The following is a 57,342-nucleotide window of genomic DNA, read 5'->3' as shown; positions in this document are numbered from 1 at the left end:
CTGGCGCGACCTCCTGACCTTCACCTGGAACATAACGACCATGGAGGGCCGCGACGCCATCCGCGAGATGCTGAAGGCGATACTGGCGACGGCAAAGCCCTCACACTGGATGCTGTCGGGTGAGGCGACTTCGGGCGAAGGCATCGTCGAGGCCTGGTTCAGCTTCGAAACGTCTGTCGCGCGCGGCGAAGGCATCCTGCGCCTCAGGGATGGCCGCTGCCGGACGCTGTTCACGGCCATGCGTGAACTCAAGGGGTTCGAGGAACAAAAGGGTCCGGCGCGGCCGCTCGGCATTCGCCACAAGGCCGATCCTGCGCGCGAGACCTGGGCGGAGGCGCGAGCGCGCGAGACGCGAGACCTCGGCGCCACCGAGCAGCCCTACTGTCTGGTCATCGGCGGTGGCCAGGGCGGCATCATGCTTGGCGCGCGGCTGAGGCAGCTCGGCGTGCCCACCATCATCATCGAGAAGAATGCGCGCCCCGGCGATTCCTGGCGTAACCGCTATCGTTCGCTCGTGCTGCACGATCCGGTCTGGTACGACCATCTGCCCTACATTCCGTTCCCGGAGAACTGGCCGGTGTTCACGCCCAAGGACAAGATGGGCGACTGGCTGGAGATGTATGTCAGGGTGATGGAGCTCAATTACTGGGTCGCCACCAAATGCGTCAGCGCCAGCTATGACGAGGCCGAGCAAGTGTGGACGGTGGTGGTCGACCGCGTCGGCCGGCACATCACGCTGAAGCCGAAGCACATCGTCTTTGCCACCGGCGCCTATGGCCCGCCCCGGAAGATCGCGCTGCCTGGCGCCGAGACCTTCAAAGGCGAGCTCCTGCATTCCAGCCAGTATTCCAGCGGCGAAAAATTCCGCGGCAAAAAGGTCGCCGTCATCGGCGCGGCAAGCTCCGGGCACGATCTCAGCGTCGATCTCTGGGAAAGTGGCGCTGATGTGACCATGATCCAGCGGTCGCCGACCACGGTGGCGAAATCCGACACGCTGATGGAAGTGGGCTTCGAGATCTTTTCGGAAAACGCGCTGGCGCGCGGCATCAGCACCGACAAGGCCGACCTGATCGTCGCCTCGACGCCTTTCGCGCTGGTGCCCAAGGGCCAGCGGGACCTTTACGAGGTGATCAAGGAACGCGACGCTGCCTTCTACGACCGGCTGCGCGCCGCCGGCTTCGCCATCGATTTCGGCGAGGACGAGACCGGGCTGTTGATGAAGGCCTACCGCACCGGTTCGGGCTATTACATCGATGTCGGCGCCTGCGAGTTGATCATCAACGGCGAGATCAAGGTGAAGAGCGGCGTCGGCATCAAGTCGCTGACACCGAGCGGCATTCTCTTCGACGACGGCAGCGAACTGGCGGTCGACGCGATCATCTCGTGCACCGGCTACCAGTCGATGAACGAAACGGTGGCAGCCATCGTCTCGCGCGAGGTCGCCGACAAGGTCGGGCCATGCTGGGGCCTGGGCTCCGGCGTCAAGGGCGACCCAGGTCCGTGGCAAGCCGAATTGCGCAACATGTGGAAGCCGACCGCGCAGGACGCGCTGTGGTTCCACGGCGGCAACCTCGCGCTGTCGCGGTTTTACTCGAAATATGTGGCGCTGCAGATCAAGGCGCGGATGGAAGGGATTGCGACGCCGGTTTATGGGGCGGTGAGTAATGTGCAGCGGTGAAGCTGCGATCTCCCCCCTCGTGGGGGAGATGGCCGGCAGGCCAGAGGGGGGCGCTGTCCCGCTGAGGTTTCGGCTGACTAGAAATGCGTCGTCAACCGTTCTTGATTGATCGTAGAACGCCGAAGGTCAGCGTTCCTTCGCGCCCCCCTCTGCCCTGCCGGGCATCTCCCCCACGAGGGGGGAGATCAGCCAATCATCGCCCGAAATGCCTCGCAGCAACCTCGACATGCGTATGCGCCGCATGCGGTTCGAACCTCTCGGTCTCATTGTAATCGCCGTCCTCGTTCGGCCACCAGATACCACCGATGACGATCCCCTCCGAGGTGAGCCGCTGGTCGGCGACAAGTGCTGCGCCGACAGCATCGACGAAGGTGTAGCGGCCGGGGCGCAGCCTCAGCACCGCCACATCGCCGACACCGCCAACCTTCAGCGTGCCGAGATCCGGCCTGGCAATCGCCTCGGCCGGGCGTTGCGTCGCGGCGCGCAAAACCTCGACCAGCGGCATGCCGAGCGCCATCAGCTTCGACATGCAGACCAATATGTCGAAGGCGGGGCCGTCGACGCAATAAAGATGCACGTCGCTTGAGATCACGTCCGGCGCCAGACCCTCGGCCAGCATCGCTTTTGCCACCTCGAAGTCGAACGATCCCATGCCGTGGCCGATGTCGAAGATGACGCCGCGCTCGCGGGCCAACCGCATGTCCGGCCGCACGGCGCCGGAGGCGAAGACCGGCGCGTTGGGGAACGGCCGGAAGCAATGGGTTAGGATATCGCCCTTTCGCAGCCGCGGCAGCACTTCGGAGCGGCCGGGCGGCGGCTCGTCAATATGCGCCATCAGCGGCAGGCCGGCCTGGTCGGCGGCTTCCAGCGCGAGGTCGACCGGCGCAATGCCGCTGGTGCCGCCGGCATGCTTGCCGGAACGCACTTTCACGCCGACGACGACATCGGCGTGCTCGCGCACCGCAGCCACCGTTTCGCGCGGCTCGCACAGCCTGAGGTCACTGCATTCGCCGACCGAGACGGTCTGCGAAAAGCCGAATATGCCGGCGAAGGAGATGTTGACGTAAGCGAGAATGCGCACCTTCGAGCGCTCGATGACATGGCGGCGAAAGCCGAGGAAATTGCCCGCACCCGCGCTGCCGGCGTCGATGAAGGTGGTGGTGCCGCTCTTGGCCGCCAGGCGGTCGGCGTCGACGCCGAGCGAAGTGCCGCCCCAGTAGACATGGCTGTGCAGGTCGATGAGGCCGGGCGTGACGATGCAGTCCCTGGCGTCGACGACCTGCGTGGCGTGCTCTGCATCGATCGCGGCCTCGATGGCCGCGACGCGGCCATTGGTGATGGCGACGTCACGCACTGCGTCCACGCCCGAGGCCGGATCGATCAGGCGGCCGCCCTTGATCAGGAGATCGAACTGCATCGGCGCCTGCCTCCGTGTGTCTTTAGTTAGTTGAGCATGATCTTTTCCGAAAACCGGCTACCACTTTCGGGATGATGCTCTGTATGTCTTAAACCGGCCGATAGGCGACGGCTTCGACTTCGATCTTGATGTCGATCATCAGCCGCGATTCGACCGTGGTGCGGGCCGGCGGATTGCTCGGGAAATGCTTGGCGTAGACCGCATTGAAGGCGCCGAAATCGCGCGCGTCCTCGAGCCAGACCGTGGTCTTGACGACATCGTCCATGGTGCAGCCGGCCAGTGCGAGCGCTGCCTTCACATTCTGCAACACCTGCTCGGTCTGCTCGGTAATGCCGCCCTTGACCACGATACGGTCGGCGTCGACCGGCACCTGACCGGAGATATAGACGAAATCGCCGGCGCGCACCGCCGGCGACAGCGGCACATGGGATGTTCCGAAACACTGCTTGGGCAAGGGAAAACTCCTGTTCACACTTGGCGGATCACGCCTGCGGTTCCGTTTCAGCCGCTCGCTCTACGCCTCTCCCCATGATCCTCATAGCGGCGTTTTGGGAAAGCAAGATTTTTCCAGATGCGTGTTGCTTTATCAGGGCACCGCCAGCATCTTCGCGCGTCGCATTTTCCCGACAGGAGATTTTTTCAATGACCTTCGACAAGAACCCGTTTCCGGAAGGCGACGCCGATCGTCACGCGCTCTGGGAAATGCTGGTGCGGCGCGACATCGATGCCTTCATCGGCCAGGACTGGTCGATGGTCGAGAATGATTTCATCGCCGACAGTTTCTTTGGCATGCACGCGCATTTCCTCAACGACGCCGACGCCTGGCGGCTGCAATTCCCATCACTTGCCGTCTATCGCGACGAGTGGCTGCGCCAGGCCAAGGAGACGGCGGCGACCAAATTCGCCGAACCGTTGCGCGAGGCGCTGTTTCGCGTCACCAACATGCGCGACATCGATGTCGATGGCGACCGCGCTGTGCTGCACAAGAAGTTCAACGGTTCGGTGGCCAAGGCCGACGGCAGCGTCGACAGGCTGAAATGGCAGACGCTGTATTTCTGCAGGAAAGTGTCGGGGCGTTGGAAGATCGCCGGCTTCGTCGGCTACATGCCGCATCCCCTGGGAAGCTGAGGCGCGCGCCGCGCTGTTGGCGTCGGGCTAGTGCCGGCCTTCGCGCACGACCAAATGCGCTTCCCGGGCTGCAGCTGTAAAAGCTCGGCGCGCCGTGCCGACCGCGCGACGCTGCTCCATCGCATCCATCATCGCTTTCAGCGCGGAGCGGTATTTCGGGCCGCGCTCTTCGTCCGGCCAACCGTCGACCAGTAGGGAGGCTGCCTGGATCGTCCCGGTAACGGTCAGACCGCTGCCTTCGCTTTCGATGGTCACGGGAACGTCGAATTGTTCATCGCGCATTGACGCTACTCCTGGAACTCAACTCGAACTTGAAGACAATCGAAACGGCGCAATCCGCGTTTCGTTCCACAGGGCTAGCGGGAGCGGTGGTCGAACACGACTGCCATGGTCTTACCAATTGCCGCCATGACGATCCTCTCGACCAGATCGTCGTCGCTGTCGATACAGGTCGGATCCATGCGGCGGATGGCGTCGAGCGCTGCCCTGGTCGAGATGGTATCGCCGGCGCGGAATTTGGAAAGCACAGAGGAAACAAGGTTCTGGGCTGTCAGGTCGATGACAGGTACGTTTGCTACAACGTTCATTGGCTTCCTCCTGCCAATAACCCTCTCCCGCAGGAATGATACGCTGAACGGCGGCTTGCGCCAGCGGAATCATGGTCCGACCAGATTGCCGAGAGGGCACGTTTGCGTGTTTGATAGGATCGAAAAAACGGCGTCCAAGGGCTGCCCAGATATGAAACTTTTCTTCAGGGCCGCAACCCCGATCCGCGCCTCGCCGTTGCGACGGCGCGGCATCTGCAGGCAAGGGTCGAATTTGAGTTCGCGGCACCCTTCGCGCCGGGGCAGGCCGAGCGGTTCCGGCCGCTCAATCCCAATCTTTCCGTCCCTATACCGGCATGGCCGGGCGGCAGCCTGTGGGAAGCCGACGCCATAGCCTGCCGTCTCTCGCGGCAGGTGGGCTCGGATTTCTGGCGCAGCGGCGACGACCAACCCGACATGATCCGCTGGCTGAGCTGGGGCAAGGAGAATTTCGTCAGGGCCTGCGACACCGTGCATTTCGAGCGCGGAACCAAGCAGCGCTACGGGATTGGCCCGATCGACCAGGGCAAGGTCGAGGACGGGCTGGCGGAGTTCGGCATTGCGGCGGCGATCCTCGAGGCCGAGCTTGCCCGGCGAGAATGGCTGGTGGGCAAGTCGCCTTCCTATGCTGATTTCCGCATGGCGACATTCCTGCCCTTCAACGATGTCGCTGGCCTGCCGCTGGGCGATTATCCCAGCGTTTCCGGCTGGTATCACCGGCTCGAAGCCATTGAGGCCTGGCGCGACCCTTTCGATGGGCTGGAAGCACCGCTTTTGCCGCCGGTAAAGCCCGCTTGAGGCGGCCTTCCCACGGGTTAGGTCGGCTGAGGTGTGGCGCTTTGGCAGCATAGGTGTGGAACACTGGGCGGGCGATCATGGCGCGCTCGACGGCTTGCGGTCAGGTTGATAAGCCCTCTCCTCAAGGAGAGTCGTGACATGACCGTAGCCATCGAGATGGGACAGACGACGGCGGGCGCGCCGGCGGCGCTCGACCTTGAGGAGCTGCTGGCGACCCGTCTTCTGGTGCAGGGCAATTCCGGCTCCGGCAAATCGCACCTTTTGCGCCGGCTCCTGGAGCAGAGCGCGCCCTGGGTGCAGCAGACCATTATCGACCCCGAAGGCGATTTCGTCTCGCTGGGTGACCATTACGGCCATCTGGTCATCGACGCCGAGGAGCACACCGAGCGCGGCTTGCAGGCGGCCGGCGAGCGGGCGCGCATCCACCGTGTCTCCACCGTGCTCAATCTCGAGGGGCTCGACGCCGAGAACCAGATGCGGCGCGCCGCCGCCTTCCTCGGCGGGCTGTTCGAGGTTGCGCGCGAACACTGGTACCCGATGCTGGTGGTGGTCGACGAGGCGCAATTGTTTGCACCCGCGGTGGCCGGCGAGGTTTCAGACGAAGCGCGCAAACTCTCGCTCGGCGCCATGACCAATCTGATGTGCCGCGGTCGCAAGCGCGGCCTTGCCGGCATCATCGCCACGCAGCGGCTGGCCAAGCTCGCCAAGAATGTCGCGGCGGAAGCGTCCAATTTCCTCATGGGCCGCACCTTCCTCGATATCGACATGGCGCGCGCCGCCGACCTTTTGGGCATGGAGCGGCGGCAGGCGGAAGCATTTCGCGACCTCGAGCGCGGGCACTTCATGGCGCTCGGTCCGGCGCTGTCGCGCCGTCCGCTGGGCGTGCGCATCGGCCAGACCGAGACAAGTCCGCGCAACGGCACGCCGCGGCTGATGGCGATGCCGGAATCAGCGCTTGAGGACGCTCGCGCGATCATCCTGGCGGCGCCGCCGCCCGAGACGATGCGCGCGCCGCGCCGGGTGGCATCGCCGGACCTGCTCGACCAGCTGATGGCGGCAAAGTCGGCGGCGCTGGAAATACGTCCCGAGCCGATGGAGCCGGCAATCAGCGCCGAGGATCTGGCTGAGCGGCGCGGGCGCGTCGACCGCGTGCTGCGCGCCGTGCTGGCCGAGCCTGATGCCGGCTTTCGGGTCATCGGCGTGCTCTACCAGGAGTTCGTGGTCCGCTGCCGCATCGAAGGCCTTGCTTCGGTGGTGCCGGACCTCACCGAATTCCGCCGCATGCTGACGCGCGCCCGCGCCGGGCTCGGCGCCGACATGGCAGGCGACGACGCCTGGCAGGATGTTTCCGTGCGCGCGTCGCTGCTGCCCGAGGACATGCAGGGCGTGTTCATGATGATTGCGCGCGCCGCCAAGGAGGGCTGGCCGTGCCCGAGCGACGCGGCGATCGCGCGTGCCTACGGTTCGCACTCGCTGCGCCGCGCCCGGCGGCTGCTCACCTATATCGAGGAGCAGGGGCTCATCGTCTGCCAGCTCGACGGCACTGGCCGCCGCACCGTGACGCTGGTCGAGCTCGCCTGGGCAACGGCGCCGGGCGATCCCAATGCGGCGGAAGCGGAGCAGGGGAGTTTGGCGCTGTAACCGACGCGAGGGGCGGTTCTGAACAAGATGTGTTTCGCCGATCGGCACGCGGCGAATTATGATGGCTTTCCGAGAATCGCAGAACGGTTCGGGCGGGAGGGTTGTCCGGTGCGGTTGAAATCTCTGGCTGTTCTTATCCTCGGCATCCTTGCCGTCGCTGTCATTGCTGTGACGGTATCGGCCCGGTCTTTTGCCGGGTCGTCCAATATACCGGACTGGCTGCAGGCCCATGTCGGCGATGGTGACGGCGAGATCTCTCAAGTGGTGCTGGAGCGGGCACGCGCGCTGTATCAGAAGAAGGTCGCGCAGGGCGCTGTCCACAATGGCTGCTATTTCGCCATGGACGCGACGCGGCCCGGCGATCTCGGCAATGGCGTGCTCGGCCGCCGCTACTACGTCATCTGCGAAGCCAAGCAGTCGTTTCGCGCGATATCGTCGGGGCATGGCGGCGGCCGCAATCTGAAAGGCGTCGTCGATTTCTCCAACGGGAAACGCTGTGCGAAAAACTTCGGCAATGCCCTGGATTCGTCTTTGACGACCGGCGGCGCCTATATGACCAGCGAGGCAAAAACCTCGTTCAAGGGGTTTTATCGGGTGGGCGCAAAGCAGGACCAGGCGCTTATGCGCACCTTCATCCAGTTCGACGGCGAAGGCGAGACGGCGAATGCCAGGCAGCGGGTCATCGGCGGCCACGCGGCGCGGCTGCTGCGCGGCATGTGCCTGCGCAAGAATCCGAACAGCTCCTACGCCGATCATGACGGCTTCGTGCCCTATGGCAAGCTGGTGGATTACGCCGGCGGCCGCAGCAATGGCTGCACCAGCTGGTCGCCGGCCGATGCCGAGCAGATCATTTCGATGGTGAAGGGCAATCCGACGACGCTCTACATCTACCCGGAATCGCGCGACATAGCCGCCGTTGGCAAATCCGGCGCCTATTGGAATGCGTCCTGCCTGAAGGAGATCGGCAAGCCGAAATTCTGGCCGCGAAAAAACCTCGAGCCGATCATCGCGCAGTACAAGAAGGACAATCCGCCGCCACCGCCCCAGCCGCTGCCGATCTGCACCGGGCCGTGAGGCGATGAGCGCTCGGCTCGGCATTGTTGGCGGCGCGGGCTGGGCCGCGCTGCCGACGGCGCTTCGGATGGCTCTACTGATTGATCTCGGGTTCGACGAGCTTTGCCAGGTTGCGCAGTGACTCCTGCCAGCCGAGATAGCAGGCCTCGGCCGGAATGAGGTCGGGAATGCCTGCCTGCGTGATGTCGAGTTCGGTGCCGACCGACACTTTCTTGAGGAGCACGGTCACTTCGATCTCGCCGGGAAGGTTGGGATCGTCGAACCTGTCGGTGTAGCGCACGCGCTCGCCGGGAACGAGCTCGAGATATTCACCGCCGAAAGCGTGGCTGCCGCCCGTGGTGAAGTTGCGGAACGACATTTTGAACGTGCCGCCGACTTTTGCGTCGAAGCTGTGCACCGAGCAGGTGAAACCATTCGGTGGAAGCCACTTTGCCAGCGCATCGGCTTCAGTGAATGCGCGATAGACCTTCTCGGGGCTGGTCGTCAGAACACGGTGCAAACGTACGGTGCTTGGCATGTCTTCGGTATCCTTTGTGGTTTCGCTGATCGATGCCCCAAGGACGGGTGAACTTCACCCGGTCCGACACAGCCTGTCAAATTTTTTGGGCCCTTTGGCTGGGGCCATCCGTCCCGCTATTTTGGCCGTCGCTTCAGGCCGGTAAGCCGCATCGCGACAATTGCATCCATTATTGACAATCTGCCTAATATTTCGGCATAAATTTCACAATATTTAATAAAATTTTTGAAGTCTCGCTCTAAAATTGTATTAGGTTCGGCTTATTGTACTCAACGTGATCTATTAATGGATGAATGGCCATCTTCTTGGTGTACTATAGGATGATTCCCTGGAACGACGGATTAATCTAAAATTTGATCCGGTGGTCGCTCGGCTGTCGAGCGGCCAAGGCAGCACGCACAAGGAGTGTCCGAATGACCACCGTCCTGAACGCCAAAGGCATTCCGCTTCCCTACACCGGCGCTTCCACCCATTGGTTCTCGGCGACTGGAGCGCCTTACTTCTACGGCACCTCGGGCAACGATTCCTTCTGGGGCGACACCAGCGTCAAGGTCACCATGTATGGCGGCGCGGGCGACGACTATTACCATCTCTATTCGACGATCAACAAAGCGGTCGAGAACTACGGCGCGGGCGTCGACACGATCGACACCTGGATGAGCTACAAGCTGCCCGCCAATTTCGAGAACCTCGTCGTCACCGGCGACGGCCACTATGCCTTCGGCAATGGTCAGGACAACATCATAACGGGCGGCGCCGGCAGCCAGACGCTGGACGGCGGCAAGGGCAATGACGTGCTGATCGGCGGCGCCGGCGCCGACACCTTCATCATCGCCAAGGGCAACGGCAGCGACCTGATCTCCGATTTCGACGCGACCGACACCGTGCGCCTCAACGGCTACGCCTTCACCTCGTTCGAGGCCGTCCAGGCCAATATGGTCCAGGTGGGATCGAACGTGCAGCTGAACCTCGGCTCGAGCGAGGTGCTGGTGTTCAACAACACCACGATCGACAAGTTCCAGCCCGGCCAGTTCGAGTTGCCAATCGACAAGACCGGCATGACGCTGTCCTTCAACGACGATTTCAACACGCTGAGCCTGTGGAACGGCCAGAGCGGCACCTGGGATTCCAATTTCTGGTGGGGGGCGCAGAACGGCAGCTCGCAGCCCCAGAACGGCGAGCTGCAATGGTATATCGACGCCAATTATGCGCCGACCAGTTCGGTCCATCCGTTCAGCGTGACAAACGGCGTGCTCACCATCACCGCGGCGCAGGCGCCCGACGACATCAAGCCGCTGATCAACAATTACGAATACACCTCCGGCATACTGACGACGCACGACACCTTCTCGCAGACCTATGGTTATTTCGAAGTGCGGGCCGACCTTCCGGAAAACGCCGGCGCGTGGCCGGCCTTCTGGCTTCTGCCCGAAGACGGTTCCTGGCCCCCGGAACTCGACGTGATGGAAATGTATGGCCAGAACCCGAATGCGCTTCTCATGACCGCGCACACAAATGAGACGGGAACCCACACCACGGTCGGGTCGACGGTGAATGTCTCGAACACCGACGGTTATCACACCTATGGCCTGTTGTGGACGCCGGACAAGCTGGTCTGGACCTATGATGGCGTCCAGGTCGCGGAAGCGGCGACGCCGTCCGATATGAACAAGCCCATGTATATGCTGGTCGACCTTGCGGTCGGCGGTCAAGCCGGCGCGCCGCCCGACCATCTCGCCACGCCCGCGCAGATGAAGATCGACTATATCCACGCATACACGCTGAACGATGTGCAGCAGAGCCATCTGAGCACAACAGCCGAGCACACAGTCTAGGTGGCCGGCGCGATGCCGCGGGACCATTCGCCATCGAGGGATGCGGCCATCCGGCCTGGCCTGCGCCCGGTCTTTCTACGCGCCATCGCCGATATCGGCGTCTTCTCGCTGCTGATCAACATCCTGCTTCTGGTGATCCCGCTCTATCTGCTGCAGGTCTATGACCGGGTGCTGCCCTCCTCCAGCGTCGAGACGCTGCTTTACCTGTCGGCAATGGCGGTTGCCGCGCTCGGCTTTCTCGGCCTGCTCGACGCGGTCCGCGCCAACTACGCGCAACGCGTCGCGGCGACCGTCGACCAGAAACTGGGTGCGCGGACATTTGCCGCCTCGCTTGGCGCCAGATATGCCGGCAGCGGGCTGTCGCCGCTGAGCGACCTTGCCACGGCCTGCGCCTTCATCAGGTCGCGCGGCGTGGCGGTGTTGTTCGACCTGCCGTTTGCTCCGATCTTCCTCGCCTTGCTCTATTTCATCCATCCCGTGCTGTTCTGGCTGACGCTCGCCGGCGCCGTGCTTCTGTTTCTGCTGGTTGTTGCCAACCAGCTTGCCATCGGCAGGAACGATGCCATGTCGGCGGAACGCTCCGCCGTGGCCAGCCAGGCGGAGCGTTCCTTTGCCCGCAACGCTGAAACGCTGCGCGCCATGGGCATGGTACAAAACGCGGCCGCGGTCTGGGGGCAGCACGTCGCCGAAGCGCTGACCCTGCATGACCGTTCCGGAAGCGCCAACGCCATCTTCAGCGCGACCTCGCGAGCGCTGCGCATGATGCTGCAGCTGGCGATCCTCGGCGCCGGCGCGTGGCTGGTGCTGCAAGGACAGATGACCGCCGGCATGATCTTCGCGTCCTCGCTGGTGTCGTCGCGCGCGCTGCAGCCGCTCGACCAGCTGATCGGATCGTGGCGGCAGATCGTCGACGCCAGGCGATGCTGGAAGCGGCTGGACACAGCACTTGCGGCGCAACCGGCTGAGGCGCGCAAACTCGTCCTGCCCGATCCATCCGGCGCGATTTCGGTGCAGGATCTGTTCTTCATCGCGCCGAATGCGGCTTTCGGCACGGAGCCCATCCTCAAGCGGTTGAATTTTGCCATCGGCGCCGGCGAAGCGGTGGCGATCGTCGGCCCGAGCGGCGCCGGCAAATCGACGCTGGCGAAACTGCTCGTCGGGGCACTGCAGCCGACCGGCGGCGCGGTCAGGATCGACGGCGCCGACCTGAGAAGCTGGGACGAAACCCAGCTTGGCAGGCACATCGGCTATCTCCCGCAGGAGGTCGAACTTTTCCCCGGATCGATCGCGCAGAACGTCGCCCGCTTCGACCCCGCCGCCGATGACGCAGTGATCGTCGAAGCGGCGAGGCGTGCCGAGGCGCATGGACTGGTGCTGACGCTGCGCGATGGCTATCAGACCGTGATCGGTCCGTCGCATGCCGTGCTGTCGGGCGGCGAGCGGCAGCGGATCGGGCTGGCGCGCGCCTTCTACGGGAAGCCACGCATGCTGGTGCTGGACGAGCCCAACGCCCATCTCGACGGCAGCGGCGAAGCGGCGCTCGAAGCGATGCTGTCGGCCGCGCGCGGCGCGGGCGTCACGGTGCTCGTCATCACGCATCGCCCGTCGATCGCGGCGGCCTGCGATCGCGTGATGGTCTTGCGCAATGGCGCGATCGAAGCCTTCGGCCCCTCGAGCGAGGTGCTGCGGCAATCGGCGGCCGGCAAGGGCGTCGCCGCGAGCGCCATGGTGACGGGCTCATTCGTGCCGACCGTGCGCCCGCACAGCGTCCGCTTCGGATCATAGACGATGATGCAGCAGAGCCTTGCCTTCGACAGCCGACCGCGCACCGACGTCCGGCGCACCGCCGTTGTCGGTTACGCGGCGATTGCGCTTTTCGCCGGCTGCTTCGGCTATTGGGCAGCGAGCGCGCCGCTCTCGGGCGCCGTGATCACGTCGGGCACGATCTCGGCGACCGGCGGCAACATCCTCATCCAGCACCCCGAGGGCGGCATCATCAATGAACTGCTGGTCCACGAAGGCGACCGCGTGCAACAAGGCGAGCCCCTGGTCCTCCTCGACCGCACGGCGGCCGAGGCGGACCTCAACCGGCTGACCAGACAGTCGATCGCGCTCAGGGCAAGTGCGGCGCGGCTGGAAGCGGAACGGGACGGATCGGACAGGCTGGCGCCGATCACCGAGGCGGCACCCGCGCCGTTCCAGCGCGACTTCGACGCTCTGGTGCGCGAACAACAGAAGGAGTTCGACGCCAGGCTTGCCCGGTTCCGGTCCGAGGAGTCGATCCTGGGCCAGCGCGTGGCCATGCATCGCGAGTCGGCACTGGGACTCGACGCGCAGAAACTGGCCATCCAGCAACAGGCCACCATCGTGAAGAAGGAGCTCGGCATCAAGACCGGGCTGCTCGACAAGGGCCTCACCAACCGCAGCGAATATTCGCAGCTTTTGCGCAGCGAGGCCGATCTGGTCGGCCAGGCAGGCGCGCTGGAGGCCGACCTTGCGGCGACCAAGACACAGATCGTCGAAGCCCAGGCGCAGGTCGAGCGCGCGACCACGCAACGCGTCGAGGACGCGCTGACCAAGCTCGACGAGGTCCGCACCAGCCTGGCCGACATCGGCGAACAGATCACGGCAGCCGAGGCGGTGCTGAAGCGCACGACGATCAAGGCGCCTGCGGCCGGCATCGTGGTGTCGTCGACCTATAATTCCAAGGGCAGCGTGATTGCCCCGGGGCAGAAGATCATGGAGATCCTGCCCACCGAGTCCGGCCTCATCGTCGATGCGAAGCTGCGGCCGAAAGACGTGGATCTGGTTCGCGTCGGCCAGCCGGCGAAGCTCAGACTGTCCGCCTTGAACGCGCGCCTTACGCCTGAGGTCCCGGCGACGGTGACACAAATCTCCGCCGACCGGCTGATCGATGAAACCACGCACGAGGCGTATTTCCGCGCCAGGCTGAAGATCACGGACACGCTGCCGCAGGGCGTGAAAGCTGAGCAGCTTTACCCGGGAACGCCGGTCGAGGCGTTTATCAGCACCGGCGACCGGACCTTCTTCGAATATCTGGCGCGACCGATGCTGGATTCCTTTGCGCGGGCGTTCACGGAACGGTAGGAACCAGGTCGTCCTCCCAGTTGGCGCCGCCGTAAAACACCCGGAGAATCACCACTTTGTCGCCGTCTATGGCGAAGGCCACGGTCAGGCGCCGCTCAAAACCAACGATGCGAAGCCCCGGCCGCACATCATCTCTTCGGGTTCCGCGTTCCGAGGCGTAGTCGAGACCCAGGCAAAATCGCTCGACCCGCTCGATGTAGCGAATGGCGGTGAGGTTTCCGGATGCGTGAGCGACCGTATCGTATATCCATAGCAGGTCCGCCTGGGCGTCCGGCAAAAGGACAACATGCCGGCGCTTCACACGTTCCCCTTGAGGCGGGCGGCGTGACGGGCGCGGATGCTGTCAAAAACCTTATCGGCTGGGATGGCCTGGGAAGGATCTGCCTTCCACCTGTCATAGGTCGGCACGACCTCCTCGCGCAGCCAGCGCTCCACGGCGGCATCGCGTTCCTGCAATGCGCGAAGACCGGCGCGGATCACTTCACTGCTGGTGGCGTATGTACCGGACTGAACGAGCTGGTCGATGAAAGCGGCCTGCTCGGCCGGCAGGCTGAAGGTGCGTTTTTCGGTTGCGGACATGGTTTCTCCTATTAAATATTCGGTATGATAATATCATACCGGCGCCGAGATCGCACCGAAATCTGATGGCGTCATAGTCCGGAACATAGGCCTATGGGCCACTGCTGACACCAGACATGCGGCCCGGATGCCTGAGATGGGTCGGCGTGATGCCGGTCTGTTGGCGGAAGACGCGGCTGAAATGGCCGGCATTGGGAAAGCCGCAGCGATAGGCGATGTCGCCGATTGCCAAGTCGCTCCCCTCCAGCAGCGATTTCGCATGATGCACGCGCAGCGCAAGATATGCGGCCATCGGACCGATGCCCAACTCAGTGCCGAACAGGCGCTCCAACTGGCGCCGCGATAAATTCAACCGGCTCGCGATCTCGGCGACCGACAGCGTCTCCTGGAGGTTGCTTTCCATCAGCAGCAGCGCCCGTTTCACCGCGCGGCTCGACGCCGCGGGAAACAGGTCGCCGACGGGCTGCACGTCCCGGCTGCTACGGATGCGGTCGAGCACGAGGATCTTGGCGGCTTTTTCCGCCGCCTTGCGGCCGATGAATTGCGACACGAAATGGCCGGCGAGGTCGGCCGCACCCGTGCCGCCGGCGCAGGTCGAGCGGCCCCGGTCGACGGAAAACAGGCTGTCAGCATGGGCGTTCACGTCGGGGAACTGGCTGCGGAAATCCTTGATGTGGAACCAGCTCACAGCGGCGCTGTAGCCGTCGAGCAGGCCGTAGCGCGCGAGCACGAAGCTGCCCGTGCAAAGTGCCGTCAGCGGCACGCGCTTTTCAGCGGCCCGCAACAGGAAGGCCTCCTTTTCGGAACTGAGGCTGCGGTTGGTGTCGAGCAGGCCGCCGACCACGACGACATTGTCGAACTCCTCCGGATTGCCGATCGCCTTGGTCGGCAGCAATTCGACCCCGCAACTTGCCCGGATCGGCAGGCCGCGTTCGCCGACGATCTCCCAGTCGAACTCGATCCTGCGGCTGCGGTCGCCCTCATCGCCGGCCAGCCGCAGCGTGTCGATGAACAGCGACAGCGGCGACAGGGTGAAGTCGCGAACCAAGAGAAACGCAAACCGCCTAGCCATTGTGTTTCGGAACTGCCCTCGACTGGATGGAGCCTGATATCGCCGAAGGTTGGCACAGGCGCGCGCCCCGTGCCCCTCAGGAGCGGCCGCGAGATGTCGGAGATGAGATCGACGACTTCGGCCGGCGCTCGTCAACGCAGCGCTCCGGGCGCCGGCCGGCTGCTAGACTACGCGACGCCTCGCCTCCTGTGACGGTTACAGCCCCTCTGCTCGTCGGGAAGGGGCTGCCATACCCTGTTTCCGTCATTTCCAAAGCGGCAGTCCGGACGGTCGTTGCGGCATTTTGCCTTCAGGAAGTTCAATCGCCGCCGGGCGGAAGGCGGTCGGGTCGCTCATCTCCAGTGCATCGGTCGCGACCGACTTTGTTTCAAAGAGGCTGCCTGTTTCAAGCGCTATGACCCTCTTCTTCAGGTCCTCAGCCACCACCGCGCGAACCGCGGCCTTGTCGCTTTTGGTAAGATCGCGGCTTTTGTCCAATGCGTTCTCAAACACGTGGAACGCAAGGTCTATCGCTGCCCTGCGGCCCGCCGCATCGGCCTTCAATGCATTCTCGAAGGCTGTGGTGTGTTCCGCCAGGCTGGGGATGGTGCCCCAGATGTTGACCCGGGGCGGCCCGGCGTACAACTGGATGAGCATATAGTCGAAGTCGTCGGGCGCCTGCGCGGAAACAGGATTGTCGCCGACAACCAGCCTGCCGCTCACGACCCATAGTTTCTTGGGGTCGACTTCAGTCGCGGGCTTGCTGACGGCAACCGCAAACCCCGGTCGGGCTATGAAGCCTTGACCGCCGGTGACTGGAAAGAAACTGTTGTGAAGCCCCAATTTCAACAGCGTTCCATCAATTCCGAGCATCTGCTCCGTGCCGGTCTTCAGAACCCCGGCAACCTGTGTTGCCGCCGCGAGCTGCGGGACGATGCTGGACAGCTGCGAGAGGGTGTTGATGAGGATCGCAGCGCCGTCTTTTGCGGGAACTGCATAAAGGCCCAGAAGCGCCTCGATGTTCTGACCGTCATAGACGATCGGTCCGGCCAGCGGAAAAGCCAGCGGAATGACCTTGTCCAAATTCGCTGTGCCGAGATCCTTCAGTTGGCCCGGACCTGCCACCGTCCCGACCGTTTGGGGCGCCTGCGGATTTCCATAGGTAATGTAGGAATGAACGACCGGATAGAACTCCCTCCACAGCACCCTGGTTCGCTTCAGGAACATCTCCGCCAAGCTTATCATCACATAGGCGTCTTCGACCGCATATGAGTCTGCGAATTTGACGGGCTGGTGGTTCTGATCGACCACGTGGCCATCAGGTATCCAGACATGCCCGAGAGACTTTCCGTCGCGGGCAAACAAGCGTTTGAGGATGCCGAATAGATCAATACCTGCCATGGTTTCCTCCTGTTCAGTCGTTTTTGCGATCGTCCTTCTCGTGGAAATATGCCGCGTTCCACACCATTCCCGGCGGTATCGCAGCGCGCCGCCGTAGGGCCCAATGATTTTTCGCTCCAACTTCCTGCGCGAATGTCGCCATCATATCCACTGAGGCGGCAAGCACCGGCTGATCCCAGAAAACAGACCCAAACCGGCGGGGTCGCCAGAGGCGTTTTGCAGGCTTCTGCTCTTGGGAAGGTAACGCACGAACAAGTTCCCGGTGGACATATGCCAGCATGTCCTCAATGTGACTCAGGTCTGCGCCTAACAATCCATGGGCCAACCGAATCTGCAGGCTATGTGGCAGACGCCGAATGCCCGGTACAAAGCCTATGGTGCCGGTCAGCCAATAGAGGAAGAGAGCGCTGTCGGATAAACTCGGGAATGCCGCGTACATGTTTCGCGCAATGGTCACCAGATGTTCGCCGCTAAAGTCGGTTTTCCGGCTCGCGATCGCATGCCATGCAAGCGCGCCAAGAACCGGATCGATCCATTTGCCGTAGGCAGCTTCATTGATGGCGTCCACATCCGGGGGAGTCGCCGCATTGAGCATGCGGGCGCCGATCGCGATGGCACGCGAAGTGGCGCTGCGTCCATGATTTGTATGGTCGAAACCGGGATACAGCGAGGCGATTGAAAGCTCGAAACGGCCGCCGGCTCGAAGAACAATTCCGACGCACGCGACGCGGTTCGGAATGAGAGGAACGGCAAATTCAAGGCGGCCCCAGCCCGGGATCCGAAGCCGCGCGAGATTTCTGTCGCGCACGCCCTTGAAGATATGATGGTCTCTTTCCGCGACATGAGGCACCGAGAAGACGGCAAGCTCACCGTTCTCCGCAAAAGATCTGGTTGCCGTCGATGTTCCTGCGATTCTCAACTTCGCAGATCTGATGCTCGGCCTCTGTAAATTCTCCCATTTGCCGTCGGTGGCCAATGCGATGCTGATCGGAGTAGGGCGCCTTTCCATGGACTCCATGGGCGTGGCTTTTAGCCAGGGGGTTTGAAGTCTCTTCAGGACCCTTCCGTCGAAGGCCTTCAGCGCTACCAATGGCAGCAGGCTGGTCAGAACCGCTCCCTGAATCGGACCCATCGTCTCTGATAGAACCAAAGCGGGACTCTCCGCCGACGGGGCGACCAATGCTGCAGGCGACCAGTCTTGCCTCCGAAGCGCAGTTGGCATGGATGCAATCAGGCGCAGCGTCACTGTAGTCTGCGCAGGCAGATCTATGTCGATGAAGCCGAGCCGCTCCCCTGCGAGTTCAGCTTCGATTTTCCACAGTCCCGGTTGTAATTTGCCTTTGGCCTGCCAGCTACGCCACGCCGCCAAAGCGGTAGGCCTCAAGGCTATTGGAGCCATGGAGGCGCCATATTGGCTCGCCGAAAAGGATATGGTGGGTTCCCTGCATTCGATCTTGATCCACGAAGCCGACGTTTTTTGCCGCTTGATCTCCACTAGGCCCGTCTGTTCAGGGATGTCTTCCAGGATCGCGACATGCTCTTCTGACAATGCCTCAAGCAGCGCCTGCCGCGGGCTGACCGCGACGGTGATTTCGTCCACCTCTCGCGTATCGATCACTGTGCTTGCCGGCGAGAGACTCTCCCAATCTCCGGTGTCTGAGAGCTTCGCCTCGAAGCGAAAAGCGGCTGGCGGGAGCGGGCGAGACTTGTTGTGAGGCGGCCATTGCGCCGCAACCATTCCTTCCCTTTCAAGTCGCGCTGAGATCGCCTGCAAGGCCTCGGCAGGGTCCACTTTCAACGAGACCTCACGGGGCTGAGGGGCGCGGGCGCCTGTGAGCGCCTGGATGGGACGCGGAGGCGGATGCGATTCAAACTCGATGCGCGGGAGCTTGAACTCCCTTTCCCATTCCGCCATTCCGCCTTCGAGCCTGGCCCGTGCGTAATCGCAGATCGAACGATGTGTCACGACCCAGGAGCCCGCCTCCGGATCATACACCGCAGCCCGTCCCTGACCGGTGAGCCCCTCCAGAAGCTCTCGTGTAAACACACTGTTCTGGCTCTTGATGCCAACGGCCTGAGCCAGCGGTGCTACCGCGTAAAGAAGGGCGCGGCGTCGAACCTCAATCGCTGGCAAGTCGCCCCATGCTGTTGGCGGTACGACCGGGCGAACCGGCGCATCCGGCAAGTTTCTGCATGCGTCGATAATCCAGATCTGCTCGGCCGGGCCTCGCATCCGGAACCGCTCCAGCAATTCCTCGACGTCGATCATCTTTCCGCCGTCGCGCCCGAAATTGCGCATGCCATGGCACAGCAGGACCGGCTTTAATGACGACGCTCCGGGGCTTACCCGCCAGCTGGCACCATGTCCGGAAAAATAGACGAGAAGACGATCGCAAGGTTCTTCTTGATAGTAGAGCGGCTCCAGAGCGGCGAGTATGGCCTCTTTCGATGCCGGGCCATCCGCATTCGAACCGTCGTCGATCAGCGTCGTGATGTCATGCGGCGCGAATATCTTGTTGGAGACCAACGCGGCATACACGTCTCGAGCGTCCTTGGCGGGAGCTGTGAGCGGGTTCAAGTCATAGTCTTGCACGCCGATCAAGATCGCTCGCTGACTCATGCACCCCCCTCGATTGTCACGCCAATGGCAACTGGTCGACTGCGCTGCAGGCGCGATCGGTTTGGTTCACCGCATTCGCTGAGATAGAACGTCATCAATACCCAAGCGATTGAACATTACCCTTCAGTTTGACTTCAGGGAAGCAGATCATTCTCCAAGTAGCGTAGAAATCGCATGCAATTTTCATTGACGGCTTCGAGCTTTTGCAAGGCGGCAGCCGATGAACTGGATGTTGGAAACCCGATAGGTCAAACAAGCACGCAGGCGCGGTCAGATCCTGACTAGCCAAGCCTCTTCGGTTGAATGGCTCCATTCACCAACTTCGCCTCTTGTACGATCAACGTCCCTGTTCGATCGAGATACGTAGGCAATATAGTTGAATATGGCAGAAATGGCCGATCAGGGCCGGGAACGATCAGAAGAAGACGCCCGGGCGCGCCAGCAGTCGCTCCGTAATGCAAAAAAAGCCCCGGCGCCGTGAGGCGCCCGGGCTTTTCGTATCGAGTGTCACGCGGCTCGCTTCTTGGCGACGCCGGCGGCCGCCTGTTCGATGAGCTTGGCGACAGCTGCCGGATCGGAGACGTAGACGGCGTGGCTGCCGGGCACTTCGACCGTTGTCGCACCGGCGCGGGTTGCCATCTGGCGCTGTGCCGGCGGCGGGATCATCTTGTCGTCGCTGGCGACCAGATACCAGCTCGGCTTCACCTTCCAGGCCGGAGCGGTGACCTTGCCCTCAAGCGCCGGGATGCCCCACGGAACCTGCGAGTCAGCCATGAAGGCGGCGAGCGAGGGGCGCACGTCAGCGGCGAAGGAAGCGGCGAACTTGTCCTTGTCGAGCATCAGGAAGCCGTCGACAGGCGGCAGGATCGGCGGCACCGAAGCGCCGGGAGGCGGGTTGGCGATCAGGGTCGCAACCGACTCGCCGGCATCCCCGGCGAAGGCCGCGATGTAGACGACACCAGCCACTTTGGGATCGGTGCCGGCTTCCGACACGACGATGCCGCCATAGGAATGGCCGACCAGGATGACGTTGCTCTTGGCTTCGGCAATGGCGCGGTTGGTGAAGGCGACGTCGTCGGCAAGCGAGGTCGTCGGGTTCTGGACGATGGTGACGTCATAGCCGTCCTTTTTGAGGATCTGGTAGACGCCGTCCCAGCCGGAGCCATCGACGAAGCCGCCATGCACGAGGACGACGGAATTTGCTGTGTTGTTCGACATTTGAGTTCTCCTTTTCAAAGCGTTGTTGGGTGTTGGTTGGTTGGGGCCGGTTGAACGTTTGTTGCAGGAGGACTATGCGCCGGCAGCAGCGGGCGCGCTTTGAGGGGACATTCAGGACCCCTTGATTTTCCCTTGAGATCGCTTTGATTTTGCACTCAAGACGCGGCTAAAGTGCCTGATCGGCAATTTCCGGACGATTTGGAGACAGCATTTTGTCCTATCATTTTGAGGATTTTGCTCTGGATGGCGAGCGGCGCGAATTGCGCCGTGGCAATGAGCTGGTCCCCGTCGAGCCGCAGGTCTTCGACCTGCTGCAATTTCTGATCCGCAACCGCGAGCGGGTGGTCAGCAAGGACGATCTGGTCGACGCGGTCTGGCAAGGGCGGATCGTCTCCGACGCCACGCTTGCCAGCCGCGTCAACGCCGCGCGCAATGCCCTTCAGGACAGCGGCGAGGAGCAGCGCCTTGTCCGCACCATCCTGCGCCGGGGCTTTCGCTTCGTCGGCACCGTGCGCGAGGAGGGCGCCGGCCAGACGAGCGCCCCGGTGCAGCAAGCAAAGGCTGACCTCGGCATTCCCGCCCGTCCCTCCATCGCCGTGCTGCCCTTTGCCAATATGAGCGGCGATGCCGAGCAGGATTATTTTGCCGACGGCATGGTCGAGGACATCATCACCGGCCTGTCGCGCATTCGCTGGCTGTTCGTGATCGCGCGGAACTCAAGCTTCACCTACAAAGGCCGCGCGGTCGACGTGAAGCAGGTCGGGCAGGAGCTCGGCGTGCGCTATGTGCTGCAAGGCTCAGTGCGAAAGGTGGGCAGCCGCGTGCGCATCACCGGCCAGCTGATCGACGCCGAGGATGGCAGCCATCTGTGGGCCGAACGGTACGACCGCGAGCTGACCGATGTGTTCGCGCTGCAGGACGAGATCACCGTCAGCGTGGTCGCGGCAATCGAACCCAATCTGCGCCGGGCCGAGATCGAGCGCGTCAAGCGCACGCGCCCCGACAGCCTCGATGCCTACGATCTCTTGCTGCGCGCGCTGCCCGATGTCTACACCTTCATGCCGCAGGGCGCTGCCAAGGGCTTGCCGCTGCTGGACCAGGCGCTCGCCATCGAGCCGAACTATGCGCTTGCGCACGGCTTTGCCGCCTGGGCGCACCAGACATTGTTCATCCGCGGCGGCTTCCGGCCGGAGCATCGCGACAAGGCGGCCCGCCATGCCCATGCGGCGATCGAGCACGGTCCGGGCGATGCGATGGCGATGGCGCTCGCCGGCTTCACCATCGGCATGGTTGAACACGACCGCAAGCTGGCCGACAGTGCCTTCGCGACCGCGCTTTCGCTCAGCGCCTCCTGCGCCTTCGTCTATGCCTTTGGCTGCGTGTCGGTGGCTTATGGCGGTGATGCGGCACGCGCCGTCGACTGGGGCGAGCAGGCGATCCGGCTCTCCCCGCTGGATGCCATGAACTGCGTGCCGCACGGCATTATCGGCTTCGGCAATTTTCTCAACGGCCGGCACGAACAGGCGGTCGCGGCAGGCCGCCGGGCGGTGGAGATGACGCCCGGCTTCAGCATGCTGCATGGCTGGCTGGCCGCGCCGCTGGCAAGGCTCGGCCGGCTCGACGAGGCCAAGGCGTCGGCCGCGCGGCTGATGGCGCTCGACCCGCATTTTTCTATTAACCGCTGGTCGGCGGCAGTGGGGTTGGCGCCGGAGATCGCCGGCGACGTCACCGACGCGATGCGGTTGGCGGGATTGCCGGAGTAGTGTTCACAACAGTGCGTGCTATGAAGACCGCAGCACCAGCGGAGCCCAGCTATGACCCTGACCAATCGCGACATCATCGAGCTGACGGCGTGGCGGCGCAAGCTGCACCAGCAGCCGGAGATCTCGAACGAAGAGGAAAAGACGGCCAAGGAGGTCGTCTCCTTCCTCGCCGATACCGGGCCGGACAAGGTGCTGACCGGCCTCGGCGGCCATGGTGTGGCGGCGGTCTATGACAGCGGCCAGGCAGGGCCGACAGTGTTGTTCCGCTCGGAGCTGGACGCACTGCCGATCGAGGAGCTTTCGGGCGTGGATCATTCCTCGCAGGTGCCGGGGAAATCGCATATGTGCGGCCATGACGGCCACACCGCGATCCTCGCCGCACTCGGCCGCCAGCTTGGGCGCGAAAGGCCGGCGCGCGGCCGCGTCGTTTTGATGTTCCAGCCGGCGGAGGAGACCGGCAATGGTGCGGCCGGTGTTGTCGCCGATCCGCGCTTTGGCGAGATCGCTCCGGATTTCGCCTTCTCGCTGCACAATCTGCCGGGCGTGCCGTTCGGCGAGGTGCGCCTCAGGGAAGGCGTGGTCAATTGCGCCTCGCGCGGCATGCGCATCGTGCTTGAGGGCAAGACTGCGCATTCGTCCATGCCCGAAACCGGGGTGTCGCCGATGCCGGCGGTGAGTGCGCTGATGCCGCTGCTACCCGCGCTCGGACGAGGCACCTTTGCCGATGACGATTTCAGCATGGTGACCGTCACCCACGCGACAATGGGCGAGGCCGTGTTCGGCATCTCGCCCGGCTACGCAGAGGTATGGGCGACGCTGCGCACAAGGCGTGACGAGCGCATGGCCGAGCTTGTTGCCGCCGCTGAAGCGCTGGCTGCCAGGATCGCAGGCGAGCATCGCCTGTCCGTCCGCTGCGACTATCACGAGATCTTCGTGGCCAGCGTCAACGCGCCGGATGCCGTGGAACATCTCAATCGCGCGCTGGACGAGGAAGGTGTGGCGCGCAGCGAGGAAGCCCTGCCGATGCGCGCCTCGGAAGATTTCGGCATTTTCGGCCACAAGGCCAAGTCCGCCATGTTCTTCCTCGGCGCCGGCGAGCGCACGCCTTCGCTGCACAATCCCGATTATGATTTCCCCGACGATCTGATCCCGATCGGCTCAAAGATCTTCATGCGCACGGCGCGCAATCTGCTGGGCTGAGCGGTACTCCGAAATCCGCATCCTGGGCTGCCTTTTTGCGGCTAGAATCGTGCGGTAGTCGCCGTCCTAAATTAGGAGAGGCTTGCGGATGAGAATTGCAATGGTGGTCGCGTTAACCGCGACAGTGGCGGGATGCGTGAGTTCGCCGGTCCAATATGGAGCCTCGCTGTCGACACAGGACCCGAAATGGGCGACGCCGGAATGCCAGCAGGCCCGAACGGACGCCATGGCCAACGACGCGCGCGAGAAGGGGCAGCCGGGATGGGGCTTCGGCGTGCTGCTTGGTCCGTACAGCATGGGCCTCGTCGCGGCGGCCAAGGAGCATCAGCAGCAGCAGCGAAGGCTGCTTGCCCGCCAGGTGCATCTGCAGTGCTCGAGCCTGCCGCTGCCGAAGGATCTGGACTTCGATCCGCAAATCTACGCGCCAAAGCCGGCGAAATATCCGTAGGGCGTCCCTCCCAGCCAATGCAATTGCACAAGGCAGCGCCAGTCCCCCACTCCGTCGCCGAGCCACATCTCCGCCATGTCCATGGGGGAGAGGAAACCCAAGCTTTTTCGGGGGAGAGGAGCCCAGTTTTTTCGAGGCCGCGACCCCGGCAATTAGCATTCGGCGAAGCCGAGATGTCGCGATCTTGAACCAATATTCGCTCGGGCAACACGAGGCAGCGACAATCGCGGTCAGCAAGGGCACAATGGCCATCTTTCACGAAAGGGGTCCAATGCGGCAAGTGCCCATCGTGATGCGATCGTTTGGTGGCGTCGCGAACAGAATGTTCCAGTACATGTTTTGCCATGTGCTGGCGAAGCGCATCCCCGGGGGCTATGTCTGCAACGCCGACCTGCCGGAGTGGTCCATTGCCTCGGTGCGGCCGCCTTTGTTGTGGAAATATCGCCTGCTTCGGGTCGATGGCTATCACCGCTACGACCTCGACGGGATCACAGCAGCGTTTCGCGACAAACGGGCGCGGAGCATCCGGTTCAAGGGCTTCGCGCAAAGGCTGGGTTATTATGACCGCGATGAGGTATCCAAGCTGTTTGACGGAAGCGCGGTCGACGCGCCGACCTATGGCGATGATTTCCTCGTCATCAATGTACGGGCCGGCGACATCCTCGACGGCTTCCACCGCAACTACTGTCCGATGCCATTCGGGTTCTTTGAGACGCTCATCAAGGACAGCGGCCGCAAGCCGGTTTTCGTCGGCCAGACCCATGACGACAACGATTATTGCCGGCGCCTGCGTCAGCGCTTTCCCGATGCTGCCTTCGCGCCGAAGGCGTCGCCATTGACGGATTTCGAGACGCTGCGCCGGGCGAGCCATCTCGTCGCGGGGGTCAGCAGCTTCTCCTGGCTGGCCGGTTGGTTGTCCTCGGCGCGGACGATCAGTCTGCCGGTGGCCGGCATCTTCGACCCGCGCGTCAGGCCGGATATCGATTTGCTCCCGCTTGACGACCCACGCTATCGGTTCCACCAGTTCGACATGGGCGACTGGACGGGGTCTGCCGAGCAACTCGCAGCCTTTTACGGCGATGCGATCCCGTTCCGGCAGGTCGAGCCCTGGGCAGCAGCCGATGGCGCAGTGAAGGGGTTGCGATGAGAATTCCGTTTTCCGTCGGCAGGCCGGTGATCTGCGCGATCATGAGGCTGGAGCAGCCCTATGTGATCGAGTGGATCGCGTGGCACAAGCTGCATGGCTTCGATCTGATGATCGCCGACAACTGCACCGCCGGACCGCAGACGGCGGTGCTCTCGGCGTTGCGCGATGCCGGCTGGATCCGGCTGGTCGACTGGCGGCACGATACGGTGCTGCCGCAGCGGCGGGCCTATTCGTATCTTTACTGGCAGGCATTGCTGCACGGTTACCGCTATCTGGGCTTCATGGATGCCGACGAGTTCCTTGAGCCGCTCGATGGACCGCCCTGGAGCGGAGCGGAATTGGTCCGCTCGCTGCTGAACCGTCCCGGCGTGCGCAGCGCCGCCTTCCGGTGGGTGAATTTCGGCAGCGATGGCAAAGAGGCCTATGACGACGAACTGGTGACGGTACGGTTTCAAAGGCGCGGCACGTATGATGCCCCGACCGCGCGCTGGAAGAAGTCGTTTGCCCGCGTGTCGTCGGTCCTACGCAAGGCCCTGCGTGATCCCAAGCAGTTCATGCCGCACCCTCACGGCTTCCGAATCTCGCTGCGCAGGACGCTGGTCGACGGCATGACGCTCGACAGGCACCCGGCCGCCATGCCGATGGAATGGAAAATTGGCTGGATCCGCCACTACGCCGTGAAATCGAGACAGGAACTGGTTGACAAGCACGCCCGCGGCGGAGGTTTCACGTCGGCCAGCGAGGCACCGTCCCTGGAAGAGTACAGGGCGTCGAGAGATCAGAATGACATTCTCGATCCGCTCGACGATGCGACGGTCGCCGCCTTGCGGGCAAAAGTCGCTGAAATCGTCAGATCGCTCGACCCGGCGGTCATCGACCAGACGCGGCCGCTGTTCAGGCAGCGCGGCTGAAGACAAGCGGCGCGGTGCTCATACCGTAAAACGACATCGATGGGCGGCGCTTGGCATTTGCGGCATCAAGCCGCCAGCCGGGCGCACGGGTGAACAGCGCTTCGATCATCGCCGCGATCTCGATACGGGCGACATGCTGGCCGAGGCAGACATGCAGGCCGGTGCCGAAGGTCATCGACACGGCCGGCGGGCGCGTGAGGTCCAGCCGGTCGCCATTCGGGAAGACGGCATCATCGCGGTTGCCGCTGCCGAGTACCGGTACGACCGCTTCGCCAGCCGCAATCCTGATTTCGCCGAGGTCGATGTCTTCCGCCGCGATGCGGGCGACAGCGTATTGCACCGAGGCGCCATAGCGCAGCAGTTCGGCCGCGGCGCTGCTCCAGTCGACAATTCCGCGCTCGAGCAGCGCACGCTGCTCGGGGAAGCGATCCAGCGCGACCAGGGCGTTGCCGAGAGCGTCGACGACGGTCTCCTGCCCGGCAAACAGCATGAAGACGATGTTGGCCACCATGTCCTCGCGCGACCAGCGGCCCTCTGCCACTTCCCTCACCATGCCGGCGACCATCCCGTCCGGCCGATAGGCGTGTCGAGCCAGCCGCTCCTCGACAAAAGCCTGGCATTCGCGATAGGCCTCGATGCTTGCCGGCTGCTCTTTTCGCAGGTCGAAGGCGCTGGCCATGCGGCGGGTCACCGATTTCAGCGCCCAGGGGTCCTCAATCTCGATGCCGAGGATTTCCTGCAGCAGCCAGAAGGACACCGGCACGGCGAGGCCGGCAACGGCGTCGACGTGGCCGTCGGCCAGCGCCCGGTCTACCAGGTCGCGGCTTAGTGCACGAAGACCCTGCGTCAGCGCCTCGATGGCTGGCCTGGAGAAAAAGCCGGCGACCGGCCGGCGGAGCCCGCCATGCCGCGGCGGATCGGCGAGCAGCAAAGACCGGGTAAGCAGCGCCATCGCCGCCTGGTCGACGAGCTTGCGGCGGACCTCTTCGTATGTGCCCGGCGGCGCCTGCAGAAGAGCGGGATGCTTCAGCACGCTCGACACCAGCTCATGGCTGAACACATAGTGCGCGTCGGCGACCTCGGGGTAAGGCGCAATGCCGCGCGCGATGCCGCCGGCAGCGCGCATACGGGCAAAATGCGGAAACGGGTCGTCGCCGAGCGCGAACGGATCAAAATGCGGAGCTGTCATGACGGGAAGGGCTCGCATGTCATTTCTTGAGATCCTTGGCCGAAATGACCCGGAAACCGCCTGACGTGGCGTCCTGTGGGAAGAAGTCCGGCATCACGTAGAGGAACTCGCACTCGTAGACGCGGTAGTGCATGCGCAGCAGTGGATCGCGGATAATCTCTTCCAGCGGCGGTCTTATGCCGGTCTGGTTCCAGAGGTCGATGGTGGCGCGGAACCGAGGATCGGCCTTAACATGGTCATACTCGTCGCCCGAGGAGCCGGCATAGGAAGAGCAGCGGCCATCGCCGATCAGCCAGCGGGCGCCGAGGCGGCGGCCGTGGCGCTCCATCTCCTTCAGCAGCCGGACCGCCGTGTTGGAGCCGCGATGGCTGGGCCGGACGCAGAGATTGTAGGCGTAAAGGGCGTAAACCGGCTCGCTGCGCGGCAGCGACGCATAGGCATCGAAATCTGCCGGGAAGTCGGCGCGCACCAGCGGGTCCTGGCTGGTCTCGGCAAAGCAGATGGTGCCGGCAAGCACGTTGCCGTCGATTGCTCCGAACATGGTGTGTCCGAGTGCCAGCCGGCGGCGGATGGTTGCTTCGCTCGCCTGCAGCGGTGCGGCCCAGGCGGCAGCCTCAAGCTCCATCAGCAACGGCATGTCTTCCATGTCTAGCTGGCGGATAGGTACCGCAACATTGTCTAGATTCATCTGTCGGCTGCCTCGACTTCTAATGCGCCATATGGTGCATGGCAGTCTTTGCCAATGCGGTTTTGCAGCTTCACGGAAACGCCAGTCTGTTCTATCTCTTGTTTGACGGAACTCCGAAAGGAAACCGTTTCGCAGTTTCCCAAAACCTCTCTAATCATCATGGTTTCCCTTTGCAATTACCTACGGATAATGGGATCGCATGATATTTTATGTGGCGCATAGGGAGCACGCCTACACTCAGGCGGTCGTGCTGCTTTATCATCGGACCGACCTGCAAGCGTCGTTCCGGCTGGTGCGCTATGAGGATGCCGAGTTGCTGCGCGGAGTTCGCGCCGGCGTGGTCATCTGGTCCGACATGGATCGGCTGACTGCCGACGAATTGAGGCGCGCAGCCAGCCTCAGCGACGAACTGGCTGAGAAAACAGGCCTGACGCAGCTCAATCACCCGACCGCCAGCTTGCAGCGCTTCGAACTGCTGCGCCTGCTTCATGCCGACGGGAGCAACGCTTTTCGTGTATTCAGGCCGCGCCAGCTGGAGGACACGATACGCTATCCCGTTTTCGTCCGTGACGAGGTGGGCGCGCTTTACAACGAGCCGCCGCTGCTGCACGGCCGGCCGGCGCTGGACGCCGCGATCGCCCGGCTGGAGGGCAGCAATCTGGTGCGGCCGATGGTGGTGGAGATGATTGGCACGCCCTCGGCGGACGGCTACTACCGGAAATTCGCGGCCTTTCGGGTCGGCGACAGGATCTATGGCCAGCATTGCGCCATGTCGAAATCATGGTTCGTCAAGAATTCGGTCGATGAGTTGCTGCCGGCACACATCGACGAAATCAGGACCTACATCAATACGAATCCGGACGCCGACGCGGTCATGCATGTCTTCGAAAAAGCCCATATGCAGTATGGACGCATCGACTACACGTTCGTGGACGGCAGGCTGGTGGTGTTCGAGATCAACAGCAACCCCACAGTGCTCAGCGATCCGCCGACGCCGTTCGCCAGCTATGACCCCAAGCCCTTTGCCGACCTTCACGCCGACGCGCTGCTCGCGCTGCCGCAGGTGTCCGCCCCGGACTCGCTGGTTGAGATCGATGCCGCCCACCGAGCGGCCCTGGCCAAATTGCGACGCCGCTACCATCTCAGGCGGCTGAAGCTGGTGCTGCGAAAAGTGCTTAGGAACAGAAAACGGGCGCTGCCCGAGGCTGCTCCATAATCCGCAAATACGCCACCGTCGCGAACGGCAGGATCAGCCCGAACAGGATACTTCTCGCGCTCCGGCAAGGGCTTTCAGGGATTGGCTGTTTGCGGAGGTGGGGTAGGAAGTGCCCGTGCCATCGTTCCGTTGCGGCCTTCTCGCAGTCGGCCTTGGAACCAAATGACGGGCGAGATTGTTCAAGATTCGACGCCGACGAGCCCTGCCTGTTGGGTGAGCGGCGATCTTGTGGAGCTTTCATCATGACCATCTCATCCAGCTTTCGTTCGCTCGCGGTTGCGGCAATCGCCACTGTTGCTGTCAGCGCTGCCAGTGCTGCGCATGCCGACAGCGGCACGATCCGCTTTGCCGTCTACAAGGCAGCCTTCTTCGTCGGCGGCTCCGGCGGCGAGGGCACGCTGACCTTCCATGGCCGCTCCTATCCCATCTCGATCGGCGGGGTCTCGGGCGGCTTCGCCTTCGGGGTTTCCAAGACCTATTTCCGGGGCACCGTGCGGCATATAAGCAGGGTCCGCGATGCGACCGGGGTTTACGGTGCGGCGGGCGGTGGCGGCGCGCTCGGCAAAGGCGCGCAGGTGATCGTCATGACCAATGACAAGGGCGCCACGCTCGAGCTCACGGGCCGGCAGGTGGGGCTGCAGGTGAATGCGGATTTGAGCGGGATGGCGATTTCGTTGAAGTAGGGGCGGTTGCGTCCGTCATTGTCCGGTGTAGGACAATCGCATAGGGCACTCCCCCTCTCCGTCTCGGCTTTGCCGAGCCACCTCTCCCCCATTTCATGGGGGCGAGGAACCCAAGCTTTCAGAGGCCGCGACCTCTAGGATTAGCGTTTCCTCGCCCCCACAAAGTGGGGGAGAGGTGGCCGCGAAGCGGACGGAGAGGGGGCTGGCGCTGCCGTTTGTCAGCCCTACCGCTCCTCCACAATCCGCAAATACGCCGCCGTCACGAACAGCACGATCAGCCCGAACAATATCCGCCGTGCCCCCTCCGGCATTTGCAAAATGGTCAGCAGCGTCGTCAGCACGGTCAGGATCAGGGCGCCGATGATGGTGCCGGTGTAGCCGCCGCGGCCGCCGAAGATGGAGGTGCCGCCGATCACAGCGGCGGCGACCGAGGGCAGCACCAGCGGCTCAGCGAGCGACAGCGAGGGCGCCTTGATCAGGCCGATATAGAGCAGGCCGGTGATGCCGGCGAGCACGCTGGATGTGATGTAGAGCGCGGTGATGACCTGCCAGTATTGCACGCCCGACAGGCGCGTTGCGCGCTCGTTGTCTCCGACGGCGTAGAGCAGGCGGCCGAAGCCGGTGCGGGCGAGGGTGAAGACGATGAGGGCTGCCAGCGGCACGAACAGCAAAAGCGCGTTGGGGAAGCCCCAGGTGACACCGGTGCCGAGCCAGGCGAGGAAGTCGGGGATCTTGGCGCCCGATGCGATCACCGTGCGCTGGTAGACCTGCAGGCAGCCGGTGCCGATCAGGCTGGTGCCCAGCGTCATGATCAGCGGGTGGACGCGGAAGACGCCGACGCCGATGCCGTTGACGAGGCCGATCAGCACCGCCGGCATCATCGCCAAAAGAAACGCCACCGCCGGGTCCTGGTTGACGATTTGCGTCGCCATGATGAAGGCGCTAATCGTCGCCACCGTGCCGACCGACAGGTCGATGCCGCCGGTCAGCATGGTCATGGTCTGGCATCCCGCCAGGATCGCCAAGGGGATGGCGAATTTGATGGTGTTGGCGATCCAGCGCTCGTTGACGATGCCGGGACGCAGGATCTGCAGGATCACCACCAGGATGACGAGCAGGATGACCAGCGGGATGAGCGGCCTGTCGGCCATGAGGCGTTTTAGGCGGCGTCCGAAGGGCACCGATTGAGGGGAAATCGCTGATGTGCTCATGGGGCGGCTCTTGGCGATGGAGTGAGGAAGGGTAGCGCTCTACGGCGCCCCCCTCTGGCCTGCCGGCCATCTCCCCCACTTGTGGGGAGATTGGCTGTCATCGCGGCTTTCGCCAATCTCCAGCGTTCCAGAAAAGAGTGGGGCGCCAAAGCTGCCAATCTCCCCCCTCGTGGGGGAGATGTCCGGCAGGACAGAGGGGGGCGCGCAGGAACGCCGACCCCTCGCTGCGCCAGCATCACCACACCCATCATTGCCGCCCCCGCATGGTGATAAACGCGCCGAACATCACCACCGCCACCATGATCAATCCCTCGATGATGGCTGTGACATTCGGGTCGATGGCGAGCAGCGTGAGATCCGTGCGCACCAGCCGCAGCACGAAGACGGCGACGATGGGGCCGAGCAGGCCGCCCTTGCCGCCGCCGAGCGCGACGCCGCCCAGCACCACGGCGGCGACGCTGGCCAAGAGATAGGGACCGGGAATGGGCGCGCCGATGCCGGTGCTCATGGTCAGCGCCAGCCCGCCAAAGGCGGCGAACAGGCCTGACAGCGCGTAGGCGATGATGCGGGTGCGCTTGACCGGCACGCCGGAGCGGAACGCCGCCAGCTCGCTCGAGCCGATGGCATAGATGGAGAGGCCGAGGCGCGAGCGCCTGAGCGGTATCCAGATGACGCAGAGGCAGACGATCAGCACCAGCAGCGCCTTGGGCAGCCAGGCGTCGACCGCGTCGGGCAGGCCGGGGATCGGCACGGTGCCGGAGATCAGCGCCTTCAGCCATTCGGCTATGCCACCGCCCGGTGCATCGAGCACCAGAAGGGCGGCCCCCTGCAGCACAAACAGCATGGCGAGCGTCACGACAATGTCGGGCACCCGGGTGACGACGATGAGCAGGCCGTTGAGCGCGCCGAGGGCAAAACCCATGGCCAGAACGAAGGGCATGACGAACAGCGCGTATTCCTCTGAGGCACCGTTCATCATCGACGCCGCGGTGACGCTGGTCAGCGCCATCATGGCGGCGACCGACAGGTCGATGCCGCCGGCGATGACGACGACGGTCTGCGCGGCCACCGCAAAGGCGTAGGGCAGCACGGCGCGCGCGAGCGAGCCGAAATCATTGCTGCCATAGGCCGGCTGGATGATCGTGGTGGCGATGAACAGCACGATGAGCAGGGCGAACAGACCGACGACCCAGCCCTGGCGGCGCAGGAAGTGGCTCATGGCCTCGCCTCCGGGGCATCGGAGGCATGGGCGGTGGGATCGGCCAGAATACCGATATCGGCCTTGGCGCCACGCGGCAGGCCGTAGGCGGCGCGCATCAGCGCCGGCTCGTCCGCTTCCTCAACCGGAAAGATGTCGACCAGCTTGCCGCCGAAGATGACGATGACGCGGTCGCAGACACGCTGCACCTCTTCCAGCTCCGAGGTGTAGAACAGCACCGACTTGCCGTTGCCGGCGAGTTCGCGCAGCAGCTTGTAGATCTCCTGCTTGGTGCCGACATCGATGCCGCGCGTCGGGTCGAAGCACAGGATGGTGCGGGCATCCGCCGCGATCCAGCGGGCGATGGTCACCTTCTGCTGATTGCCGCCGGACAGGCGCTGCACCTCGCCTTGCGCACGGGTGTCGATCTGCAGCCGCTCGATGGCGCCGATCACCGTCGCGCGCTCACGCCGCATATTGATCGGCCCCCAGTTGCGGAAAGCGGCGCTGAACGGCAGCGCGATGTTTTCACGGACCGAGCGCTGCATGGCGAGCGCTTCGGAACGGTCGCCCGGTACATAGGCAATGCCGGCGCGAATGGCGTCGATAGGGTGCGCGAATTTCACCGGCTGTCCGTCGACCTCTATGGTGCCGCCGGATGGCCGGATCGAGCCGGCAAGGGCGGCGAACAATTCGTCCTGGCCCTGGCCTTCGAGCGCGACGACGCCGGCGACTTCGCCATCGGCGAGATCGAAGGAGACGTCGCCGAGCTTGGTGCCGACGCGCAAATTGTGCACGGCGATGCGCGGACTGGAAGGGGCGGGCGCCGCCTTCTCGGCGGCGCTGCGGGCGGCGACGTGGGTCTTGACGATGCGGGTGCCGAGCATCAGCTCGACGATCTTTTCCTCCACACCCGGCACGATGTCGACGACACCGACGGTCTCGCCGTCGCGCAGTACGGTGGCGCGGTCGCACAGCGCCGAGATTTCGACGAAGCGGTGCGAGATGAAGATCACGGCACGGCCCGAGTCACCCTGGCGGCGCACCACCTCCAGCACCTTCTCGGCGAGGTTGGCGGGGAGGGCGGCCGTCATCTCGTCGAGCAGCAGCACGTCAGGCTCGACGGCCAGCGCCCGTGCCAGGTCCAGCACGCGCAGAACGGCCAGCGGAATGTCGCGCGCCGTGTCGCGCAGATCGAGGTCGAGAATCCCGAGCTCACGCACCCAGGCGCGGAACGGCTCGACCGGCGTGCTGGTCAGCCTGAGATTGGACAGCACGTCGAGATCGGGGATCAGCGACGGTTCCTGGTAGACGGGCAACAGCCCGGCGCGGCGGGCGGCGGCGGGCGAGCGAATGTCGCGTGCCTCGCCACGGATCAGGATGCGCCCGGCGTTCGCCGGAACGGCGCCGGTCAGGATCTTCACCAGCGTCGACTTGCCGGCACCGTTGGCGCCCATCAGAGCGTGGACCTCGCCCGGCAGCACGGAGAGCGACGCATTGCGCAGCGCTGCGACCGCGCCGTAGTTCTTGGCGACGCCTGACGCGTCGAGGAGGGGGCTGGTGGTCAAAATGGGTTCTCGATTTATGCGGTCTGTTCAATGCAACAGTACGCCACGCTGGCGCGCGGCGTACTGTTGAGCGGCGACCTTCCCTTCTCCCACAAGGGGAGAAGGGAAGGCGCGGTTGCTTACTCCCCCGGGCCTTTGCACGCCACGATCTGCTCCTTCGTGTACGTCGTCCACTCGGGGATCGAGATCGAGACCGGCCATTCCGGGCTGAGCGACGGATCGGCGGCGGCTTTCAGCTTGGCCTTGCCTTCGTCGGTCGCGTTGTCCCACAGCTGCGGGTCGACCAGCACGGTCTGCTGCGCCGGCTTCTTGCCGTCGAGGATCTGCAGCGCCAGCGTCACGCCCGCGCCGCCGATCGAGCCGGGGTTGGTGACGGCAGCGCCGACCAAGCCCTTGACCGAGCTCAGCTGGCCGACGAAGCCGGCATTGTCGGCGCCGACGATTGGCACCAGCGGCGCCTGCGATTCCACCAGCGCGTCGACGATGACGTTGTCGATGCCTGACGTCCAGATGCCGTTGAACGGCGTTCCCGTCGACAGGAAGGAGAGGATCTGCTGCTTGGCCTGATCCTGCTGCCAGCCGGTGAAGACCTCCTGCGCGACCTTCACGCCGGGGTTTTCGGCCAGCGCCTTCTTGAAGCCTTTGTCGCGATCAGAGTCGGCCGAAGCGCCGGCGGCGCCGCGCATGTAAAACACCTCGCCCTTGCCGCCCATCTGCTGGAACAGCCATTTGGCGCCAAGATAGGCATACTGTTCCTGGTTGTTGGAGATGATGTAGGCCGACGGTTCGGTGACCGCCTGGTCGACGGCGACGACGACGATGCCGGCCTTGGTGGCTTCTTCCAGGCCCGCCTTGATGCCGGCGGGATCGGCGGGGTTGACGACGATGGCGTCGACCTTGGCGCTGATCAGATTGCGGATGTCTTCGAGCTGGCCGGCGGCATCGGTGTTGCGGTGGGCGATGTTGAGCTTGGCCACCTCGCCGGACGCCAGCGCCTGCGCCTTCATGGCGCACACCATCTCCTCACGCCAGCCATTGCCCTGCACGGTGTTGGAAATGCCGATCGTGTATTTGCCTTCCGCCGACGAGACGCCCACCGAGGCGAGCAAGGCGACTCCGCCAAGCAGCGGAACCATGGTCAGTATTTTCTTCATGTCAGTACTCCTCCACATTGTCTTTTCAGTTTCAGGGTTTTGCTCCTGCCGGGCTGCGACAGGATCAAAACCAAGCCATTCACCTCGTCATTTGACGAAGGGTCGCAGCAGGTCGCGGGCAAGCAGGAAACCGCGCTTGACCTGATCGTCGCTGCCTTCAAATCGCCTGTCCTCATGTTCGATGATGACGGAGCCGTCATAGCCGGCGCGGTAGGGCCGGAGAAAAAGCCGCTCCAGTCGACATCGCCCAACCCCGGCATGCGCGGCACCTGCCAGCCTATCCCGGCCGAGAGGATCCCGCGCTCATAAAGTCCATCATGATCAATCATCAGGTCCTTGGCGTGGACATGCAGCATGTAGGGGCCGAATTCCCTGATGAAGCGGGCCTGGTCGATCATCTGCCAGACCAGATGCGAGGGGTCGAAATTCATGCCGACCTCGCCGCCCCAGGTCTCCAGGATGCGGCGCCAGACCTGCGGCGAATAGGCGATGTTGTGCCCGCCCGGCCACTCGTCATAGCTGAAGATCATCGGGCAGTTCTCGAAGGCAAGCTTGACGCCTTGGTCGCGCGCATAAGCGACGATTTCGGGCCACACCTCAAGCGCGTGCTGCCAGTTGACGTCGACGGTCTTGGAGGCATCGCCACCGCAGAAGGTGTTGACGACGGGAACACCCATATTGGCGGCCAGCACGATGACCTTCTTCAGATGGCCTATGACGGCGTCGCGGTGCGCAGGGTCCGGATGCAGCGGGTTCGGATAATAGCCAAGGCCGGAGACCGTCAGCTTCTTCTCGGTCAGCGACGCGACGATTTCTTTCGCCTGCGCGGACGAGGTTGAAGCGGCGTCGATATGGCTGGTGCCGGCATAGCGTCGCGTCGCGCCGGAGGTCTTCGGCCAGCAGGCGATCTCCAGCGCCTCGAAGCCGACGGAATGCGCCCAGCCGGCGACCTCGCCAAGCGGCGTCTCCGCAAACGGCGCGGTGAGCAGTCCAAGTTTCATAGTGCCTCCCTAGAGCGCTTCATCGTTTCACGCTGAACCGCTCTATCCCTTTGCTTTTGACGCAATTCCGAACGGAAAACCGTTTCACACTTTTCCTGGAATTGCTTTGGTCGTGGCTTCACGACCGCTGTCTATAATGCCGATTGTTTGGATCGCTTCAACCTCGCGACCTCATCTTGTTCGAGACTGTGGCGGACGGCCGCCATCGGGTCGTCCGAAAGCAGGTCGCCAAGTGCTGACGTGACGGCCGCACGGAATGTTTCGTCAGCGGCAAGGCCGGGATCGAATATCCCGTCTATGGCAAGAATGGCGGATGCCAGCGCGCTTGCATCATGGCCGGTCGCGTCGGCGATCGCGGCGACCTTGCCGGCATAAGGATCCGACACCGGCCAGCGTTTGCAGAAGCGGTCGGAAGCCTGGATGAGATAGGCCATCCAGCCGGCGACCGGCACAGACAGCAGCCCAATGCTCTCACCCTGGCTCAGCCGGTCGCGGATCGGGTTGAGCAGGCGTTGGACGATCTTTTGCGAACCGTCTGTGGCGATCTGGTGGTTGCGGTGGCGGATCGCGGTGTTCTTCAGCCGGGCAAGACTCTGTTCGACATAGGCGAGCGGCAGGATGCCGGATACCGGCATTAGCGTCGGTACAGTCTCTTCGACCAGCATGCGTCTGATGAAGTCCGACAGCAGCGGGTCGGCCATGGCATCCGATGTGTGCTCGAGACCAGCCAGCACGCCAAGCGTGGCGAGTGTCGTCTGGGCGCCGTTCAGCACCCGCATCTTGAGATGCTCGAACGGCGTGACATCGTCGACGAAAGTTGCGCCGACCAGATCCCAGCGTGGCATGCGGCCGGCGAACTTTTCCTCGATCACCCATTGCCGGAACGGCTCGCCGACGGCGACGGCGTCGTCGCGGTAGCCGAACCACTGCTCGACGCTGTCGAGATCGTCCTGCGTCACCGCCGGCGCTATGCGGTCGACCATGGACGAAGGGAAGGCGGTATTGGCTGCGATCCACGCGGCCAGGCCATTGCCGCGCCGTTCGGCAAAGCTGCGCACGACACTGCCGAGGATGATGCCATTGGCAGGAATGTTGTCGCAGGAGAGCAGCGTCAGTGGCCTTCCATGCGTGGCCATGCGCAGCTCCAGCGCCCGCACCAGCAGGCCAGGCACGCTGCGCGGCGTCTCCGGGTTGGCGAGGTCGTGGACGATGTCGGGATGGCCGAGATCGAGTTCGCCGCTCGACGGGATATGGCAATAGCCCTTTTCGGTCACAGTCATCGTCACCAGTTCGATGTCGGGCGACACCAGCACGCCGAGCGCCGGTGCGGCACTTTCCTGGCTGTCGACCACCCTGACGATGCTGCCGATGACGCGCGCCTCGATGTGGCTGTTTTCGCGGATCAGCCTGGTATAGAGCCCGCTCTGCCGTCCGAGCGTATCGGCAAGGCTCGGCGGGCGGATGTTGATGCCGACGATGCCCCAGCGGTCGAAGCGCAGCGAGATGAGATCGTCGGTGTATTCGGCCTGGTGGCAGCGGTGGAAAGCGCCGACGCCGAGATGCGCCATGCCGGGCGCCAGCATCGTGCGGTCGTAGGACGGTGTCTGGACCGAGGCCGGCAAGCGGTCGAGCAGCGCCGGCCCAAGCGTTTCGATGGTGCTCACCGGTTCGCCCCGATCACCGCCTGCTCCTGGTCGATCACGGCGCCGGTCATCGGGCCGGCCGCGTCGGAAAGCAGGAAGACGGCGAGGCTGGCGATATCGTTCGGCGTCAGCAGCCTGCCGAAGGGCTGCGCGGCATTGGCCTTGTCGAGCCAGCCCGGACCGTTACCCAGCGTCTCGGCCTGCATGACGCGCTCGGCCGGCGTATCGGTCCAGCCGACATTGATGCCGTTGACGCGGATGCGGTCGAAACGATGGGCGTTGGCGGCGTTCTTGGTCAGCGTCGCCAGCGTGCCCTTGCTGGCGGAATAGACGGCCAACTCCGGCGAGCCGCAATGGGCGTTGATCGACAGGATGTTGAGAATAGCGCCGCCCTGGCGGCGCTTCTTCATGTCGGCAATCGCCGCCTGCATCAGGAAGAACGGCGCGCGGGCGTTGACGGCGAACAGCGCCGCCCAGTCGTCGAGGCTGGCGTCGAGGAAAGAGGCGCGATCGGTCAGGCCGGCGGCGTTGACGAGAGCATCTATGCGGCCGAAGCGCTCGATGCAGGCCTGTGCCAGAACGGCAGGGGTTGCCGGATCGGCGAGATTGGCGGCGACGAAGATGGTCGGCGTGCCCAATTGCGACAGCTCGGCTGCCACCGCCTCGCCACGCGCCCTCTCGCGGCCGGTTACCAGAAGGCCGGCCGCACCGGAGCGCGCAAGCGTCTCGGCAATGGCGCGGCCAATGCCTTGCGTCGACCCGGTGACCAAAGCCACCTTGCCGTCCAGCCGGATCTCCATTCCTCCTCCCGGAACAAAGTTTCTATTTCTGAAGATATGGAATGGTAATTCCCGATAGTCAATTGGACCAGCGGCGGCTCATTCGCCACGCATTGCCGCGACGCCATGGACCAGCGCCATCCCCACGGCGAGCGATGCGGCCAGCGAGCGGAAGCCGGCGAAGTCGGATTCCACCACTTCCAGCCAGCTGTCAGACAGCGGGATCAGCGGGCTGAAGGTGCTGTCGGTGACGGTGACGATGCGGGCCTTGCGCTCATGCGCCACCGCGACGAGGTCGGGCGTGATCGAATTGTAGGGGCTGAAAGAGACGGCGAGCACGGCATCCCGGCCGCCGATACAGCCGATCTGGTCGAGCGCCGAGGAGCCGACATTGTCGACCAGCACATTGCGCACGCCCTGCTGCGACAGGGTCAGCGACAGATAAGCGGTGACCGGAAAGGCGCGCTTGGAGCCGATGACATAGATCAGCTCGGCGTCCGCCAGCAGTGCCACCATCTTGTCGAAACTCTTTACGTCGAAGCCGGCCTCGATGCGGCCGAGCGAGGCCTGCGACGCCCCGACCATGCCGCGCAGGAAATGCAGGTTGGGCTCGGTCTCGGTGCGCGGCTCGCCACGGCCTTCCGGCCACGATCCCTTGATGTGTTCCTTGAACAGGCCCTGAAAATCGGAAAAGCCGGAATAGCCGAAGATCTGGGCAAAGCGCACCAGCGTCGAAGGCTGTACGCCGGCCTGCGCCGCCACCTGCGCAATGGTGCCGAGCGCGACATCGCTCGGGTGCTGCCACAGGAAGATCGCCACCTGGCGCAGTCGCTTGGGGAAATGCACCGTGCCCGACGACAGCACCGCGCGCAGCTCCTCATAGGTCTGCGGCTGGATGTAGCCAAGCGCCGCGAGAGAGCGGCCGCGCTTGCGCGTCGCCGCCTCGTCGGTGCTGGATCGTCCGGATGCCTTGCTTGCCCCACTCATGATTTCAGGCTAGCGCGGTACGATCGTTTTACAATATGAAAATTGGAAATCGTGTTCGAAGTGGTGACTGATGCGAACGGTCAAAGGCAGCGCTCTACGGCGCCCCCCTCTGTCCTGCCGGACATCTCCCCACGGGTGGGCAGATTGGCAGTTTTGCCTTCGGCGCCCCTCTTGCAACGCCTGAGATTGGCGAAGGCCACAGTGGCAGCTGATCTCCCCCCTTGTGGGGGAGATGTCCGGTAGGACAGAGGGGGGCGCGACAGAACTCGACGACGACAGCAAAACAGTCTTCCTGGGAGGAAACATGGTCTACGCAACATCGGACGGATCGGCGGGCAGGCGGCTCAGGGTCGGCATGGTCGGCGGCGGACGCAATGCCTTCATCGGCGCCGTGCATCGGCTGGCCATGCGGCTTGACGACCAGATCGTTCTGGTCGCCGGCGCGCTGTCGTCCGATCCGGAAAACGCCGCCGCATCGGCCGTCGAGATCGGCATCGTGCCGGAACGCAGCTATGCCGATTACCGCGCCATGGCTAGGGCGGAAGCGGCGCGGCCGGACGGCATCGAGGCGGTCGTCATCGTCACGCCCAACCACCTGCACGCGCCGATTGCCACCGCCTTTCTTGAGGCCGGCATCGATGTGATCTGCGACAAGCCGCTGTCGACGACGCTGGCCGATGCAGAGGCGCTGGTGGCGCTGGCGCAGGCGAAAAAGCGCCGCTTCGTCGTCACGCTCAACAACACCGGTTACGCCATGGTGCGCCAGGCGCGCGAGATGGTGGCGGCGGGCGAACTCGGGCGGATCGTGTCGGTACATGGCGCCTACATCCAAGACTGGCTGACGAAGCCGATCGACGCCGAGGGCCAGAAGCAGGCGGAGTGGCGCACCGATCCGGCGCGCGCCGGGCAGTCGGCGGTGCTGGCCGATATCGGCGTGCACGCCTTCAACCTGGCAAGCTATATCTCCGGCTGCGAGGCCGAGGCGGTGTCGGCCGATCTGTTCACCGCCGTGCCGGGACGCCGGCTCGATGACAATGCGCATGTGCTGGTGCGCTGGACAGGCGGGGCGCGCGGTACGATCCTGGCCAGCCAGACCTCGCCCGGCCACTACAACGATCTCTCGGTGCGCATCTATGGCGACAAAGCCGGCCTCGAATGGTCGGGCGGCCGGCCGGAGGAACTGCGCTTTTCCATCCATGGCGAGGAAACCCGCACGCTTGTGCGCGGCGGCCCTGGTTCGACCACTGAGAGCCAGCGCGTGTCGCGCATGCCGGCGGCGCACCCCGAAGGCTATATCGAAGCCTTCGCCAATTTCTACCGCGACGCCGCGGATATCATTCGTGCACATCGCTCGGGTGGGGTGGTCGATGCAGCAAGGGCCGCGCAGGTGCCGGATGTTGTGGATGGTGCGCGTGGGGTGAAGTTTGTTGCTGCGGCGGTGGAGTCGAATGCGGCGGGTGGGGCTTGGACGGCGGCCAGGTTTGGGTGAGGTGAGTTGCTGCGGGTTGCCGCGTGCAATCGTCTACGGCGTTCCCCCACTCCGTCTCGGCTTCGCCGAGCCACCTCTCCCCCACATTCGTGGGGGATGAGGAAATCCCAAGCTTTTTGATGGAGAGGAAATCCAAGTTTTTCGAGGCCGCTATCTTGGCGATTAGCCCATTTCCTCTCCCCCATGAACATGGAGGTAGAGGTGGCTCGGCGAAGCCGAGACGGAGTGGGGGGCTGGCGCTGCCCTAAGCGGTTGCCGCAGCGAACCGATCCACTCTGAGGCCGGTAATTCCCAACCGCGCCTCCACCGCCGCAGCCATCGACAGCACCTCTTCATCCGCAAATCGCCGCCCGACGATCTGCAAGCCAACCGGCAATCCATCCGCAGCAAACCCGGCGGGCAGCGACAGCGCCGGCAATTGCGGCAGCATGTTGAAGGGACAGGTCAGGTCGAGCCCGTTGAAGCGGCCGTCGGGCAGCGTCGCGATATAGTCGTCGTCGGTCTCGCTCACCGGCGGCGCTGTGATGGCGCAGGTCGGGCACAGCAGGGCGTCGTAGCGTTCGAAAAGCCGCGCCATGTCCCGCCACATCGACGTCCGCAGCAGCTCGACCCGCTTGTAGGCGGTGGCGTTCATCGCCAAGCCACGCTCGATCATCGAGACCACCGACGGGTCCATGTGGTGGCGATGCGTGGTGAGCTCGCCACCGAAGAAGGCCGACATGAAGACGCACCAGAGATCGAACCATTCGTCGTTGACAGCGCGCGTCCAATTCATCGGCACCTCGTCGACGATGGCGCCGTCCCTACGCATCTCGGTGACAGCGCGCCGGATCACGGCTTCGACCTGCGGCTGGATCTGGTAGTAGCCGAGATCGAGCGACAGCGCGAAGCGCTTGCCTTGGAGCCCGCCCGACCGCGCTGCCGCGCTGTCAAAGCCGATCGGCAGCGAAGAGATGTCCTCGTCGCTGCCGCCGGTGGTCGCCTCCATGAAGGCTATGGCGTCACCGACGCTGCGCGCCAGCGGGCCGAAATGCGAGATGTTGTCGAAGACGCTGGGCAGGATGGTCATCGGGATACGGCCGAGGCTGGGCTTCAATCCGACGACGCCGCAGAAAGCGGCGGGGATGCGCACCGAGCCGCCCATGTCGGTGCCTTCGGCGAACGGCACCACGCCTGTCGCCACAGCCACGCCGGCGCCGCCGGAAGAGCCGCCGCTGGTGCGGTCCGGGTTCCACGGGTTGCGCGTTGAGCCCCAACGCGGGCTGTTGGTGAAACTGGAGAAAGCGAACTCCGGCGTCGTCGTCTTGCCGATCAGGATAGCGCCGGCCGCTTGCAGGCGGCGGACGCAGAGCGCTGTCTCCGTCGGCACCCAATCGCCTTTCGTCCATGAACCCAATGTCGTCAGGTCGCCGGCGGTCGGCGTCAGGTCTTTGGCCGCGAACGGCACGCCGTGCAGCGGCCCTGTTGCCTCGCCTCGCGCCACAGCACGGTCGGCAAGGCGGGCCGCTTCCAGTGCCTGCTCCTCGCGGATGACGGCAAAGGCATTGAGCGTTGCGCTGACTGCCCTGGCGCGGCGGATGGACTCGCCCACCACCGTTTCGGCGCTGAAGGTGCTGGAGCGGATGCCGTCGGCAATGGCGTTGGCGCTGAGATCCAGCGGATGGCTCATGGCGAGGTTCTCCTTGTGCTGGTCGGGCCGACCTGTGCAATCTCGCGGATGCCGCCACTACGAGACCTGTCGTTCCGATGAAACCCGCCGCCAGAGGCTCGCCTCCGTCCTTCGATGCCTGGAATGCCGGCCTCGGTGCTGCGGCATCCGCCATCGGCGCGCGCGGATTTCCTGACGCGCTGGCGGCGGCGCTGCGCCTGCTCACACCCTTCCAGATGATGAACGGTTTTCTCTATTCGCCCGCTGGCCGCGCCTTCGACCTCTACAATGAGAAGATCGTCGCCGAGCGCTCGATCATCGTCGACCGCTACCTCGCCGGCGCCTATGTGCTGGACCCGTTCTATGACGCCGTTCGCGGCGACGCAGCCGAGCGCATGATCGTCATGCGCGAGCTCGCGCCGGACGATTTCCTGCACACCGAATATTACCGGCGACACTACGCCACCACCGAGATCGGCGACGAGATCGGCTTCGTGCTCAAGCTGGAGAATAGCTTTGCCGGTGTGCTGTCGCTGTCGCGCACGGGTGCGGCGCCGCTGTTTGCCGAAGACGAGCTGGCGCGGCTGAGATCCGCCGCGCCCATCGTCTGCGCGCTCGCGGCACGGCACTGGTTTCATGTCCCTGGCCTCTCGCTCGACATCAAGGACGCGACCCCTGCGGCGCGGATCGAGCATCCGCTGCTGACCCGCCGCGAGCTCGAGATCGTCACGTTGGTCCTCAAGGGCCATTCCAACCTCTCGCTCGCCGCCGTCCTGTCGCTGTCGCCGAACACGGTCAAGGTGCATCGGCGGCAGATCTATTCGAAGCTCGCAATATCGAGCCAGGCGGAACTGTTCCGCCTGTTTCTCAATTAGCCTATTCGGCGAAATCCATTTCCGGCGGCGCGACCTGGAAGAAGCGGGTGAGGTAGGCGAGATAGGCGACGCCGACGGCCAGCCAGACTAGGCCGAGCACCTTGGCGTGCTCGTCGAGGTTCCACAGCAGGAAGAGGTCGCAGACCGCCGCCAGCGTCGGGACGATCAGCCCGATCAGCATGCCGAGTGGACGCACCTGCTGGTCGCGCTTCAGGTAGAGCGCGATCACCGAGACGTTGACGGCGGTGAAAGCGAGGAAGGCGCCGAAATTGATGAACGAGGTCGAGGTGGTGACGTCCATGGTCAGCGCCGCCAGGCCGATGGCTCCGACCAGGATCAAATTGAGGATCGGCGTGTGCCATTTCGGATGCAGATTACCGAAGAACGACGCCGGCAGCACGGTGTCGCGGCCCATGGCGTAGAGCAGCCGGCCGACACTGGCTTGTGCTGCAAGGCCGGAGGTGAACTGCGCCACGACCAGCGTCGCCAGGAAGATGGTGACGAACAGGTCGCCGCCGATCGCCTTGGCGATTTCGGTGGCGGCGGCGTCGACCGAGACGAAGTCGGCGCCCGGATGGGCAAGCTGGGTGATATAGGCCGAGGCGATGAAGATCAGGCCACCGGCGAGCGCGATGATCAGGATCGCCTTCGGCATGGTGCGGCGGGCGTCCCGGGTCTCCTCGGTCAGCGTCGACACGGCGTCGAAGCCGAGGAACGAATAAGCGGCAATGGCGGCACCCGCGACCGAAGCCGAGAACGGCACGCCTTCCCTAAAGAAGGGCGTAACGGAGACCAGACCGCCGGGGCCGTTCAGCGCCACGACATAGCGGGCGGCCAGCACCAGGAAGGCGACGAGCACGCCGAGCTGCACTAGCATCAGGATGAAGTTGATGCGGTTGGCGAACGCGATGCCGACGACGTTGATGATGGTCGTCACCGCGATGAAGCCGACGATCCACACCCAGGTCGGAACCGCGGGGAAGGCAGAAGTGAGATAGGCGGCGCCGATCAGCCAGATCACCATCGGCAGGAAGAAATAATCGAGCAGCACCGCCCAGCCGACGAGGAAGCCGATGCTCGGGCTGATCGAGCGGCGGGCATAGGTATAGGCCGAGCCGGCGACCGGATAGACGCGCGCCATGACGCCATAGCTGATGGCGGTGAGCAGGATGGCCGCGGCCGCCACGAGATAGGCCATGGCGGTGGTGCCCTGGCTTGCCGCGGCAAGCGCGCCGAAGGTGCCGAAGACGATCATCGGCGTCATGTAGGCCAGGCCGAAAAGCACGACGGACCAAAGGCCGAGCGCGCGGTCGAGTTTGACAGTGTCTTGCATTGTTCCGCCTCCGGGAAGCTTGTGTCCGATGCTTTTTCCGGAGGCTGCCAGAAGAGCAGGCGTCCCGGTCGCATTTCTCGAAGTTGAGGCGGAGCATGACTTAGCCGGCGCAGCGCGGCCATAACCCCAAGGGATTATGCGGGGGCGCTCTGTGCCGCGTCGTTGGCAGGCATCGCTGCAGCGGCTTCCCAGGCGGGCAATCAGTGCTGCGCCGGTTCCGGACTATCCCTGCGGGCGCAGTGCGTCGGGGTTGAATTCGATGTAGCGCTGCACGTCTTGCAGGGTGGTGGCTGGATCGCCACTGAACTTGGTCTGCGGGTACATCGATTGTCCGGGATGCACGGTGCGGACATAGGCGGGTCTTTTGTCGGCGATGATGGTCGGCGCGCTGCGATAGGCGTCGAAATGCGGCCCGACCTCGTAGACGGAACGGAACTTCGTCCCCGGCGCGACGATGTAGGTGAAGCCCATGGCAATCATCGGTATCTGGAACTGCCTTAGAAGCAGATTTCCGGCGTCATCGAAACCGGCGAAGTAGCCGTTGGGATGGGTGATGATGTGGCCGTGGAATGCCGGCCGCACATAGGCCGACAGGCGGCTCAGGAAATCGCGCGACAAGGCGTCGTCATCGTCGATGCGCAGATGTGCGTGCGGCTCATCAGGACCAACGTCCGGATATTCCATCGCGCCGACGGGAACCGGCACGATCCGCGCCCAGTCGCAAGGAGCAAGCGTCGCTTCGAGCGCCTTTAGATGCGACGGCGGAAGCCCTTCCGAGACGTAGACGACCAGCTCGCGGCGTCCGCGCAGCATCGGCAGATCCTGGGTGAGCAGCGACGGCAACAGGATGGTGGAGAAAAACGTCAGGCGTTGCAGCAGCCTGTCGCTGTCGAAGAGCCAGGCCAGATGGTCTTGCGGACTGAGCTTGCGCTTCACCACCCAGCCCTCCTTGCCGCCAAGGAAATGCACGCTGTAGCGGACGCTCAGCACGATCCTGGCGTCAGGATCCGGAAGCATCGGCGCATGCCGCCACAGCATCACGCTGCTGTAGAGGCCGATCCAGCGGATCCAGAGCCGGCGCCGGTAGGCATAATATCTGGCTCTCAGCTTCCAGAGCTTCACGGTTCGCCCCGTAGGCTTTGCGGCAGGGCCTCTATCGACCGCTCGCTGCCGAGTTCGAGGGCAATGCTCGAAAAGGGTAGCGCGTCATAGCGCGCCTTCCTTGCCGGATCGCCGTCGCCGCGAACGAGCCTGGCCGGGCGCGACATCAGGATCAGTTCGGTCTCGTCGGGCAGGATGTCGATCTCGCCGTCAATGGCCAGCGTGATCGGGTGGGCTCCCCTTGTCCATTTGCGATAGCGGATGCGGCAGATATGGCGCGTAGCAGTGTTGAGCTCGAATTCGATCCGTCGGCGCACCGGCGGCACGGCGAGCCGCAGTACGGCGTGGAAATGCACTGGCCCGGCGCCAAGCTTCGGCGGTATCGCGATGTGTTGCTCGACGGTCGGAGGCGAAGGGTTGCCATCGCTTGCCGCGACGCTGCGGACCGCCACGAGCCGATCCGGCGCGCGCGGCATTTCCTGGCCGGCGGCGCGTTTGCGCAGCAGCCGTGCTACGCCCTGCAGTGCCTTCGTGGCAATGCCAGCACCATCCCTCGGCCGCGCCTCAGCTGAAGCCAGCAGATAGGAAAGCGGCCGCGCCGTAGCCGCTTCCGATAGCGCAGTCATGACCTGCGTGGGGACGGGCAGTCCGGCCTCAGCACTTAGGTAGGCCAGTGCGAACAGCGCCGGGGCCTGCAACCGGCGGGATGCAGCGATCGCTGCGAAGCGCTGCCAGTCGAGGCCATGGCGCGACAGGATCGCCGCGGCGTCGACAAGCCAGTCGCTGCGCGTCTGCCCGGCAATGCCGCCATCGGCGATGGCCAGCGCAAGGCCGTCCTCCGGCGAAGGCAGCCACAAGGCGAGTTTCCCAAGCGAGGCCGGCCGTGCGCGTTCGCGCATGGCATCATCATCGCTGGCGTGACCATAGCCCGGAGGGAAGGGCCGGTTGTGGAGAAGGATATCGCTGACTTCGTCCTTGAAAAGCCTGACGCCGCGCATCGATGGCAGATGCTCGCGAACATAAAGCGGGCTGACGCTCTGGACCGGCATCCAGCCGCGACGAAGCAGACTGTCGAAGGCCGTTTGGATCTCGCCGGGATGAACCAGGGTGTCGATGTCGCGCGCAATGCGGGTGTCGGCATCGCTCGTCTCGGCAAGACGCGCGGCCTCCCTTATCAGCAGCGGCCTCACGCCGGCGTCGGCCATGGCCGACAGCGCCGGCACGATCTCGTGCAGCGCCATTTGCGAGCGGGTCCACAGCATCCGGCGCAGCCCGACCAGCCTTGGATAGGCCGCATGTCCGCTCAGGCGAGGCCCGAAACGCGTGGCGATTTCAACCAGCAGGCGATGGTCGCGGGCCGGGGCGATGTCGATGTCGTTGGCCCGCAGCCAGGCATCGGCGTGTGCGAAAGCGATGGCGTCGTCGGCATGGATCGCGGCTTTGATCAGCCGGTCGGGCCAGCCGGTCGGGAAGGCGCGGCTGGGCGCCGGAAGCAGGGTCGGCCTCACCCAGGCAGCTTTCCGGCGCGGCTGCGCAAGATCCGCTGGCGCGCAATATGGAGATAGCCCTTGTCCTTGAGCGGGTCGCGTCCGTAGGAAAGGCTCGTCGTGCTCACCCGCCGCCGAACCAGCACTTGCGCCAGCAGTTCGAGGCGAAATCCCGCCTCGCGGGCGCGCGCCAGCCAGTCGACCATGTCGCCGCGATTTCCCGGCGGATCGATGATCGGCCCGATCCGGTCGAACACATGGCGCCTGATGACCATGGTGGAGCGGAGCCAACCCGGCTGAATGCTCCCGGAAAGCGAACTCTCGCCGAAGAGTTCCAGGTTCGAAAAGACACCGTCGGTCGCCGCCTGCGCTGACAACAGCGACAGTTGTTGCTCCATCTTGTGCGGAAGCCAGACATCGTCGGCGTCGAGCGTTGCGATCAGCGCGTACCGGCTTTCGCTCATGCCGCGCGTGGTCGCCGCGCCAGGGCCTGCATTGTCCTGCCTGATGACGCGCACCAGCCTGTGTGCCTGCGAAGCGAGAGCTGCGGTCTCGTCCGTCGAGCCATCGTCGACCACCAGGATTTCCGCCGGCAGAACCGTTTGCGCGAGCACCGACGCGACCGCTTCGCCGACCGTCGCCGAAGCATTGTAGGCCGGGATGACCACGCTGTAGGGTGCGAGGCAGCCGCTCATCTCACTCGACCTCGAAGTGGACGTTTTTCAGGGCCTGCATGTTGAACAGATGCTCGGGAATGCGCGCATCAGGGTTGCCGCGCCGACGGATGATCGACCGTCGCAAGGCATGGATGAGGAACTTGATGACGGCTTGCTTGTCCCGCGTCATGTTGCCGGCGTGTTGCCGGTAATAGAGCGTGTTGGTGTCCGTCAGCCTGTAGGGCCCCCCGGTTTCAAAGGCGCGCAGCAGGAAATCCGTGTCTTCACCTTGCGGCAGGGTCTCGTCGAAGAAGCCGATCCGATCGACAAGCGACTTGCGGAAAATACCGGCACCGACATGGATGCTGCGGATGATGGCGCTGTTTGCATCCGTCGCCGGCATCAGCGTCTCGGGATCGATCCTGTCGATCATCGTCATCTGACCATAGGTGAGCCCGATCTCGGGCGCCGCATCGAATTCCGCCAGATCGGCGGCCAGCCGGCCGGCGGTCGAAACATCGTCGGAATCGAGGAAGGTGACGAAATCGCAATCCGGCGGCAGCTGCCGCAATCCGACATTGCGCGCCCTGGAGACGCCCTGGTTTTCTGTCCGCACCATCCTGATGCAAGGGTGACGCCCGGCAAGATCGCGCACGATGTCCGGCCCCTCGTCGGTCGAACCGTCATCGACGACGATGATGTCGAGATCGCAGTCGGCCTGTTGGGCAAGCAGCGAGCGAAGCGCCGCGTCGATGAAGGCAGCCCGGTTGTAGAGCGGCAGGATGACCGAGACCTTGCTCACGGCAGCGCGTCCAGAAAATCGCCGATGACCCGCGATGCATCCCCTGACTGGCTGCCAAGCGCCAGGCCGAAACAGGGCAGGGAGCGAACCAGCGCGGCGAAGCGCGCAACGCCGCTGTCGCGCTCGCCAGGCATCTGGAACAGTCCGGATGGCGCCAATGCCAGCATTGCCTTGGCCTGGGAGATCGACGTCACCCCTGTATGCTGCGTTCCGGCGACATGAGGCACCAGCAGGGCTCTTATGCTGAGCGACGGCGTCATCCGCACGCCCAAATCTTCGCTGAAGAATTCATACTTGCCCTGCCAGTTCTCTTTGCGGCCAACGCCGATGGTTTCGAGAAGGCCGAGGCGACGAAGCCCGTCGGCATTCTGCTTGAGCGTGCGGAACACCGGACGTGCGGTTGGAAATCCGTCCGTTGGCTCGAGCAGGACATAGTCGTCGCCAACGGACTGCAGCCCGTGCATCATGCCGTCGACGACGGTGCCGGACTTGCCCGATCCGCCACGACCGATGAGCAGCGCGCCCTTGCCGTTGCGGCCGAGCGTGCCGGCATGGGTGAGCCGCATGCCACGGGCGCTGTAGAACCAGTGCAGGAAAACACGCAGTGGCGAGCCGGGCTCCCATGGCGCAAAGGCTTGCGCCGACTGCATCCACAGGAGGCCGATGTTCCGGCTGAGATCGAAGATGTGCCAGGATTTGCGGTCGTGATCGAATTCGGCCCGAAACGGGCTGCCCTCCAGCGCTTTTTCAAAGCGGCGCGAGTGGAATTCTTCCGGACCCCACTGCGGCGGCGTCATCAATCCATCGACGCCGGTCGAGGTGACAAGGATGCGGCAAGCTTCACGCCGGCCGGTTTCGTTGCCGTTCTGCCAGAGACGCTCGCTGGCCAGCGCCACATAGCCGGGATCTTGCGAGTAGAGCGAAACGTCGACACCGTGCAACGAAAGCCTCGCGGCCGGCGCTATCCGCCGCATGACCTTTTCCGCCTGCTCGATGGCCGAGGCGGCGAACGGCAGCAGATTGCGCAGCGTGATGCCGTCATCGATGGTCGGGGCGGGCGCAGCCAGCGTCATGGGCCGGACCTACGCCTCTTTCTTAATGGGCCAGCCGGCGGCTTCATCGGTGTCGTGGATCGGGTCGGCGGTGATGAGATCGGCGATATCGTCGAACACTTCGAGCAGCATGGGATCTGACGCTTCATGCGCCGCCCTGATCCAGTCCGCGGCCAATGGCTGGGCGGATGCTTCGAGGTCGGGGATGACAATTGCATAGCCGGCGATCTGCGCGGCGAAGGCGCCTATCTCGTCTCGCATGGCCGGCCGGGCGGCGGCCAGCGTCTCGATCATCTCGGCAAAGTCGAAGCCCCTGACGAGACCATCGAGCAAGGTGCTGCCTGAACGGGAGACTGAGAAATAGTGCCCTGTCGCCAGATTGAGGACGACATATTCGCCGTCGAAGTTCTCGCACGAAACATCCGTGCCGAGTTTGTACCGCCCGGATAAATTCAGAACCAACCCCTGTCACGCCCGCACCGCCTATCCCCGGGGTGCCGGGCCAAGAATAGACAAATTTCCCGAAAAACCAAGGACCATGAGCCGACACTAATGATCAAGGTGGCACAGAATGGTGCCCGACCTGTGCAAAACTGCCAATTCGGACCACCGAAAAGGCCACTACCCGCTCAGCGCCGCTTTGGGCGACCGCCGGGAGATTTGTTGCCGCGCGGGCCGCTCTGAACCGGCGTATTGCCCTGGTTTTCCTCGGACAGTTTGCGCCAGCGGGCCAGGCGCTCGGGATCGAGCGTGCCGGCCTTCAAGGCCGCCTGCACCGCGCAGCCCGGCTCGTGAACGTGGGTGCAGTCGCGGAACTTGCACAGCGGTGCCAGTTCGGTGATTTCGGCAAACAGCGTGTCGATGCCGGAAGCGACGTCGCTGACATGCAGTGTGCGCATGCCCGGCGTGTCGATCACCCAACCGCCGCCGGCAATGGCGTGCAGCGATCGCGCCGTGGTGGTGTGGCGGCCCTTGGCATCGTGCTCCCTGATGCCCGCGGTCTGTTGCGGCGCTTGCTGCGCCGAGCCGGCCAGCGTGTTGACCAGCGTCGATTTGCCGACGCCGGAGGAGCCGACCAGCGCCACCGTCTGCCCCGTGCCGCACCAGGCGGCAAGCGCGGTTGCGGCGTCGGCGACGCGCGGGTTCAGCATCACCACGGCCAGCCCACGCTGCAGGGCGGCAGCCTGGCGTTGATACGCCTCGGCGTCGTCAGCGGTGTCGGCCTTGGTCAGCAGGATGACCGGCGTCGTTCCGGCCTCGTTGGCCAGCGCCAGATAGCGCTCGAGCCGGGCGATGTTGAAATCGGCATTGCAGGAGGTGACGATGAACAGCGTGTCGACATTGGCCGCGGCCAGCTGCGGGACCCTGCCGCCCTGGGTGCGGCGCTCCAGCACCGTCTTGCGGGTCAGGCGGCGGCGCAGCAGATGCGTGTGCGGCTCGACGAGTACCCAGTCGCCGACGGCATAGTCGCCGGTGTTTGCATTCGCCGGCAGCGCCAGATTCGCCGGCCCTGTCTGGGACAGGCCGGTCAACCGGTCTCGGTGCACCGAAGCGATGCGCGTCGGGATAAGATCTGCCTCATCGGGTTCAAGCTGATCGCCGAAAAACTCCGTCCAGCCGAGGCTTGCGAGGGTGGTCGTCACAGCTTTGACCAAGGCGTCACAGACATCGGAAGTATCCTTGGCACACGGCTGCGGCAACAGCCTTTCGAAGCAGGGCGATGATCCGAGCCGTTCTATGGGCGGCATGGCGGTGTTTGGCAAGCCGGGCCATCAAACCTTGGGAGGCCAGGCATTCGCCAGGCCTCCCAAGTTGTTGTCGATCGTCGTCGGCGTTTTCCGCCAGGCTACAGTTTCAAGTACACGCAGGCTTGGCGCTGTTGCACGCGTCGATCCGGTAGCCTTGAGGGGGCGCCCTTGGCTGCGCAAGCCGGTTGCGGAAAGACCTCAGGGAGGTGGCGTCGTGAGGGCCTCGCCATCGCAACAACAAACCGAACGCAAGATCGACTACATTCCAACCTCAAATACGCCGCAAGCAAATTTCACTTTCTTGTCTTCGATGCCAAAGACTCTTCTAAAAATAGGTGCTACAACAGCTTGGGCTTGGAAGTAGGTGCTCGCGGAGATGGCGAGCGCCTAAGAAATATCATGATCTTGTAAGTACGGCTGGTGGGTGGGACTGCCGACGTGACGATTCTTCAAAGTCTTCGTGAGCAAATCGACAAGGCGCGCCGTCGCGCGCCTCCCAACCTCGCTACACTTGCCGCTTCAAGCATGGATCTGCCGCCATCCGTGATGGCGCCCAGAAAACAACTCGACGACCGCCTTAAGTTTCTGGCCGATACGCTGGGCGATCGGCGCGAGGCAAAAGTCGAATACGAACGCATTGTCGAAGGCAACGAACTCCAGCCGATCAACTATCTTCAGCATGGGACGGTAGCAGGCCGTTCGGTCTGCCGCATCGCCTTCAAGGTAGACAACCAATCTGCCTTTGCCACCGGATTTCTGATCGCGCCCGGCGTGCTCATAACCAACAACCATGTCTTCCCGGCTGCGGCGGCCGCCCGCGATGCCCGTGCCGAGTTCGACATAGAACTCGACATTTTCGACAATCCCAAGCAGCCGGTTTCATTCCGGCTGCAACCCGATCGCCTGTTCATGACATCGTCCGGGCTCGACTATTCCGTCGTGTCTGTCGAGGATCGCAGCGAGGACGGCGTCGCGCTGACGTCGTTTGGCTACCTGCCGCTAGTCGGCACCGTCGGCAAGGTCGCGGATGGCGAATGGCTCACCATCATCCAGCATCCCGGGGGCCAGAAAAAACAGGTGTGCGTGCGCGAAAACAAGCTGCTCACGCGTACGGACGACGTGCTTTGGTACTCGACGGACACGCTGGGCGGGTCGTCCGGCTCGCCGGTTTTCAACAACAGCTGGGACGTTGTGGCACTGCACCACAAGGGCGTGCCGCTGATGAAAAACGGTGTCATGCAAACCATCGACGATCGCGATTTCGATCCCGGCCGCGACAAGGAAGAGGCGATCAAATGGATCGCCAATGAAGGTATCCGGGTCTCGAGGCTTGTTGCTGACCTGAAGAGTGCCGCACCGGATCAGCCGCTATTCGAGCCGATTTTCAACATGGATCCTGATCGCGCCAGGGCGGTCATCGCCGGGTTCGCACGCACCTATTTTGCAACAGCTGTCGACTCTGGACCGGGCAGCAAAGCCACTCCACCGATCGTCCTATCGCCTCCGTCCGCAAGGGAAAGCAAAACCATGGCCAACCGCAGCATCAACCTGACGTTCGACATCGACGATGACGGCAGCCTGTCGCTGCGCCAGCCCGGCGCGCGATCAGCGGAATCGTTTGTCGAGGCGACATCCGCGGCCAGTGCGGATGAGGCTGACACGGGCTCGCGCCCCGCCGACTATGATGTGCCGTTCGATCCTGATTACAGCTCAACGGGCAGAAGAAACGGCTATGATCCGACCTTTCTCGGCGGCAAGGGCCACCACGTGCCGTTGCCGACTTTAGGCGCCTTGCAGCGTGAGGCGACACCGCTCCTTGATCACCCCAAGGAGTACGTGCTGAACTATTTCGGCTACAGCCTGGTGATGCACGCCGAACGCAAACTCGCTATCTACACTGCGGCAAATATCGACGGCAGCCATCGCCACAAACTGGGGCGACCGCATGACCAATGGCGGTTTGACCCTCGTATAGCGCGTTCCTCGCAAATCGCCGGTTACTATTATGAACACAACAAGTTCGATAGGGGCCATCTGACCCGCTACGAGGATATGCAATACGGGGCCGATCCCAGCGCTGCGCTTGAATGCGCCGCCGATACGCTCCACTGGCCAAACTGTGCGCCGCAGCATGCTAGGTTCAACCAGAACAGGCAATTGTGGGCAGGTCTGGAAATGCACGTCCTGGAAGGGGCGATCAAGGCTAATGCGTTCAAGGCGCAGGTTTTCACCGGCCCCGTCCTCGACGACGGCGATCCCGTCTGGAAGCGTTACAAGGATATCAAATATCCCCTGCGGTTCTGGAAAATCGCAACAGCGCTGACATCAGACAACAAGCTTTTCGCTGCCGCCTTTCTCCTCGACCAAAGCGAAGTCATCGAAAAGTATGGAATCGAGGCGACAGTCGAAGTGCCGTTCACGGCGTTCAAGACCTTTCAGGTTCCGATCGCAGAAATCGAACGGTTGACGGGTCTTGCGTTTACCGCCGGCGCGGGTGGCACCCAAAGCCTGAGCAAATTCGATCCGCTTGCGTCGGCATCAGCAACACGTCGCGAGGCCATTGCGCGCGTGCGCGTCTCCACGGCCGAGTCAACAAGGGCCGAGGCCAAGGCGCCACCTGGATACGTAATGCTCGCAAACGAGGCCGACATCGTTCGCGAGTAGCGCAATGGAGGGATCGAAGAAGAATACTCCTGCCGACGAGTTCGCCATGGACACCAGCAAGAAGGTCAGCCTCGGGCCGGCACACCCAATCGCCTTCGATTTCGAAGGCGCCAAAAAGATTGACGCCGTCATTGGCAACCTTTCCGGCGTCGTGGTCGATGGCGCGGTCGCCTGGACCATCTCCGACGAGGGACGAACCTTCGAACGTCACGAGCGGACGGCGACCGGGTTCAAACTCAGCAAGCAGTATGACCTCGTCGATTTCTTTCCGGATCTGCCGGGCGGCAAGGAGGCCGATCTTGAATCGCTCGCCGTTTCGGGCAAGCGGCTCTGGCTGTGCGGCTCACATTGCCGGGTCAGGGTTGAGCCCGATGCATCAGGCGCGATGAGTTCGGATGTGCGCGCTCGCCGAAGCCGGCATCTGCTCGGCTCGATCGGTCTCGATGCCACACGCCTGCCTGTCCGCCGCTCGGCAGTGGCGTTGCCCTTTTCGGGCGCGGGAAGCCTGCGCAGCAAGCTGCGTCCCGACCCTTTCCTGTCGATTTTCCTGGAATTGCCGAGCAAGGAGAATGGGCTGGACATAGAAGGTCTGGCTGTCTTGCCGAAGCGCATTCTATTGGGACTGCGCGGTCCGGTCGTCGACAGCCATGCCATCGTCCTGTCACTGCCGCGTGATAAGAAGCTACCGACTGCGAGTGGCGAACCCTATCGCCATCTGCTCGACCTTGGCGGTCTCGGCGTCCGCGATCTTGCCTATGGCGCGGAGGGGGTCCTGGTGCTTGCCGGTCCGGTCACAAGAGCCGACGGGCCGTTCCGCATCTGTCGCTGGCACCCGTCGAGATCACGCCAGCCGGAGACGGCGGAGTTGCTTCACGAATGGCCGCTCGACCGCGATCATCCGGAAGGCATCTGCCCGTTCAAGCTGGACGGAACGCCCGGCCTTCTTATCGTCTATGACGGTGCGGAGGGCAGGCGGTCCGGCACGACGGTGACGGGCGACTGGTTTGCCCTGCCGGGAGCGTGAGCAAAGTCATAGACGGAAATTGAACAAGCGCCGTTTGATCTCGGGCAGAACCGCCAACCAATTCTCGTATTCTTCAGCAGTCAACTTCGGCCATTGGGAGCAGCCATGCGTGTCACGAAGGGCAATGATCATCTCAAGGTGAAGGCGGTCGCCGGCACGCGTGTCGTGCTGCTGGCGCTGGATATGGACGAAGCGTCCCGCGAGGGCTTGCTCGGCTTCGCGGTCAAACGCGGGGTCAAGGGACACGAGCAGACCTGGCTGAGAGGCACCAAGTATTTCAGGGATCTGGTGCCGCATCCCGACCCCAAGGACGACTATTCGTCGCGCGACCAACCGTTCCAGACGTTCCTGTGGTCCGACTACAAGGCATTCGCGGATACGAACTATGATTTCACCATCGTCGCGCTCTATGGCGATATTCATGCGTTCGAAGAGCGCCACAAGCTCGAATTCTCGATCCGCACCGAGGCGGAGGACGATCAGCATCATGGCGTCTGGTTCAACCGCGGCGCCATCGCCAGCCACGCTTTCGAGACAAAATTTCACAACAAGCGGCTGACCGACGAGATGACGGACAACGTCAGCGATGATGGCAAGCTGCTCGATCCGGAAACCGAGTGGCTGTCGCGCGGTCTTGCCGAAGCCTGCCTGAAATACATCAACGAAACCGGCCCCGGCGAGGGGCTTCGGGTCTGCGCTTACGAGTTCACCTATCTGCCGATCCTGCGGGCGCTGAAACGCGCGCTCGATCGCGGCGTCGATGTCCAGATTGTCTATCACGACACCAAGAAGGACGATGACCCCAACCGCGCGGCGATCGGCAAGGCCGAGCTTCCGGACAAGGTGATGCGGGACGGTGCGGAAACGCAAATCCTGTTCCGGCGCACGCGCACGCCGATTCCGCACAACAAGTTCATCGTCAAGCTCGTCGGCGGCGAGCCGAAAAGGGTCTGGACCGGATCGACCAATTTCACCGACACCGGCTTTTTCGGGCAGACCAATGTCGGCCATCTGGTGACCGACTCCGATACGGCGAAGACCTATCTTGCCTACTGGACGGAATTGTCCGGCGATCCGACGCACAGCATTGCGGTCACGAACGCGACCAAGCTGACGCCCAATCCTCCCAACGTCATTGCAAAAAAGTCGATCGCGGCATTCTTCTCGCCACGCGTCGCCGACAATATGCTCGACTGGTACGGCCAGCGGATCACCGACACCACGACGCTGGCGATGATGACCATCCCGTTCAATGTGGCCAGCACCATTCTCGCTGCCCTTGGCAAGAAGGCGGATGCGATGCGGCTGATCGTGCTCGAGGATGTGCCGACTGCCGAGGTCGCTGCCGCCGAAAAGGCCAATCGCGGCAAGCTCGCCTTCTCCAACGGCGCGATCCTGGGAAAATCCTTCATCAAGTACAAGGTGGGTGGCGCCAAGGTGGTGCCGATCGCCAATTCCGATCTCGACGAGTGGTTCGTCGAGGAAGAGCTGGCGCGGCCCACCAACAATGGCCACGTCTTTTTCATCCATTCCAAGGTGCTGCTGATCGACCCGTTGTCCGACGATCCGCTGATCTGCTCGGGATCGGCGAATTTCTCCACCAACTCGCTGACCTCCAACGACGAGAACATGCTGCTGATCCGCGGCAACACGCGGGTCGCCGACATCTACATGACCGAAGTCGACCGCATTTTCCGGCACTTCCGCTCGCGCGACATCATCAACCACAATGCCGAGGCGGGCGAGCAGAGCAAATGGCTGGAGCTCGACACGACCGGCAAATGGATCGGCCCGAATTTCAAGGCGAGCAATTACAAGAACAACCGCCGGCTGCTGTTCTTCCCCGAGGCGGACGTCGGGACGTGGAGCGATTCTGCTGCCACCGATCCGGATCCGTTTGCGGATGAAAAGGAACGCGCCGCGGCCAAGAAAGAGAAGAAACCGCCGCAGGGGTGATCGGGGTTGGCGCTCGCCTGGGCGCGCTGTCTTCCTTGCGAGGGAGAGGGGATGGCCGGCGCCACAGGGGGC

The 57,342-nt window shown here is 63.7% G+C and carries 50 protein-coding genes and 1 pseudogene (1 of these 51 only partly in view); 21 read left to right on the top strand and 30 right to left on the bottom strand.

From position 1 onward, the window contains the following. Nucleotides 1–1,678, top strand: the 3' portion of a protein-coding gene (locus H0241_RS20205; RefSeq protein ID WP_181059457.1) for a flavin-containing monooxygenase. The gene continues 113 nt to the left of window position 1, outside the view; only the last 1,678 of its 1,791 coding nucleotides appear in the window; the start codon falls outside the window, past its left edge; it ends in the stop codon at nucleotides 1,676–1,678. Nucleotides 1,679–1,871: 193 nt separating this feature from the next. Here H0241_RS20205 and H0241_RS20200 read toward each other — a convergent pair whose 3' ends face one another. Continuing rightward, complete coding sequence (locus H0241_RS20200) at nucleotides 1,872–3,095, bottom strand: amidohydrolase/deacetylase family metallohydrolase (RefSeq protein ID WP_181059455.1); 1,224 nt, start codon at nucleotides 3,093–3,095, stop codon at nucleotides 1,872–1,874. Between the two features lie 88 nt (nucleotides 3,096–3,183). Then, nucleotides 3,184–3,549 carry a RidA family protein gene (locus H0241_RS20195; protein ID WP_181059453.1) on the bottom strand — a complete coding sequence of 122 codons (366 nt, stop codon included), beginning with the start codon at nucleotides 3,547–3,549 and terminating at the stop codon, nucleotides 3,184–3,186. A gap of 188 nt (nucleotides 3,550–3,737) precedes the next feature. Here H0241_RS20195 and H0241_RS20190 point away from each other — a divergent pair, with 188 nt between their 5' ends. Continuing rightward, nucleotides 3,738–4,223 (top strand): hypothetical protein, encoded by a 486-nt coding sequence (locus tag H0241_RS20190; protein ID WP_181059451.1) that lies wholly within the window; start codon nucleotides 3,738–3,740, stop codon nucleotides 4,221–4,223. Between the two features lie 27 nt (nucleotides 4,224–4,250). Here H0241_RS20190 and H0241_RS20185 read toward each other — a convergent pair whose 3' ends face one another. Further along, nucleotides 4,251–4,505 (bottom strand): DUF982 domain-containing protein, encoded by a 255-nt coding sequence (locus H0241_RS20185; protein ID WP_181059449.1) that lies wholly within the window; start codon nucleotides 4,503–4,505, stop codon nucleotides 4,251–4,253. Between the two features lie 74 nt (nucleotides 4,506–4,579). Then, entirely contained in the window at nucleotides 4,580–4,810 is a 231-nt protein-coding gene (locus tag H0241_RS20180) for a hypothetical protein (protein ID WP_181059447.1), read from the bottom strand. Between the two features lie 151 nt (nucleotides 4,811–4,961). Here H0241_RS20180 and H0241_RS20175 point away from each other — a divergent pair. The 3 genes and pseudogenes from H0241_RS20175 to H0241_RS20165 all read left to right on the top strand — a co-directional run bounded on the left by H0241_RS20175 (nucleotide 4,962) and on the right by H0241_RS20165 (nucleotide 8,320). Then, nucleotides 4,962–5,605: pseudogene (locus H0241_RS20175) on the top strand (glutathione S-transferase family protein). A 138-nt stretch (nucleotides 5,606–5,743) separates the two neighbouring features. Continuing rightward, nucleotides 5,744–7,246 carry an ATP-binding protein gene (locus tag H0241_RS20170; RefSeq protein ID WP_181059446.1) on the top strand — a complete coding sequence of 501 codons (1,503 nt, stop codon included), beginning with the start codon at nucleotides 5,744–5,746 and terminating at the stop codon, nucleotides 7,244–7,246. Between the two features lie 108 nt (nucleotides 7,247–7,354). Then, nucleotides 7,355–8,320, top strand: coding sequence for a hypothetical protein (locus H0241_RS20165; RefSeq protein WP_181059444.1), 966 nt, complete (start codon nucleotides 7,355–7,357; stop codon nucleotides 8,318–8,320). Between the two features lie 73 nt (nucleotides 8,321–8,393). Here H0241_RS20165 and H0241_RS20160 read toward each other — a convergent pair whose 3' ends face one another. Then, nucleotides 8,394–8,837, bottom strand: a complete 444-nt coding sequence (locus H0241_RS20160) for an SRPBCC family protein (protein WP_181059442.1) — start codon at nucleotides 8,835–8,837, stop codon at nucleotides 8,394–8,396. A gap of 413 nt (nucleotides 8,838–9,250) precedes the next feature. Here H0241_RS20160 and eglC point away from each other — a divergent pair, with 413 nt between their 5' ends. The 3 genes from eglC to H0241_RS20145 are packed head-to-tail and all read left to right on the top strand — an operon-like array spanning nucleotide 9,251 to nucleotide 13,780. Beyond that, nucleotides 9,251–10,672 carry an endo-1,3-1,4-beta-glycanase EglC gene (eglC, locus tag H0241_RS20155; protein ID WP_181059440.1) on the top strand — a complete coding sequence of 474 codons (1,422 nt, stop codon included), beginning with the start codon at nucleotides 9,251–9,253 and terminating at the stop codon, nucleotides 10,670–10,672. A gap of 12 nt (nucleotides 10,673–10,684) precedes the next feature. Then, a complete protein-coding gene (locus H0241_RS20150) occupies nucleotides 10,685–12,457 on the top strand; it encodes a type I secretion system permease/ATPase (protein WP_181059438.1) in 1,773 nt (590 codons plus the stop codon). Nucleotides 12,458–12,460: 3 nt separating this feature from the next. Continuing rightward, the gene (locus tag H0241_RS20145) at nucleotides 12,461–13,780 is read left to right on the top strand and encodes an HlyD family type I secretion periplasmic adaptor subunit (RefSeq protein WP_181059436.1); all 1,320 of its coding nucleotides are present in this window, start codon (nucleotides 12,461–12,463) and stop codon (nucleotides 13,778–13,780) included. Here H0241_RS20145 and H0241_RS20140 read toward each other — a convergent pair. The 6 genes from H0241_RS20140 to H0241_RS20115 form a co-directional block, all read right to left on the bottom strand. Continuing rightward, nucleotides 13,767–14,081 carry a type II toxin-antitoxin system RelE/ParE family toxin gene (locus H0241_RS20140; RefSeq protein WP_181059434.1) on the bottom strand — a complete coding sequence of 105 codons (315 nt, stop codon included), beginning with the start codon at nucleotides 14,079–14,081 and terminating at the stop codon, nucleotides 13,767–13,769. The two genes, H0241_RS20145 and H0241_RS20140, sit on opposite strands and share 14 nt — an antisense overlap. After that, entirely contained in the window at nucleotides 14,078–14,359 is a 282-nt protein-coding gene (locus H0241_RS20135) for a type II toxin-antitoxin system ParD family antitoxin (RefSeq protein WP_181059433.1), read from the bottom strand. The genes H0241_RS20140 and H0241_RS20135 overlap by 4 nt, the downstream gene beginning before the upstream one ends. A gap of 91 nt (nucleotides 14,360–14,450) precedes the next feature. Continuing rightward, on the bottom strand, nucleotides 14,451–15,431 hold the full coding sequence (locus H0241_RS20130) for a GlxA family transcriptional regulator (protein ID WP_181059432.1): 981 nt from the start codon (nucleotides 15,429–15,431) through the stop codon (nucleotides 14,451–14,453). A gap of 243 nt (nucleotides 15,432–15,674) precedes the next feature. After that, nucleotides 15,675–16,811: a hypothetical protein gene (locus H0241_RS20125; protein ID WP_181059430.1), complete on the bottom strand. Its 1,137-nt coding sequence runs from the start codon at nucleotides 16,809–16,811 to the stop codon at nucleotides 15,675–15,677. Between the two features lie 13 nt (nucleotides 16,812–16,824). Further along, on the bottom strand, nucleotides 16,825–19,431 hold the full coding sequence (locus H0241_RS20120; RefSeq protein WP_181059428.1) for a caspase family protein: 2,607 nt from the start codon (nucleotides 19,429–19,431) through the stop codon (nucleotides 16,825–16,827). A gap of 507 nt (nucleotides 19,432–19,938) precedes the next feature. After that, entirely contained in the window at nucleotides 19,939–20,649 is a 711-nt protein-coding gene (locus H0241_RS20115) for an alpha/beta fold hydrolase (RefSeq protein WP_181059426.1), read from the bottom strand. A gap of 212 nt (nucleotides 20,650–20,861) precedes the next feature. Here H0241_RS20115 and H0241_RS20110 point away from each other — a divergent pair, with 212 nt between their 5' ends. The 5 genes from H0241_RS20110 to H0241_RS20090 all read left to right on the top strand — a co-directional run bounded on the left by H0241_RS20110 (nucleotide 20,862) and on the right by H0241_RS20090 (nucleotide 26,118). Continuing rightward, nucleotides 20,862–22,412, top strand: a complete 1,551-nt coding sequence (locus tag H0241_RS20110; RefSeq protein ID WP_181059424.1) for a winged helix-turn-helix domain-containing tetratricopeptide repeat protein — start codon at nucleotides 20,862–20,864, stop codon at nucleotides 22,410–22,412. 51 nt (nucleotides 22,413–22,463) lie between these two features. Beyond that, nucleotides 22,464–23,612 (top strand): amidohydrolase, encoded by a 1,149-nt coding sequence (locus H0241_RS20105; protein WP_181059422.1) that lies wholly within the window; start codon nucleotides 22,464–22,466, stop codon nucleotides 23,610–23,612. Nucleotides 23,613–23,748: 136 nt separating this feature from the next. Beyond that, complete coding sequence (locus H0241_RS20100) at nucleotides 23,749–24,060, top strand: hypothetical protein (protein WP_328824770.1); 312 nt, start codon at nucleotides 23,749–23,751, stop codon at nucleotides 24,058–24,060. Nucleotides 24,061–24,382: 322 nt separating this feature from the next. Then, on the top strand, nucleotides 24,383–25,207 hold the full coding sequence (locus H0241_RS20095; RefSeq protein ID WP_181059418.1) for an alpha-1,2-fucosyltransferase: 825 nt from the start codon (nucleotides 24,383–24,385) through the stop codon (nucleotides 25,205–25,207). Next, complete coding sequence (locus tag H0241_RS20090; RefSeq protein ID WP_181059416.1) at nucleotides 25,204–26,118, top strand: glycosyltransferase family protein; 915 nt, start codon at nucleotides 25,204–25,206, stop codon at nucleotides 26,116–26,118. The genes H0241_RS20095 and H0241_RS20090 overlap by 4 nt, the downstream gene beginning before the upstream one ends. Here the strand turns inward: H0241_RS20090 and H0241_RS20085 are convergent. After that, nucleotides 26,102–27,307, bottom strand: a complete 1,206-nt coding sequence (locus H0241_RS20085) for a cytochrome P450 (RefSeq protein WP_210285006.1) — start codon at nucleotides 27,305–27,307, stop codon at nucleotides 26,102–26,104. The genes H0241_RS20090 and H0241_RS20085 overlap by 17 nt on opposite strands. Before the next feature lie 19 nt (nucleotides 27,308–27,326). Then, nucleotides 27,327–27,995, bottom strand: a complete 669-nt coding sequence (locus H0241_RS20080) for a GNAT family N-acetyltransferase (RefSeq protein ID WP_181059412.1) — start codon at nucleotides 27,993–27,995, stop codon at nucleotides 27,327–27,329. A gap of 199 nt (nucleotides 27,996–28,194) precedes the next feature. Here H0241_RS20080 and H0241_RS20075 point away from each other — a divergent pair, with 199 nt between their 5' ends. Together H0241_RS20075 and H0241_RS20070 are read left to right on the top strand one after the other, a co-directional pair. Beyond that, nucleotides 28,195–29,211, top strand: coding sequence for a hypothetical protein (locus H0241_RS20075; protein ID WP_181059410.1), 1,017 nt, complete (start codon nucleotides 28,195–28,197; stop codon nucleotides 29,209–29,211). A gap of 242 nt (nucleotides 29,212–29,453) precedes the next feature. Next, a complete protein-coding gene (locus H0241_RS20070; protein WP_181059408.1) occupies nucleotides 29,454–29,894 on the top strand; it encodes a lipid-binding SYLF domain-containing protein in 441 nt (146 codons plus the stop codon). Between the two features lie 224 nt (nucleotides 29,895–30,118). On the opposite strand, the gene H0241_RS20065 is transcribed toward H0241_RS20070, so the two are convergent. The 8 genes from H0241_RS20065 to H0241_RS20030 form a co-directional block, all read right to left on the bottom strand. Beyond that, nucleotides 30,119–31,105, bottom strand: a complete 987-nt coding sequence (locus H0241_RS20065) for an ABC transporter permease (RefSeq protein ID WP_181059406.1) — start codon at nucleotides 31,103–31,105, stop codon at nucleotides 30,119–30,121. Nucleotides 31,106–31,352: 247 nt separating this feature from the next. Then, nucleotides 31,353–32,324, bottom strand: a complete 972-nt coding sequence (locus H0241_RS20060; protein WP_181059403.1) for an ABC transporter permease — start codon at nucleotides 32,322–32,324, stop codon at nucleotides 31,353–31,355. Then, nucleotides 32,321–33,871 carry a sugar ABC transporter ATP-binding protein gene (locus H0241_RS20055; protein WP_181059401.1) on the bottom strand — a complete coding sequence of 517 codons (1,551 nt, stop codon included), beginning with the start codon at nucleotides 33,869–33,871 and terminating at the stop codon, nucleotides 32,321–32,323. The genes H0241_RS20060 and H0241_RS20055 overlap by 4 nt, the downstream gene beginning before the upstream one ends. Nucleotides 33,872–33,990: 119 nt before the next feature. Then, nucleotides 33,991–35,025 carry an ABC transporter substrate-binding protein gene (locus H0241_RS20050; protein ID WP_181059399.1) on the bottom strand — a complete coding sequence of 345 codons (1,035 nt, stop codon included), beginning with the start codon at nucleotides 35,023–35,025 and terminating at the stop codon, nucleotides 33,991–33,993. Next, nucleotides 35,022–36,026: a sugar phosphate isomerase/epimerase family protein gene (locus H0241_RS20045; protein WP_235984381.1), complete on the bottom strand. Its 1,005-nt coding sequence runs from the start codon at nucleotides 36,024–36,026 to the stop codon at nucleotides 35,022–35,024. The genes H0241_RS20050 and H0241_RS20045 overlap by 4 nt, the downstream gene beginning before the upstream one ends. A gap of 131 nt (nucleotides 36,027–36,157) precedes the next feature. Continuing rightward, nucleotides 36,158–37,690: a mannitol dehydrogenase family protein gene (locus tag H0241_RS20040; protein WP_328824768.1), complete on the bottom strand. Its 1,533-nt coding sequence runs from the start codon at nucleotides 37,688–37,690 to the stop codon at nucleotides 36,158–36,160. Next, a complete protein-coding gene (locus tag H0241_RS20035; RefSeq protein WP_181059397.1) occupies nucleotides 37,687–38,469 on the bottom strand; it encodes an SDR family oxidoreductase in 783 nt (260 codons plus the stop codon). Before H0241_RS20035 ends, H0241_RS20040 begins: the two co-directional genes overlap by 4 nt. A 78-nt stretch (nucleotides 38,470–38,547) precedes the next feature. Next, on the bottom strand, nucleotides 38,548–39,435 hold the full coding sequence (locus tag H0241_RS20030; protein ID WP_181059395.1) for a MurR/RpiR family transcriptional regulator: 888 nt from the start codon (nucleotides 39,433–39,435) through the stop codon (nucleotides 38,548–38,550). 304 nt (nucleotides 39,436–39,739) lie between these two features. Here H0241_RS20030 and H0241_RS20025 point away from each other — a divergent pair, with 304 nt between their 5' ends. Then, a complete protein-coding gene (locus H0241_RS20025; RefSeq protein WP_181059392.1) occupies nucleotides 39,740–40,924 on the top strand; it encodes a Gfo/Idh/MocA family protein in 1,185 nt (394 codons plus the stop codon). 244 nt (nucleotides 40,925–41,168) lie between these two features. Here H0241_RS20025 and H0241_RS20020 read toward each other — a convergent pair whose 3' ends face one another. Next, nucleotides 41,169–42,593, bottom strand: coding sequence for an amidase (locus H0241_RS20020; RefSeq protein WP_181059390.1), 1,425 nt, complete (start codon nucleotides 42,591–42,593; stop codon nucleotides 41,169–41,171). 77 nt (nucleotides 42,594–42,670) lie between these two features. Here H0241_RS20020 and H0241_RS20015 point away from each other — a divergent pair, with 77 nt between their 5' ends. Beyond that, entirely contained in the window at nucleotides 42,671–43,447 is a 777-nt protein-coding gene (locus H0241_RS20015; protein ID WP_181059388.1) for a helix-turn-helix transcriptional regulator, read from the top strand. 1 nt (nucleotide 43,448) lies between these two features. On the opposite strand, the gene H0241_RS20010 is transcribed toward H0241_RS20015, so the two are convergent. The 8 genes from H0241_RS20010 to rsgA form a co-directional block, all read right to left on the bottom strand. Then, nucleotides 43,449–44,780, bottom strand: coding sequence for an APC family permease (locus tag H0241_RS20010; protein WP_181059386.1), 1,332 nt, complete (start codon nucleotides 44,778–44,780; stop codon nucleotides 43,449–43,451). Between the two features lie 222 nt (nucleotides 44,781–45,002). Continuing rightward, entirely contained in the window at nucleotides 45,003–45,902 is a 900-nt protein-coding gene (locus H0241_RS20005; protein WP_181059385.1) for a glycosyltransferase, read from the bottom strand. After that, nucleotides 45,899–47,389 carry a nucleotidyltransferase family protein gene (locus H0241_RS20000; protein ID WP_181059383.1) on the bottom strand — a complete coding sequence of 497 codons (1,491 nt, stop codon included), beginning with the start codon at nucleotides 47,387–47,389 and terminating at the stop codon, nucleotides 45,899–45,901. The genes H0241_RS20005 and H0241_RS20000 overlap by 4 nt, the downstream gene beginning before the upstream one ends. Next, complete coding sequence (locus tag H0241_RS19995; RefSeq protein WP_181059381.1) at nucleotides 47,386–48,063, bottom strand: glycosyltransferase family 2 protein; 678 nt, start codon at nucleotides 48,061–48,063, stop codon at nucleotides 47,386–47,388. The genes H0241_RS20000 and H0241_RS19995 overlap by 4 nt, the downstream gene beginning before the upstream one ends. Nucleotide 48,064: 1 nt before the next feature. Next, nucleotides 48,065–48,826 carry a glycosyltransferase family 2 protein gene (locus H0241_RS19990; protein ID WP_181059379.1) on the bottom strand — a complete coding sequence of 254 codons (762 nt, stop codon included), beginning with the start codon at nucleotides 48,824–48,826 and terminating at the stop codon, nucleotides 48,065–48,067. Continuing rightward, entirely contained in the window at nucleotides 48,823–49,899 is a 1,077-nt protein-coding gene (locus H0241_RS19985; RefSeq protein WP_181059377.1) for a phosphoenolpyruvate carboxykinase (ATP), read from the bottom strand. Before H0241_RS19985 ends, H0241_RS19990 begins: the two co-directional genes overlap by 4 nt. A gap of 9 nt (nucleotides 49,900–49,908) precedes the next feature. Then, nucleotides 49,909–50,340, bottom strand: a complete 432-nt coding sequence (locus H0241_RS19980) for a hypothetical protein (RefSeq protein ID WP_181059375.1) — start codon at nucleotides 50,338–50,340, stop codon at nucleotides 49,909–49,911. A gap of 167 nt (nucleotides 50,341–50,507) precedes the next feature. Then, the gene (gene rsgA, locus H0241_RS19975; protein WP_235984380.1) at nucleotides 50,508–51,533 is read right to left on the bottom strand and encodes a ribosome small subunit-dependent GTPase A; all 1,026 of its coding nucleotides are present in this window, start codon (nucleotides 51,531–51,533) and stop codon (nucleotides 50,508–50,510) included. 25 nt (nucleotides 51,534–51,558) lie between these two features. On the opposite strand from rsgA, the gene H0241_RS19970 reads away from it, so the two are divergent. The 4 genes from H0241_RS19970 to H0241_RS19955 all read left to right on the top strand — a co-directional run bounded on the left by H0241_RS19970 (nucleotide 51,559) and on the right by H0241_RS19955 (nucleotide 57,270). Further along, on the top strand, nucleotides 51,559–51,990 hold the full coding sequence (locus H0241_RS19970) for a hypothetical protein (protein WP_181059783.1): 432 nt from the start codon (nucleotides 51,559–51,561) through the stop codon (nucleotides 51,988–51,990). A gap of 74 nt (nucleotides 51,991–52,064) precedes the next feature. Next, nucleotides 52,065–54,290, top strand: coding sequence for a DNA/RNA non-specific endonuclease (locus H0241_RS19965; RefSeq protein ID WP_181059371.1), 2,226 nt, complete (start codon nucleotides 52,065–52,067; stop codon nucleotides 54,288–54,290). Nucleotides 54,291–54,336: 46 nt separating this feature from the next. Beyond that, nucleotides 54,337–55,314 (top strand): DUF3616 domain-containing protein, encoded by a 978-nt coding sequence (locus H0241_RS19960; protein ID WP_181059369.1) that lies wholly within the window; start codon nucleotides 54,337–54,339, stop codon nucleotides 55,312–55,314. A gap of 105 nt (nucleotides 55,315–55,419) precedes the next feature. Then, nucleotides 55,420–57,270 carry a phospholipase D-like domain-containing protein gene (locus tag H0241_RS19955; protein WP_181059367.1) on the top strand — a complete coding sequence of 617 codons (1,851 nt, stop codon included), beginning with the start codon at nucleotides 55,420–55,422 and terminating at the stop codon, nucleotides 57,268–57,270. Nucleotides 57,271–57,342 lie beyond the last annotated feature (72 nt).

The sequence above is a fragment of the Mesorhizobium neociceri genome, assembly GCF_013520985.1.
Taxonomy (GTDB): domain Bacteria; phylum Pseudomonadota; class Alphaproteobacteria; order Rhizobiales; family Rhizobiaceae; genus Mesorhizobium; species Mesorhizobium neociceri.
The sequence above is the reverse complement of the archived record's forward strand: the minus strand, read 5'-3'. Positions and strand labels throughout refer to the sequence as shown.

What these genes read in the sequence shown, in the direction of transcription:
- H0241_RS20200 (WP_181059455.1), bottom strand. Translation starts at nt 3,095, where the DNA reads ATGCAGTTCGATCTCCTGATCAAGGGCGGCCGCCTGATCGATCCGGCC.
- H0241_RS20190 (WP_181059451.1), top strand. Translation starts at nt 3,738, where the DNA reads ATGACCTTCGACAAGAACCCGTTTCCGGAAGGCGACGCCGATCGTCAC.
- H0241_RS20185 (WP_181059449.1), bottom strand. Translation starts at nt 4,505, where the DNA reads ATGCGCGATGAACAATTCGACGTTCCCGTGACCATCGAAAGCGAAGGC.
- H0241_RS20180 (WP_181059447.1), bottom strand. Translation starts at nt 4,810, where the DNA reads ATGAACGTTGTAGCAAACGTACCTGTCATCGACCTGACAGCCCAGAAC.
- H0241_RS20170 (WP_181059446.1), top strand. Translation starts at nt 5,744, where the DNA reads ATGACCGTAGCCATCGAGATGGGACAGACGACGGCGGGCGCGCCGGCG.
- H0241_RS20160 (WP_181059442.1), bottom strand. Translation starts at nt 8,837, where the DNA reads ATGCCAAGCACCGTACGTTTGCACCGTGTTCTGACGACCAGCCCCGAG.
- eglC (WP_181059440.1), top strand. Translation starts at nt 9,251, where the DNA reads ATGACCACCGTCCTGAACGCCAAAGGCATTCCGCTTCCCTACACCGGC.
- H0241_RS20150 (WP_181059438.1), top strand. Translation starts at nt 10,685, where the DNA reads ATGCCGCGGGACCATTCGCCATCGAGGGATGCGGCCATCCGGCCTGGC.
- H0241_RS20145 (WP_181059436.1), top strand. Translation starts at nt 12,461, where the DNA reads ATGATGCAGCAGAGCCTTGCCTTCGACAGCCGACCGCGCACCGACGTC.
- H0241_RS20135 (WP_181059433.1), bottom strand. Translation starts at nt 14,359, where the DNA reads ATGTCCGCAACCGAAAAACGCACCTTCAGCCTGCCGGCCGAGCAGGCC.
- H0241_RS20130 (WP_181059432.1), bottom strand. Translation starts at nt 15,431, where the DNA reads ATGGCTAGGCGGTTTGCGTTTCTCTTGGTTCGCGACTTCACCCTGTCG.
- H0241_RS20125 (WP_181059430.1), bottom strand. Translation starts at nt 16,811, where the DNA reads ATGGCAGGTATTGATCTATTCGGCATCCTCAAACGCTTGTTTGCCCGC.
- H0241_RS20120 (WP_181059428.1), bottom strand. Translation starts at nt 19,431, where the DNA reads ATGAGTCAGCGAGCGATCTTGATCGGCGTGCAAGACTATGACTTGAAC.
- H0241_RS20115 (WP_181059426.1), bottom strand. Translation starts at nt 20,649, where the DNA reads ATGTCGAACAACACAGCAAATTCCGTCGTCCTCGTGCATGGCGGCTTC.
- H0241_RS20105 (WP_181059422.1), top strand. Translation starts at nt 22,464, where the DNA reads ATGACCCTGACCAATCGCGACATCATCGAGCTGACGGCGTGGCGGCGC.
- H0241_RS20095 (WP_181059418.1), top strand. Translation starts at nt 24,383, where the DNA reads ATGTTCCAGTACATGTTTTGCCATGTGCTGGCGAAGCGCATCCCCGGG.
- H0241_RS20090 (WP_181059416.1), top strand. Translation starts at nt 25,204, where the DNA reads ATGAGAATTCCGTTTTCCGTCGGCAGGCCGGTGATCTGCGCGATCATG.
- H0241_RS20085 (WP_210285006.1), bottom strand. Translation starts at nt 27,307, where the DNA reads ATGACAGCTCCGCATTTTGATCCGTTCGCGCTCGGCGACGACCCGTTT.
- H0241_RS20080 (WP_181059412.1), bottom strand. Translation starts at nt 27,995, where the DNA reads ATGAATCTAGACAATGTTGCGGTACCTATCCGCCAGCTAGACATGGAA.
- H0241_RS20075 (WP_181059410.1), top strand. Translation starts at nt 28,195, where the DNA reads ATGATATTTTATGTGGCGCATAGGGAGCACGCCTACACTCAGGCGGTC.
- H0241_RS20070 (WP_181059408.1), top strand. Translation starts at nt 29,454, where the DNA reads ATGACCATCTCATCCAGCTTTCGTTCGCTCGCGGTTGCGGCAATCGCC.
- H0241_RS20065 (WP_181059406.1), bottom strand. Translation starts at nt 31,105, where the DNA reads ATGAGCACATCAGCGATTTCCCCTCAATCGGTGCCCTTCGGACGCCGC.
- H0241_RS20060 (WP_181059403.1), bottom strand. Translation starts at nt 32,324, where the DNA reads ATGAGCCACTTCCTGCGCCGCCAGGGCTGGGTCGTCGGTCTGTTCGCC.
- H0241_RS20050 (WP_181059399.1), bottom strand. Translation starts at nt 35,025, where the DNA reads ATGAAGAAAATACTGACCATGGTTCCGCTGCTTGGCGGAGTCGCCTTG.
- H0241_RS20045 (WP_235984381.1), bottom strand. Translation starts at nt 36,026, where the DNA reads ATGAAACTTGGACTGCTCACCGCGCCGTTTGCGGAGACGCCGCTTGGC.
- H0241_RS20035 (WP_181059397.1), bottom strand. Translation starts at nt 38,469, where the DNA reads ATGGAGATCCGGCTGGACGGCAAGGTGGCTTTGGTCACCGGGTCGACG.
- H0241_RS20030 (WP_181059395.1), bottom strand. Translation starts at nt 39,435, where the DNA reads ATGAGTGGGGCAAGCAAGGCATCCGGACGATCCAGCACCGACGAGGCG.
- H0241_RS20025 (WP_181059392.1), top strand. Translation starts at nt 39,740, where the DNA reads ATGGTCTACGCAACATCGGACGGATCGGCGGGCAGGCGGCTCAGGGTC.
- H0241_RS20020 (WP_181059390.1), bottom strand. Translation starts at nt 42,593, where the DNA reads ATGAGCCATCCGCTGGATCTCAGCGCCAACGCCATTGCCGACGGCATC.
- H0241_RS20015 (WP_181059388.1), top strand. Translation starts at nt 42,671, where the DNA reads ATGAAACCCGCCGCCAGAGGCTCGCCTCCGTCCTTCGATGCCTGGAAT.
- H0241_RS20010 (WP_181059386.1), bottom strand. Translation starts at nt 44,780, where the DNA reads ATGCAAGACACTGTCAAACTCGACCGCGCGCTCGGCCTTTGGTCCGTC.
- H0241_RS19995 (WP_181059381.1), bottom strand. Translation starts at nt 48,063, where the DNA reads ATGAGCGGCTGCCTCGCACCCTACAGCGTGGTCATCCCGGCCTACAAT.
- H0241_RS19985 (WP_181059377.1), bottom strand. Translation starts at nt 49,899, where the DNA reads ATGACGCTGGCTGCGCCCGCCCCGACCATCGATGACGGCATCACGCTG.
- H0241_RS19960 (WP_181059369.1), top strand. Translation starts at nt 54,337, where the DNA reads ATGGACACCAGCAAGAAGGTCAGCCTCGGGCCGGCACACCCAATCGCC.
- H0241_RS19955 (WP_181059367.1), top strand. Translation starts at nt 55,420, where the DNA reads ATGCGTGTCACGAAGGGCAATGATCATCTCAAGGTGAAGGCGGTCGCC.